52 protein-coding genes (2 of these 52 running past the window's edge) are annotated in these 57,671 nt (G+C 36.6%); 34 read left to right on the top strand and 18 right to left on the bottom strand.

Features of this window, described 5'->3' with window-relative positions:
- The 5 genes from pfkA to JKP34_RS09860 all read left to right on the top strand — a co-directional run.
- Nucleotides 1–675, top strand: the 3' portion of a protein-coding gene (gene pfkA, locus JKP34_RS09880; protein ID WP_201920433.1) for a 6-phosphofructokinase. 297 nt of this gene lie to the left of the window's left edge; the window shows 675 of its 972 coding nt (coding positions 298–972); its start codon lies off the left edge, out of view; it ends in the stop codon at nt 673–675.
- A 141-nt stretch (nt 676–816) separates the two neighbouring features.
- The gene (locus tag JKP34_RS09875) at nt 817–1,806 is read left to right on the top strand and encodes a GSCFA domain-containing protein (RefSeq protein WP_201920430.1); all 990 of its coding nucleotides are present in this window, start codon (nt 817–819) and stop codon (nt 1,804–1,806) included.
- Nucleotides 1,790–3,814 (top strand): thioredoxin domain-containing protein, encoded by a 2,025-nt coding sequence (locus JKP34_RS09870; protein ID WP_201920426.1) that lies wholly within the window; start codon nt 1,790–1,792, stop codon nt 3,812–3,814. The genes JKP34_RS09875 and JKP34_RS09870 overlap by 17 nt, the downstream gene beginning before the upstream one ends.
- On the top strand, nt 3,811–6,330 hold the full coding sequence (gene priA, locus JKP34_RS09865; protein ID WP_201920423.1) for a replication restart helicase PriA: 2,520 nt from the start codon (nt 3,811–3,813) through the stop codon (nt 6,328–6,330). Before JKP34_RS09870 ends, priA begins: the two co-directional genes overlap by 4 nt.
- Nucleotides 6,331–6,415: 85 nt before the next feature.
- Nucleotides 6,416–7,504 (top strand): alkane 1-monooxygenase, encoded by a 1,089-nt coding sequence (locus JKP34_RS09860; protein ID WP_201920420.1) that lies wholly within the window; start codon nt 6,416–6,418, stop codon nt 7,502–7,504.
- Here JKP34_RS09860 and JKP34_RS09855 read toward each other — a convergent pair.
- Together JKP34_RS09855 and JKP34_RS09850 are read right to left on the bottom strand one after the other, a co-directional pair.
- Nucleotides 7,501–8,652 carry an MFS transporter gene (locus tag JKP34_RS09855; RefSeq protein ID WP_201920417.1) on the bottom strand — a complete coding sequence of 384 codons (1,152 nt, stop codon included), beginning with the start codon at nt 8,650–8,652 and terminating at the stop codon, nt 7,501–7,503. The two genes, JKP34_RS09860 and JKP34_RS09855, sit on opposite strands and share 4 nt — an antisense overlap.
- A gap of 39 nt (nt 8,653–8,691) precedes the next feature.
- Nucleotides 8,692–8,907, bottom strand: a complete 216-nt coding sequence (locus JKP34_RS09850; protein WP_201920414.1) for a PspC domain-containing protein — start codon at nt 8,905–8,907, stop codon at nt 8,692–8,694.
- A gap of 155 nt (nt 8,908–9,062) precedes the next feature.
- Here JKP34_RS09850 and JKP34_RS09845 point away from each other — a divergent pair, with 155 nt between their 5' ends.
- The 12 genes from JKP34_RS09845 (at nt 9,063) to paaD (ending at nt 22,638) form a co-directional block, all read left to right on the top strand.
- Complete coding sequence (locus tag JKP34_RS09845) at nt 9,063–10,859, top strand: OmpA family protein (protein ID WP_201920411.1); 1,797 nt, start codon at nt 9,063–9,065, stop codon at nt 10,857–10,859.
- A gap of 131 nt (nt 10,860–10,990) precedes the next feature.
- Nucleotides 10,991–11,971, top strand: coding sequence for a pyruvate dehydrogenase complex E1 component subunit beta (locus tag JKP34_RS09840; protein WP_201920408.1), 981 nt, complete (start codon nt 10,991–10,993; stop codon nt 11,969–11,971).
- A gap of 122 nt (nt 11,972–12,093) precedes the next feature.
- Nucleotides 12,094–12,657 (top strand): RNA polymerase sigma factor, encoded by a 564-nt coding sequence (locus JKP34_RS09835; RefSeq protein WP_236664956.1) that lies wholly within the window; start codon nt 12,094–12,096, stop codon nt 12,655–12,657.
- Nucleotides 12,647–13,189 carry a hypothetical protein gene (locus tag JKP34_RS09830; protein ID WP_201920402.1) on the top strand — a complete coding sequence of 181 codons (543 nt, stop codon included), beginning with the start codon at nt 12,647–12,649 and terminating at the stop codon, nt 13,187–13,189. Before JKP34_RS09835 ends, JKP34_RS09830 begins: the two co-directional genes overlap by 11 nt.
- Nucleotides 13,173–14,225, top strand: a complete 1,053-nt coding sequence (locus JKP34_RS09825; protein ID WP_201920399.1) for a DUF4097 family beta strand repeat-containing protein — start codon at nt 13,173–13,175, stop codon at nt 14,223–14,225. The genes JKP34_RS09830 and JKP34_RS09825 overlap by 17 nt, the downstream gene beginning before the upstream one ends.
- A gap of 255 nt (nt 14,226–14,480) precedes the next feature.
- Nucleotides 14,481–15,365: an ABC transporter ATP-binding protein gene (locus JKP34_RS09820; RefSeq protein ID WP_201920396.1), complete on the top strand. Its 885-nt coding sequence runs from the start codon at nt 14,481–14,483 to the stop codon at nt 15,363–15,365.
- 11 nt (nt 15,366–15,376) lie between these two features.
- The gene (locus JKP34_RS09815) at nt 15,377–18,964 is read left to right on the top strand and encodes a M1 family aminopeptidase (protein ID WP_201920393.1); all 3,588 of its coding nucleotides are present in this window, start codon (nt 15,377–15,379) and stop codon (nt 18,962–18,964) included.
- Nucleotides 18,965–19,134: 170 nt separating this feature from the next.
- A complete protein-coding gene (locus JKP34_RS09810; RefSeq protein WP_201920389.1) occupies nt 19,135–19,725 on the top strand; it encodes a TetR/AcrR family transcriptional regulator in 591 nt (196 codons plus the stop codon).
- 23 nt (nt 19,726–19,748) lie between these two features.
- Nucleotides 19,749–20,747 carry a 1,2-phenylacetyl-CoA epoxidase subunit PaaA gene (gene paaA / locus JKP34_RS09805; protein ID WP_201920385.1) on the top strand — a complete coding sequence of 333 codons (999 nt, stop codon included), beginning with the start codon at nt 19,749–19,751 and terminating at the stop codon, nt 20,745–20,747.
- Nucleotides 20,748–20,750: 3 nt separating this feature from the next.
- On the top strand, nt 20,751–21,386 hold the full coding sequence (locus tag JKP34_RS09800) for a phenylacetic acid degradation b (protein WP_201920382.1): 636 nt from the start codon (nt 20,751–20,753) through the stop codon (nt 21,384–21,386).
- A 2-nt stretch (nt 21,387–21,388) separates the two neighbouring features.
- Complete coding sequence (paaC, locus tag JKP34_RS09795) at nt 21,389–22,144, top strand: 1,2-phenylacetyl-CoA epoxidase subunit PaaC (RefSeq protein ID WP_201920379.1); 756 nt, start codon at nt 21,389–21,391, stop codon at nt 22,142–22,144.
- 8 nt (nt 22,145–22,152) lie between these two features.
- Nucleotides 22,153–22,638, top strand: a complete 486-nt coding sequence (gene paaD, locus JKP34_RS09790) for a 1,2-phenylacetyl-CoA epoxidase subunit PaaD (RefSeq protein WP_201920376.1) — start codon at nt 22,153–22,155, stop codon at nt 22,636–22,638.
- A 50-nt stretch (nt 22,639–22,688) separates the two neighbouring features.
- On the opposite strand, the gene JKP34_RS09785 is transcribed toward paaD, so the two are convergent.
- Together JKP34_RS09785 and JKP34_RS09780 are read right to left on the bottom strand one after the other, a co-directional pair.
- Entirely contained in the window at nt 22,689–23,783 is a 1,095-nt protein-coding gene (locus JKP34_RS09785) for an MFS transporter (protein ID WP_201920373.1), read from the bottom strand.
- Between the two features lie 90 nt (nt 23,784–23,873).
- Complete coding sequence (locus JKP34_RS09780) at nt 23,874–25,733, bottom strand: M1 family metallopeptidase (protein WP_201920372.1); 1,860 nt, start codon at nt 25,731–25,733, stop codon at nt 23,874–23,876.
- A 259-nt stretch (nt 25,734–25,992) separates the two neighbouring features.
- Between JKP34_RS09780 and JKP34_RS09775 the strand changes: the two genes are divergently transcribed.
- The 4 genes from JKP34_RS09775 to JKP34_RS09760 are packed head-to-tail and all read left to right on the top strand — an operon-like array spanning nt 25,993 to nt 29,272.
- Nucleotides 25,993–26,640 (top strand): DUF4290 domain-containing protein, encoded by a 648-nt coding sequence (locus JKP34_RS09775; protein ID WP_201920369.1) that lies wholly within the window; start codon nt 25,993–25,995, stop codon nt 26,638–26,640.
- A gap of 3 nt (nt 26,641–26,643) precedes the next feature.
- Nucleotides 26,644–27,951 (top strand): UDP-N-acetylglucosamine 1-carboxyvinyltransferase, encoded by a 1,308-nt coding sequence (murA, locus tag JKP34_RS09770; RefSeq protein ID WP_201920365.1) that lies wholly within the window; start codon nt 26,644–26,646, stop codon nt 27,949–27,951.
- A gap of 14 nt (nt 27,952–27,965) precedes the next feature.
- A complete protein-coding gene (locus JKP34_RS09765; protein ID WP_201920362.1) occupies nt 27,966–28,598 on the top strand; it encodes a hypothetical protein in 633 nt (210 codons plus the stop codon).
- Complete coding sequence (locus JKP34_RS09760; protein WP_201920359.1) at nt 28,595–29,272, top strand: hypothetical protein; 678 nt, start codon at nt 28,595–28,597, stop codon at nt 29,270–29,272. The genes JKP34_RS09765 and JKP34_RS09760 overlap by 4 nt, the downstream gene beginning before the upstream one ends.
- A gap of 202 nt (nt 29,273–29,474) precedes the next feature.
- Here JKP34_RS09760 and JKP34_RS09755 read toward each other — a convergent pair whose 3' ends face one another.
- Nucleotides 29,475–30,449 (bottom strand): polyprenyl synthetase family protein, encoded by a 975-nt coding sequence (locus JKP34_RS09755; RefSeq protein ID WP_201920356.1) that lies wholly within the window; start codon nt 30,447–30,449, stop codon nt 29,475–29,477.
- Nucleotides 30,450–30,500: 51 nt separating this feature from the next.
- On the opposite strand from JKP34_RS09755, the gene JKP34_RS09750 reads away from it, so the two are divergent.
- Nucleotides 30,501–31,346 (top strand): alpha/beta hydrolase family protein, encoded by an 846-nt coding sequence (locus JKP34_RS09750; RefSeq protein ID WP_201920353.1) that lies wholly within the window; start codon nt 30,501–30,503, stop codon nt 31,344–31,346.
- Between the two features lie 672 nt (nt 31,347–32,018).
- Here the strand turns inward: JKP34_RS09750 and JKP34_RS09745 are convergent.
- The 6 genes from JKP34_RS09745 to JKP34_RS09720 all read right to left on the bottom strand — a co-directional run bounded on the left by JKP34_RS09745 (nt 32,019) and on the right by JKP34_RS09720 (nt 36,524).
- The gene (locus JKP34_RS09745) at nt 32,019–33,053 is read right to left on the bottom strand and encodes a serine hydrolase domain-containing protein (RefSeq protein WP_201920350.1); all 1,035 of its coding nucleotides are present in this window, start codon (nt 33,051–33,053) and stop codon (nt 32,019–32,021) included.
- Nucleotide 33,054: 1 nt separating this feature from the next.
- Nucleotides 33,055–33,480 (bottom strand): type II toxin-antitoxin system VapC family toxin, encoded by a 426-nt coding sequence (locus JKP34_RS09740; protein WP_201920347.1) that lies wholly within the window; start codon nt 33,478–33,480, stop codon nt 33,055–33,057.
- Nucleotides 33,477–33,725 carry a DUF6364 family protein gene (locus JKP34_RS09735; protein WP_201920344.1) on the bottom strand — a complete coding sequence of 83 codons (249 nt, stop codon included), beginning with the start codon at nt 33,723–33,725 and terminating at the stop codon, nt 33,477–33,479. Before JKP34_RS09735 ends, JKP34_RS09740 begins: the two co-directional genes overlap by 4 nt.
- 86 nt (nt 33,726–33,811) lie before the next feature.
- Nucleotides 33,812–34,768, bottom strand: a complete 957-nt coding sequence (locus JKP34_RS09730) for an NAD(P)-dependent alcohol dehydrogenase (protein WP_201920341.1) — start codon at nt 34,766–34,768, stop codon at nt 33,812–33,814.
- 40 nt (nt 34,769–34,808) lie between these two features.
- Complete coding sequence (locus JKP34_RS09725) at nt 34,809–35,924, bottom strand: acyltransferase family protein (RefSeq protein ID WP_201920338.1); 1,116 nt, start codon at nt 35,922–35,924, stop codon at nt 34,809–34,811.
- 6 nt (nt 35,925–35,930) lie between these two features.
- Nucleotides 35,931–36,524: an ankyrin repeat domain-containing protein gene (locus JKP34_RS09720; protein WP_201920334.1), complete on the bottom strand. Its 594-nt coding sequence runs from the start codon at nt 36,522–36,524 to the stop codon at nt 35,931–35,933.
- Between the two features lie 215 nt (nt 36,525–36,739).
- Between JKP34_RS09720 and JKP34_RS09715 the strand changes: the two genes are divergently transcribed.
- Nucleotides 36,740–38,818, top strand: coding sequence for a helix-turn-helix domain-containing protein (locus tag JKP34_RS09715; protein ID WP_201920332.1), 2,079 nt, complete (start codon nt 36,740–36,742; stop codon nt 38,816–38,818).
- 451 nt (nt 38,819–39,269) lie between these two features.
- Here the strand turns inward: JKP34_RS09715 and dapA are convergent, their stop codons facing one another.
- From dapA to JKP34_RS09695, 4 genes are all read right to left on the bottom strand, one after another.
- The gene (gene dapA, locus JKP34_RS09710; RefSeq protein ID WP_201920328.1) at nt 39,270–40,151 is read right to left on the bottom strand and encodes a 4-hydroxy-tetrahydrodipicolinate synthase; all 882 of its coding nucleotides are present in this window, start codon (nt 40,149–40,151) and stop codon (nt 39,270–39,272) included.
- A complete protein-coding gene (locus JKP34_RS09705; protein WP_201920325.1) occupies nt 40,141–40,680 on the bottom strand; it encodes a DUF6913 domain-containing protein in 540 nt (179 codons plus the stop codon). The genes dapA and JKP34_RS09705 overlap by 11 nt, the downstream gene beginning before the upstream one ends.
- A 3-nt stretch (nt 40,681–40,683) precedes the next feature.
- Nucleotides 40,684–42,693: an NAD-dependent DNA ligase LigA gene (ligA, locus tag JKP34_RS09700; RefSeq protein ID WP_201920322.1), complete on the bottom strand. Its 2,010-nt coding sequence runs from the start codon at nt 42,691–42,693 to the stop codon at nt 40,684–40,686.
- Nucleotides 42,694–42,825: 132 nt separating this feature from the next.
- A complete protein-coding gene (locus JKP34_RS09695; RefSeq protein WP_201920317.1) occupies nt 42,826–43,173 on the bottom strand; it encodes a 4Fe-4S binding protein in 348 nt (115 codons plus the stop codon).
- Between the two features lie 232 nt (nt 43,174–43,405).
- Here JKP34_RS09695 and JKP34_RS09690 point away from each other — a divergent pair, with 232 nt between their 5' ends.
- From JKP34_RS09690 to JKP34_RS09675, 4 genes are all read left to right on the top strand, one after another.
- Nucleotides 43,406–45,862 carry a DUF5686 and carboxypeptidase regulatory-like domain-containing protein gene (locus tag JKP34_RS09690; RefSeq protein WP_201920314.1) on the top strand — a complete coding sequence of 819 codons (2,457 nt, stop codon included), beginning with the start codon at nt 43,406–43,408 and terminating at the stop codon, nt 45,860–45,862.
- Nucleotides 45,863–45,946: 84 nt separating this feature from the next.
- Nucleotides 45,947–46,951: an acyl-CoA reductase gene (locus JKP34_RS09685; RefSeq protein ID WP_201920311.1), complete on the top strand. Its 1,005-nt coding sequence runs from the start codon at nt 45,947–45,949 to the stop codon at nt 46,949–46,951.
- A gap of 1 nt (nt 46,952) precedes the next feature.
- Entirely contained in the window at nt 46,953–48,293 is a 1,341-nt protein-coding gene (locus JKP34_RS09680; RefSeq protein ID WP_317193675.1) for a short-chain fatty acid transporter, read from the top strand.
- An 87-nt stretch (nt 48,294–48,380) separates the two neighbouring features.
- Complete coding sequence (locus tag JKP34_RS09675; RefSeq protein ID WP_201920308.1) at nt 48,381–48,788, top strand: hypothetical protein; 408 nt, start codon at nt 48,381–48,383, stop codon at nt 48,786–48,788.
- Here JKP34_RS09675 and JKP34_RS09670 read toward each other — a convergent pair.
- Nucleotides 48,775–49,401, bottom strand: a complete 627-nt coding sequence (locus JKP34_RS09670) for a histidine phosphatase family protein (protein ID WP_201920305.1) — start codon at nt 49,399–49,401, stop codon at nt 48,775–48,777. The genes JKP34_RS09675 and JKP34_RS09670 overlap by 14 nt on opposite strands.
- An 82-nt stretch (nt 49,402–49,483) precedes the next feature.
- Between JKP34_RS09670 and JKP34_RS09665 the strand changes: the two genes are divergently transcribed.
- From JKP34_RS09665 to JKP34_RS09635, 7 genes are all read left to right on the top strand, one after another.
- Entirely contained in the window at nt 49,484–49,909 is a 426-nt protein-coding gene (locus tag JKP34_RS09665; protein WP_201920302.1) for a hotdog fold thioesterase, read from the top strand.
- Between the two features lie 2 nt (nt 49,910–49,911).
- Nucleotides 49,912–51,129 carry a chorismate-binding protein gene (locus tag JKP34_RS09660; protein WP_201920299.1) on the top strand — a complete coding sequence of 406 codons (1,218 nt, stop codon included), beginning with the start codon at nt 49,912–49,914 and terminating at the stop codon, nt 51,127–51,129.
- A gap of 111 nt (nt 51,130–51,240) precedes the next feature.
- A complete protein-coding gene (locus JKP34_RS09655; RefSeq protein WP_201920295.1) occupies nt 51,241–52,683 on the top strand; it encodes a LamG domain-containing protein in 1,443 nt (480 codons plus the stop codon).
- Nucleotides 52,684–52,749: 66 nt separating this feature from the next.
- Nucleotides 52,750–53,754 carry a ligase-associated DNA damage response exonuclease gene (locus JKP34_RS09650; protein ID WP_201920292.1) on the top strand — a complete coding sequence of 335 codons (1,005 nt, stop codon included), beginning with the start codon at nt 52,750–52,752 and terminating at the stop codon, nt 53,752–53,754.
- Nucleotides 53,755–53,829: 75 nt separating this feature from the next.
- Complete coding sequence (locus JKP34_RS09645; protein WP_201920289.1) at nt 53,830–54,624, top strand: bifunctional ornithine acetyltransferase/N-acetylglutamate synthase; 795 nt, start codon at nt 53,830–53,832, stop codon at nt 54,622–54,624.
- Nucleotides 54,625–54,710: 86 nt separating this feature from the next.
- Nucleotides 54,711–55,085, top strand: a complete 375-nt coding sequence (locus JKP34_RS09640) for a methylglyoxal synthase (RefSeq protein ID WP_201920286.1) — start codon at nt 54,711–54,713, stop codon at nt 55,083–55,085.
- A gap of 52 nt (nt 55,086–55,137) precedes the next feature.
- Nucleotides 55,138–56,625, top strand: a complete 1,488-nt coding sequence (locus JKP34_RS09635) for an ArnT family glycosyltransferase (RefSeq protein ID WP_201920283.1) — start codon at nt 55,138–55,140, stop codon at nt 56,623–56,625.
- On the opposite strand, the gene JKP34_RS09630 is transcribed toward JKP34_RS09635, so the two are convergent.
- On the bottom strand, nt 56,626–57,654 hold the full coding sequence (locus JKP34_RS09630; RefSeq protein WP_201920280.1) for a UDP-glucose--hexose-1-phosphate uridylyltransferase: 1,029 nt from the start codon (nt 57,652–57,654) through the stop codon (nt 56,626–56,628).
- On the bottom strand, nt 57,655–57,671 hold the final stretch of the coding sequence (gene galK / locus JKP34_RS09625) for a galactokinase (protein WP_201920277.1). Its footprint extends 1,135 nt past the window's final position; only the last 17 of its 1,152 coding nucleotides appear in the window; its start codon lies beyond the right edge, outside the window; the stop codon is at nt 57,655–57,657.

Below are 57,671 nucleotides of genomic sequence, written 5' to 3'. Positions count from 1 at the left end.
ATAGGTGGTGATGGCACTTTTACTGGGGCAAAAATTTTCTTTGAGGAATATGGAATTCCTACAGTTGGTGCTCCCGGTACTATTGATAACGACCTCTATGGAACTGACTACACAATTGGCTTTGATACCGCAGTAAATACAGCTCTGGAAGCTATAGATAAAATCAGAGATACAGCCGATTCACATAACCGATTGTTCTTCATAGAGGTAATGGGGCGTGATAGCGGCTATATTGCTATCCGCTCTGGCATTGGCGGGGGTGCTGAATTGGTGATGGTACCAGAAACGGAAACATCTATTAATGAAGTCATTAGCACTTTGCAAGAAGGCTGGAATAGAAAAAAAACATCATCGATTGTAGTAGTTGCCGAAGGTGATGAAGAAGGTAATGCAATGGAAATTGCCGAAAAAGTGAAGAAGCAAGTACATATGAAGGATATTAAAGTGTCCATCTTAGGTCATATTCAGCGCGGTGGAACCCCTAGCGCACAAGACAGAATTCTTGCGAGCCAGCTCGGATTAGCGGCTTTAGAAGGATTATTAGAAGGCCAGAAAAACGTAATGGTAGGTATTGTGAACAATGAAATTGTTTATACATCTTTTGAAGACTGTATCAGTAAAACAAAAGAGCTCAACCAGAATTTAATTAGAATGGTAAAAATATTAAGTGTTTAATCTTTAGTCTCATAACTTTCGTTATTAAGCATAACATAAAATTGAATTAATTTAGGAGGTAGCTTGTTTACAATCCACCCAAAATTAAAACGATAATTAAATTCACATAACATAAGTGGCCCAAACGCCATTTAAAATAACATGGAATTAAAAACCACATTAAATATTAAGCCATCGGCTGATAAAATTCACCCTCACTTTAAAATTACATCTATAGGTTCATGTTTCGCTGATCACATCGGCAACCGCTTTAAAGAAATGAAGATGGATGTATTAGGTAATCCATTTGGGGTTATTTACAATCCACTTTCTCAGATGAAGCTCATCCAACACAGTTTGAGGAACGAGTCTTTTAATGCCGATCATATTGTTGAAAATCATGACATTTTCAACCATTTAGATGCACATTCACAATTTGGTAAAAAGGAGCTAACCAAACTGCGTGAAGGACTCAATGATGCAGCTGAAAGCTTTAAGCAATATCTTAAAGAAGCAAAAGTGCTGATCCTAACCTTTGGCACTGCATGGGTATACCGATATGAAAAAACTGGTGAGATTGTGGCCAACTGTCACAAACTACCAAGTCAAAATTTCACAAAAGAAATATTATCTATTGAGGACATCTGTAATAAGACAGAGGAAACTTTGGGCTTAGTGCGTGAATTTAATCCTGACCTCAAGATCATTATGACTGTAAGTCCGGTAAGGCATGTCAAAGATGGCATTCCGGAAAATATGTTAAGCAAATCTATCTTAAGAGTGTCGGTTGAAAAGATTATAGGGCGAATGGATAACGTTCATTACTTCCCAGCTTATGAACTTATGATGGATGATTTACGCGATTATAGATTCTATGCGGAAGATATGATCCACCCTAACAACATGGCGCAGAATTACATCTGGCAGAAATTTAGAGAAACTTATTTTTCTGAACCACTTTTCACCTATTGTGACAAATGGCAGTCTATCAAAAATGACCTCGACCATAGAGTGATGAACCCAGGCTCACAAGAACACATCCAATTTTTAGAATCATTGCTTAAAAAACTCAACAAATTCTCTGTTATAGGAAATGTTGAGGATGAAAAAGCTCATGTAGAAGAAGAATTAGAACATGCCAAGCAGCAATAAGCTTAACGCAGAAAGCAGTCCTTACCTATTACAACATGCCAACAACCCGGTGCACTGGCAAGCCTGGAATCAAGAGGCATTAAACGAAGCTAAAAGAGAAGACAAACCCATCATACTGAGCATTGGTTATGCAGCCTGCCACTGGTGTCATGTAATGGAACATGAATCTTTTGAGGATGAGCAAGTAGCTCAAATCATGAATGAGAATTATGTCTGCATCAAGGTTGACCGTGAAGAAAGACCAGATGTCGACCAGGTATACATGGATGCCATTCAAGCCATGGGGTTAAATGGTGGATGGCCTTTGAATGTTTTCCTAATGCCAGATCAAACTCCCTTTTATGGAGGTACATACTTCCCTAAAAATAATTGGATGGAGTTGCTGGACAAGGTAGCTGTTGCCTACCAAACCAGTAAAGATAAACTTGCCGAAAGTGCTAAAAACTTTGCCAATGCATTAAATACTAAGGAATCGGACCGGTTGAATTTTAACCTGTCCAATGATTTTTCATTTGACAAAAATGTAATTGAGCAGGCTTATCAGAAACTACTTAAATTTATTGATTGGGACAACGGAGGCACTTTAGGCGCACCCAAATTCCCTATGCCTGTCATTTGGGAATTTCTGCTCTCCTATTATAACATCACCAAAAGTGAAAAAGCCTTAGAAGTTTTAGAACTTACATTAACTGAAATGGCTAATGGAGGTATTTACGACCAAATTGGTGGTGGATTCGCCAGGTATTCAGTTGATGCAGAGTGGTTTGCTCCTCATTTTGAGAAAATGCTTTATGACAATGGTCAATTGATCAGTCTTTATGCAAAAGCTACATTAGCCACAGGGAATATACGCTTCAAAGAAGTAGTTGAAGAGTCAATTAATTTTGTGAATAGAGAGCTAAAAAGCCAGGATCATGGTTTCTATTCAGCTCTGGATGCCGATTCAGAAGGAGTTGAAGGGAAATATTATACATGGCCTCATAACGAGGTTAAAGACGCTTTAAAGAAAAACTCTGAAATAATCTCAAACTTTTATTCTGTAAAAGAGGATGGAAACTGGGAAGATGGTAGAAATATACTTGTTAGACAGGTAGCAACCGATGATTTCGCCAGGCTACAAAAAATAGATGTTTCTGACTTCCAAGAGCTTCTGAAAAACGCTAAGGAAACCTTACTAAAAACTCGCGAAAAGAGGATTAAACCAGCTCTTGATGATAAAATGCTCTGCGGATGGAATGCGCTGCAGTTAAATGCTTTGTGTGATGCCTACAAAATGAACCCTACAAAGGATTATTTAGATCAGGCAAAGGCCTCCTTTGAGTTTGTTACTAATAAATTCATGAAAAACAATCAGCTTTTCAGGAATCATAAAAACGGTAAATCAGGCATCACCGCTTACCTGGAAGATTATGCCTTGATAATCCAGGCTCTTATCAAACACTTTGAAATTTCGTCAGATGAAGAAGCATTAACCAAAGCAGAAGCCTTATGCAGTTACGTAATAGAAAACTTCTATGACGATAGTGAAAGCCTGTTTTACTATACTGATAAGCAAGGAGACTCACTGATAGCAAGAAAGAAAGAATTATTTGACAATGTAATTCCTTCTTCCAATGCAGTAATGGCCGAAAACTTGCATTGGCTGGGCATATTAATTCAAAAATCTGACTGGCTAGCCTTATCAGATAAAATGGTGCATCAGCTCAAAGATATACTTCCTAATGAACCAAAATATTTATCAAAATGGTTGCAAGTGTATTCTTTAAAGGCATATAATAGCTATGAAGTTGTATTGACAGGAAAAAAAGCTCATCAAATGCAAAAAGACTTATGGCAGAAAGCAGTCGCTAACACCTTATTTTTAGTTAATCCTGAGCACTCTAAACTTGAAATTTTCAATCATAAACCGGAAATTTCAGATAAAACCACTGTATATGTTTGTCAAAAGCACGCATGCCAACAACCTGTTTTTACTATTGATGATACACTAGCACAAATTAATCTTTGAGTCAGCTAAGCCTACAGTCTAACACCCCTGAACCTCTTAAAGAAACCTTGTTTGTTCAGGTTTTGCTGCCACTACCGCTGCCCAAAACTTTTACTTATCGGGTACCGGATAAACAAGCTGAAAAAGTTCAGCATGGAGTAAGGGTAATAGTTCCTTTCGGGAAGAAAAAGATTATCACGGGAGTTATAAAAGAAATCACCAATCAGGCACCTGCAGATTATGAAGCACGCTACCTTTTTGAGGTTCTGGATGATTACCCAATGATCATGCCGCAGCAATTCAAACTTTTCGAATGGATTGCTTCATACTACATGGCTACAGAGGGCGAAACCTTCAACGTGGGCATTCCTTCCGGTTTAAAGTTGAGCAGTGAATCCAAATTACAGCTTCATCCACAATTTAATAGAGATGATTCTCCATACATATTCAGTAACCTGGAAGATATTGTTATCAATCTTTTAAAGAAAGAAGGGCTTCTCTCCTACCAGCAAATCGCTGAATTAGCGAGTACAAAGGAAATCAGTTTACTTATAAAGGAGCTTTTAAGAAAACAGGTGATTCTTCTGATTGAACAGGTCAAGGAGAAGTATAAACCTAAAACTGAGAAGTATGTAAAACTCAATAAAAGCTACCTACAAAAAGATAAACTAGAGCAACTGATGGAGTTGCTCGAAAAAAAGCCTAGGCAACTGGACATCCTATTGAAATACCTTCAACAAGTCCCGGTCTTTCAGGATGCTGAACTAAACGAAAATGGTTTCGCTAAAGCTCAGTTCGCTAATAGTGGATTATCAGATTCTTCGGTAAATACGCTTATCAAAAATGATATTCTTGAGGTATTCGACAAGGAAATATCTCGCTTAGATATTGATAGTAATCATCAATATACGGCAGATATCAACCTCACAGATTTCCAGGAAGAAGCAAAAAGCTCTTTGGAAGAACAGTTTGCGAAACATGATGTAAACCTATTACAAGGCGTTACAGGAAGCGGTAAAACGGAAATTTACCTCTCATTTATTAAGGAAGTGATCGACAGCGGTTCTCAGGCCTTATTCCTACTTCCTGAAATAGCCATTACTACGCAGATGATACAGCGTGTGAGGAAAATATTTGGGAAGCAAGTAGGTGTTTATCATTCAAAATTCTCCGATGCTGAAAGAGTTGAAATTTATAGAGGCGTTGCCGAAGGTTCAATAAACTTTATTATAGGAGTCCGCTCTTCTATCTTTCTACCTTTTAACAACCTTTCTTTCATAGTGGTAGATGAAGAACATGAGCAAAGTTACAAGCAGTTTGATCCTGCCCCCCGTTACCATGCCAGAGATGCGGCCATTGTTTTAGGCAAAATACATCAGGCCAAGGTATTGTTGGGTTCAGCCACACCATCTTTAGAGAGTTACTTTAATGCTAAAAATAATAAGTATGGCTATTACGAGCTAACTCAGCGTTATAAAGAAGTAAAGCTACCTCATATTGAAATCATTAATATGAAAAAGGAGAAGGCTAAAAAGCAAACTAATGGTGATTATAGTCATTCGCTGATCGAGCAGCTAAAAGTTGAAGTTGAAAAGAAAAAGCAAGCCATTATTTTTCAAAACAGACGTGGCTACGCACCTTACATCCAATGTGAAACTTGCGGATGGATTGCTGAATGTGAAAACTGTTCCGTTAGTCTTACATACCACATGCATCAGCATCAGTTAAAATGTCATTATTGCGGATTCAGACAGAAGAGTCCTGCCGTTTGTCTGAATTGCGAATCTTCCAATCTGCAGATGAAGGGCTTTGGCACGGAAAAAATTGAGGATGACTTACACCTGATGTTCCCGGAAGTGAAAATCCAGAGAATGGACAAAGATACTACACGGAAAAAGTATAGCTATCAGCAAATCATTGAAGCATTCGAAAATAATGAAACGCAATTATTGGTTGGTACTCAGATGGTGAGCAAAGGTCTCGATTTCAAAAACGTAAGCTTAGTTGCCATAGTGGATGCTGATAGAATGATGTTTTACCCTGACTTTAGAGCACATGAAAGAGCCTTTCAAATGATGCTTCAGGTAAGCGGTCGCGCAGGAAGAGACAAGGAACAGGGGCAGGTATTTGTACAGACCTATCAGCACGATAATCCTCTATTCTATTATTTAAAAAACTACGATATAAAAGGCTTTTACGAAAAGCAATTAGAAGAGCGTTATCAATTCGCTTATCCTCCATTTTACAGGCTAATAAAAGTGATACTAAAGAGCAAGGAAGCTGTACAAACACAAAAAAGTGCTCAGCTGATGTACAATGGCCTCACTCAAATATTCGGAACAAAAAGAGTTTTGGCTCCTCATGAACCAGTTATCGCTAAAATAAAGAATATTTTCCATCAAGAAATCTGGATCAAACTTGAAAAAGGACATCCTTTAGATCAGGCAAAGCAAAAAATTAGTGAAGTAACAAATAAGCTTAAAGAAGACAAACAGTTTAATAAGGTGCGAATCTATTTCGATGTTGACCCTGCTTAAAGCTCAATGTTAGTGTGGAACTAAACTTCTGAGCTATTGATTATTGAAATAATACACCTTATATTTCATTGCTAAAATTCACATTATGAGCTGGCTACGCAAAATTGCTTTCTTTAGTGCTTTTATCATTCCTGCACTTACCATTATTGGTTTTAATTTGGGTGGAATTTTCAATTTACTACCTCTTATATTTGTTTACTTCCTCATTCCTTTGGTTGATCTTGCCATTGGTAGAGATACTAACAATGTTGAAAAGAATGCAGTCAGTAAGGTAGCTAATGATTTCTATTATCGTTTTGTCACCTATTGCTGGACATATTTTCAGCTTGCTTTTGTGATATGGGGTGCCTGGGTGGTTAGTACTAATGAGTTAACCATTTTTGAATGGATTACTTTTATAATAGCAGTTTCACTCTCAACTGGTGGCATAGGTATTACAGTTGCTCATGAGTTAGGCCATAAGAAAGAAGCAATAGAAAAGTTTTACAGTAAAGTTTTATTGATGACAGTGGGATATATGCATTTTTATATTGAGCATAATAAAGGTCACCACGTAAGGGTATCAACACCTGAAGATCCTGCTACTTCACGAGAAAATGAAAGCTTTTATGCATTTTGGTTTAGGTCGCTAACAAAAGGATATTTAAGTGCCTGGGAAATCGAAAATAAGCGATTAGAAAGAAAAGGATTTAGTAAATTCTCATTTCAAAACAATATGATCTGGTTTACCCTTCTGCCTTTTCTTTTTGCAGCTGTTCTAACTTTAGGCATTAGTTTGATATTAGGATACTTCGTTTGGCAACCACTGGTATTCTTTTTTGCACAAAGCTTTTTAGCTTTCTCTTTATTAGAAGCTGTAAATTACATTGAGCATTATGGATTGGTAAGAAGAAAAATAGACGAAAAGCGTTATGAGCGTGTGGCACCACATCACTCATGGAATGCTAGCCAAATGGCCAGTAATTTTTTCCTGTTTCAATTGCAACGTCATTCAGATCATCATTTTAATGCTATTAAAAGATATCAGGTGTTAGATCATTATGACGAAGCTCCGCAACTACCTGCCGGATACCCTGCAATGGTAGTATTGGCTCACTTCCCGCCATTATGGTTCAAAGTGATGAATCCTCGCTTACAAAAATGGAATAATATAAAATCCGAAATGGTGGCTTAAGGCCTTTTCAACCTACTGGCTAGTATTATGACCAACAGTGCCATAAATGCTATAAAACTGAAAGATATTTGAAGACCTAAAGCTTCGGCAAGAAAACCAATAATTGGTGGGCCAACTAAAAAGCCAAAAAAGCCCATAGTTGAAACCGAGGCCAAAGCAATACTAGGAAGCATTCTTTGGGTATTTCCTGCCATATCAAAAACCAATGGTATAACGGCTGAAACACCAATACCAATTATAAAAAAGCCTATTATCGTTATATAAAAGTGAGGCAATAATATTACCAAAAGGAGCCCTACTAATGAACAGATACCACTTAGCATAATAATTCTTTTTGAACCATACACAGCTGTTACCTTGTCCGCAACAAACCTGACACCTGCCATACTTATCATAAAAGCGACATAGCCCAAACCTACCCATTGAGTAGGAGCATGAACCACCTTCTTAAAGTATACACCACTCCAATCAAACATAGTCCCTTCAATTAGCATAGAGCAAAGGGCAATAATTCCAAGTAATAAAAGTGATTTATCCGGCCATACAAAAGTAGGTGCATTCTTTTCTTCTTCCGTAGGTTTAATATGAAGCAATGATGAAAATGCCCATAACGAAACAATTAGATTAATAGCGAGAACCAAACCGTAATGTAATTCAAGGTTTAAGTTATAAGCAATCATTACAGCACCTAAAGCAGCTCCACCAAATCCTGCTAAACTCCACATGCCATGAAAACTGGCCATAATAGGCTTTTTCATCAACTTCCCAAGATCAACTGCCTGAGTATTTATAGCTACATTAATGGAATTACCTGTGAAGCCAAATAAAAATAGCATAGCTCCTACTGCATAAACTGAAGGAATAAAAGCAATTAAAAATAAGCTAAGAGAATAAGCTAAAACGTTAATTTGGGTGATTTTCTTACTTCCGTATTTTGCCACCAGATAGCCAGCAATAGGCAAGGAAATGAAAGAACCTACAGGCAAAGCGATTAACAGAGAACCTAACCCTGCCTCACTTAAATCGAATTTTGATTGTATAGATGGTATTCTTGCAGCCCAACTTGCAAAAGTTAGTCCATAGCTAAAAAAAATCGCACTTATTGCTAATCTATTTTTAGTGTATGTTTTCCTAGAGGTAAAAGTCAATAGTTGATGGTAACTAATTCAATAGATGAACTAGGAAATTTAATAATACCATTTTGAACTTCCCCTTCTCAAAAGCTTCCTGAAATCTCTAATAAAAGCAAGACCTAAATATATAAGTATCGGAGAACCAAAGGTTAAGAAGGAAGTATAGACAAAAAACAACCTTATATGAGAAGTAGGTATCTCTAATATTTCACCTAGTCTGGTGCAAACTCCAAAGGCTTGATTTTCGATGAACTGCTGAACTTTCTTCATAATAGCATCTAATTTAAAACAATTAGTCGTATATACGGTTGAATATTTCGATGAAATTAAATTTATTTATGCAAATAACGTACATTGCGTTGCATTAGTAACAATATAAATATAATTTCGCATTAACTTCCAAAATTAATCAAAGAATGAATCACATGAGAAAATTATTTTATGCGGCCTTGATGTTATCTTCATTAACATTCACAGGTTGTGCACTTAACAAGATGATGCAAGCTGCTGAGGAGCAAGCGATTGATGTTACTCCTAATCCACTTGAGCTTCACGGTGGAGAGGTTGCATTCACAGTTGATTTTCAGCTTCCTGCTAAAATGTTAAAAGATGGAATTACTTATACAGTAAATCCTTATTACGTTTATGGAGATAAAGAAATTGCTCTTGATGCAGTTGATTTCAAAAAAGCTGATTATCCAAATAGTGATACAGAGCCAGTTAAATCTTCTCAAGAGTTTTCTTTTGAGTTCGAAGATGGAATGACAACCAATGGTGAGTTATTGATGCAGGGTACTGCTACTATCGAGAAGAATGGTAAAACAGCTTCTACTGATAGAAAGCAATACGCAACAGGTATTATAACTACTTCACAAATGGTTGAACCTGCTTATTATGCAGCTTATGCGAACCATGGCTACAATAATAAGGAAGAGTTGTTACCAACTAATGTTAACTTCTATTTTGATCAGGGAAGATCTGTTCTTAAAACGTCTGAAATCAGAAGTGATAGAGGACAGAAATTCAATGCTTTCATTGCTGATAAAAATGTAACAAGAACTGTGACTATTACAGGTACTCACTCTCCTGAAGGTCCAGAAAGAATTAACAAAAACCTATCTGAAGATAGAGCAAAAGCAATTGAAGACTACTACAGAAGACAAATGAGACGTTATGACTACAAAGGCATGGCGGATTCAATTAAATTCATCTTAAAGCCAGTAGTTGAAGATTGGAGTATGTTCAAAAAGGCAATTGCCGAGTACGATGGTATTGACGAAGCAGAGAAAACTCGTTATATGGAAATCGTTAATGGATCAGGTTCTTTTGTTGAAAAAGAAGATAAATTACACAAGCTTTCTTCTTACGATAAAGTTTTCAAAAACATCTATCCAGATTTAAGAGCTGCTAAAACTGAAGTGTTAACAGTTAAGCAGAAAAAATCTGATGCTGAGATATCTGTTTTAGCTAAGCAAATCACTAAGAGCGAAGCTTCTGCTGATACTTTATCAATGGAAGAATTATTATATGCAGCTAGCTTAACTCCTTCTTTAGAAGAAAAAGCAGCTATCTATAAAGCAGCTACTAAGAAAAATGACAATAGCCCAGTTGCACATAACAACTATGGCGCAGTTCATTTAGAATTAGCTATGCAGGCTGAAGGTGCTAAAATGAATGAGCTAGTAAATCAGGCGATTACTCAATTTGATATTGCAAATAAGAAAAAAGAAAATGCTGAATCATATGCTAACCTAGCTACTGCTTATGCAATGCAAGGTAACTATGAGAAAGCATATGATAATGCTAAGAAAGCACAAGGCATGTCATTAAGCTCTGATAATGAAAGAGGTTTAATGGGTGTTAAAGGTTCTTTAGAAATCATGATGGCTGAATACAGTAAAGCAGCTTCTTCATTAAACAATGCTAAAGATTCTGAAGTGAACATGTATAACAAAGGTTTAGCTCAGATACTTAAAGGTGATAACGAAGGTGCTGTAAACACATTAGAAGAACTTGCTGGTAAAACTTCAGGTAAAGGTGTTCACGCTAATGCACATTATCTTGCTGCTGTAGCTAGCGCTAATTTAGGTAAAGAAGGTGATGTTATTAGCCACTTAAAAGATGCTGTTGCGGCTGATGCTTCATTAAAATCAAAAGCATTAAATGATTTACAGTTTGCAAACTATCAGGCAAACGAATCATTCAGAAATGCGCTTAAATAAGCATTAACAAACATTCTTGAAAGCGTCCCGAAACATCGGGGCGCTTTTTTTTTGTTAAGCCGAAACAAGCTTGGTTATTGCCAGTTGAATAATTATTTTTACAAGCAATTTCAAAGAAAATTTGAACATAGATGAGAGAAATTCAATTTAGAGAAGCACTTCAGGAGGCCATGTCAGAAGAAATGCGTAGAGATAAAAACGTATTTTTAATGGGTGAAGAGGTAGCTGAATACAATGGTGCTTATAAAGTATCACAAGGCATGTTAGATGAATTTGGACCTGAAAGAGTACTTGACACTCCTATTGCTGAGCTTGGCTTTGCAGGAATTGGTGTTGGTGCAGCTATGAATGGAATCAGGCCTATCATTGAATTCATGACCTTTAACTTTTCTTTAGTAGCAATTGATCAGGTTATTAATTCAGCTGCTAAAATGATGAATATGTCAGGTGGCCAGTTTAATATTCCGATGGTTTTCAGAGGACCTACAGGTAATGCCGGCCAGCTTGCTTCTCAACATTCTCAGAATTTTGAAAACTGGTATGCCAACACACCAGGCCTGAAAGTAGTTATTCCTTCTAATCCATATGATGCGAAAGGTCTTTTGAAGTCAGCCATTAGAGATGATGATCCTGTTATTTTTATGGAATCGGAGTTAATGTATGGCGATAAAGGTGAAGTACCTGAATCAGAATATTTAGAGGAAATCGGCAAAGCTAAAATTGTACAGGAAGGTACTGATGCTACGCTAATCTCATTTGGTAAAATGATGAAAGTGGCTCAAGCTGCTGCTGACGAAATGGCTAAAGATGGTCATTCTATAGAAGTAATCGATTTAAGAACAGTAAGACCAATTGATTATGCTACACTGTTTGAGTCTGTTAAGAAAACTAACAGATGTGTAATAGTTGAGGAAGCCTGGCCATTATCTTCAATAGCTACTGATTTAGCCTTTAACATACAAAAAAGTGTGTTCGATTACCTAGATGCACCAATACTGAGAGTTAATAGTTTAGATGTACCTGTATCATATGCTCCTACCCTATTGGAAGCTGTTATACCTAATGCCGAACGTACTATTAAGGCTTTAAGAAGCGTAATGTATTTGGATTAACACCTACTTAAAAATCATTATTAAGAAACCCTGGCAAATTTTGTCAGGGTTTTTTTATGTATTTTTAATAAAGGATGCAACCTCTGCAATCGAGCTCAGTCATTAGATCAGAATTAAGAAAATTGGAAGCAACTATAGCGGTAGACATACACCAGAATTTGATAGAACGCTGTAAAGCTGGAGATCAGTCAGCATTTAATCAGCTTTATACTTTATATGCAAAAGCTATGTACAACGTGGCGTTGAGGATAATAAAGCAGCAGCAAGAAGCGGAGGATATATTGCAGGAGGCTTTTGTAAAGGCGTATCGCAAACTTCATCAGTTTGAGTATCAAGCAACCTTTGGAGCATGGCTCAAGCGAATAGTAATAAATCAGGCGCTGGATTTTATAAGAAAACAGAAATTGCAATATGCAGATGATGTAAACGATATGAACTATCAGGATGTAGCTGATACCAATGAAGAGGTAGATTGGGATGAGGTGGACTTCACTGTAGATAAAATAAAGCAGGCCATGCAGGAATTACCTACTGGCTTTAGAGTGGTTACTTCTTTATTCCTTTTTGAAGGATACGAGCATAAAGAAATTGCGGAAATAATGGGCATAAGTGAAAGCACCTCAAAATCTCAATATCACCGCGCTAAAATTAAGATTAAAGAAATACTGAAGAGCAATGAAAGATAGATTTGAAGAATTTGTGAACCAAAATAAGCCGCAGTTTGATGAATCTTTTAATGCAGACAAAGGCTGGCAAGGCATTAATGATAAAATTAATCAGCCAACTAAAACCAGAAGCTTTAACTGGTTTGCAGCAGCATCTATAGTACTATTATTAGCCGTAGGCTGGCTTGTGATAGATAGAATTAGTTTAAACCAGAAAGTAACAGCACTTGAACAAGTAGCAGTTGAAGGTAGAAGCTATTCAGAAATAGAAAATTACTACACCCAGCAGATATCTTTAAAATCCGCTGAGGTAAAAAAGAAAGGCGATAATATTGATTATCCACTTGCAAAGGATGTCAAAACACTACAAGCAAAGTACGAAACTTTGAAAGTGAAGTTAAAAGAGAAAGGTCCAAATGAACAAATCATTAATGCCATGATACTCAACCTAAGAACACAAATAGAATTACTAAACGAGCAATTGTCGATAATTGAACATATAAACAATTACATGAACACTGAAAACAATAAAAATAATGAAACACAGATATAAAATGATTTACGTGATTGGCCTGTTATTTATAACAAGCTGGTCAGTTGCCCAAGAACAAACTAAGGAGCTGTTTAACAAGACGTATAAGGTATCGTCCAATGCATCACTTGAATTAGATAACTCCTTCGGAAACATAACAGTCTCCTTATGGAACAAGCAGGAATTTGAAGTAATAGTAGAATTAAAACTTGATGGTTTTAATGCCAAAGAAACAGAAAAATTCCTATCAAAAGTATCAATAGATGGTGAAGGTAGTAGCAGTGCAGTAAAGGTGAGCACCGATTGGGATGATAATATCTCTACAAATGGCAAGAGGTCTTTCGAATTGAATTACATGGTTAAAATACCCAATGGTCATCCCCTGGACATCGAGAATAGTTTTGGCAACCTTTCATTACCAGACTATTCAGGAAACGTTAAACTTGATGTTGAATATGGCAACTTAAATGCCGGTAAGCTTAAAAGTGGTGATATTGAGTTATCATTCGGAAGTGGTACTATTGAAGAATTGGCAAGTGGTAAATTAGAAGTAAAATACGCTGATGAACTAGACATCAATTATTTAGGTACAGTTGAATTTGAAACCGGTTTCTCAAAAGTAACTATTCAAAAGGCAGATGATATAGAGCTAGAAGGTAAATATGGAGAGTTGGAAATCGATGAAATTAATTCACTTTCAGGTTCAAGTTCCTTCTCTTCGTTGGAAATAGGTACCTTAAAGAAAAAGTTAGATGTAGAGGTGAAATACGTGAGTGGTAAGCTAAGAGTTGACCATATCGCTTCGACATTCGATGAAGTAACTATTGAATCCAAATTCTCACAACTGGACCTGAACTTTGATGCTGGTAGTAGCTTTAACTTCCACACTGAGCATAAATTTGGTAAGCTGAGAATTGATAAAAGTAATTTCAAACTGACCATGAGCGATGAAGAAGATTTCTCTGCTGAATACAAAGGTTATGTAGGTAGCAGCAGTGGAACAGCTAAAGTGTATGTTTCAACAAGCTATGGAGATGCCGATTTAGATATCAATTAAGTAGAATAATAAGAATATACAATTCAAAGCTCTGATCTATAATCAGGGCTTTTTTTGTTGAAGTTATAGTAGGATAATAAAACTTATTCCAGCAAAGCAACTCGCCAAATGACTTTACCATTTATCCTGTATAATTTCCTCTGATCTTTTATATAAAGGGTAGGTGTAAGTTTGGTAATAAACACTATTTTTCTGGTTACAAACTTATACCATAGCGCATCTATTTATTGAGAATTAAAATTTAACACAAAGGACATGAGTAAACTTACTATCAGCCAACTTTCGAAAACTTATCCAAATGGCGTAAAAGCATTAGACAATATCAACATAGAAATTGATAATGGCATGTTTGGGCTTTTAGGTCCAAACGGAGCTGGTAAATCTTCATTAATGCGAACGCTGGCCACTTTGCAAGAAGCAGATACTGGCAGTGCTCATTTAGATGGGATTGACATTTTGAACCAACCAGATGAATTACGTAAAGTACTAGGCTATTTGCCACAAGAATTTGGTGTGTATCCCAGAGTAACAGCCGAGCAGTTACTTGACCATATGGCAATACTAAAAGGTATCACTAAGAAATCAGAACGTAAGGAAATGGTGAAATATCTACTAGATAAAGTGAACCTATATGATAAAAGAAAAAAAGCCATTAAAGGTTTTTCCGGAGGGATGAAACAAAGAGTTGGAATTGCTCAAGCCTTAATAGGAAGTCCGAAACTAATCATAGTTGATGAACCTACTGCAGGTTTGGATCCAAGCGAGCGAAACAGATTCTATAACCTACTGGCAGATGTTGGCGAAAAAGTAGTAGTTATTTTGTCAACCCATATAGTGGACGATGTAAGAGAGCTCTGTACCAATATGGCTATTATGAACCTGGGAGAAATTGTATTCAAAGGAGCACCTCAAACCGCTATTGAAGATCTTTCAGGTAAAGTTTACCAAAAAATAGTAAAACGTGAAGAGTTAGATAACTATGCCAAGGAGTATTCAATCATCTCCAATAAAATGGTGGGAGGAAAACCATTAATTCATGTTTTTAGTGAAAGCAACCCTGGGGATGGATTTGAACAGGTTCAACCCAATTTGGAAGATGTATTCTTCTCAAAAATCAACACTTCTAACATCTTAGTATAAAGCTATCGACCATGTTTAAACACTTCTTTACAACAGAACTAAAATATACATTTAAGCAGCCGATGATTTACATTTTCACACTACTGCTTGGCTTATTAGTCTTTTTCGCAGTAGTCAGTGACAACGTTACTATTGGTGGCTCAGTAGGAAATGTATTTAGAAACGCACCCCATATCATTGCTGTTTATACGGGGGTAATGACCATTTTCGGTTTAATTATCGCAACTGCATTTTTCAATAATGCAGCACTAAGGGATCATCAGAATCAATTCAATGAAATCCTATTTAGTACACCTATTAAAAAGTCAGGCTACTTTTTTGGCCGTTTTTTCGGTGCATTAATTTTGGCTACTATACCATTATTAGGAGTCTTCTTAGGAATATTGATCGGCTCTGCATTAGCTCCTGCTTTCGGATGGATTGAAGCAGATAGATTCGGAGAGTTCTATTTATCCTCTTTTGTTAATAATTATTTCTTAATGATTCTTCCGAATATGTTTTTTGCCGGAGCCATTATTTTTGCCTTTGCCAATATTTGGAAAAATACTGTTATTTCTTTTGTAGGTGCTTTGGCTGTAATTGTGGCTTATATCATATCGGGTACGTTAATGTCAGATATTGAAAACGAGTCCATGGCAGCATTATTAGATTCTTTTGGCATAAGAACCTATTCCTTCATGTCAAAATACTATACACCTGTTGAGAAGAATACCCTTGGATTACAAATCACTCCTATTTTAATCTACAATAGGTTAATTTGGTTTGGTTTAGGATTAATCATTCTGCTTAGTTCATATTTTAGTTTTAGTTTTAAACAAAAGAACAAAAAAGTAAAAGCAGAGAAGAACGAGAAGGCAGTTAGTAGAACCCCATTTATTTTACCCAAAGTCAGTATTAATTTTTCTTCAGCAACATCATGGAGACAATTCAGAAGCTTCTTCTATATCAATTTTCTGAGCATTATTAAAAGTACCACTTTTAAAATCCTCATAATATTTAGTCTGTTAATGTTTATCTCAAATCTCGCTGGCGGATTTGAATACTTTGGATTACAATCTTATCCTGTTACTTACAAAATGCTCGATATTATTTCGAACGTTTCTGGTTTATTCACCATCATTATTGTGGTTTTCTTTAGTGGAGAACTGATATGGAGAGACAAGGACAATAATATTAATGAAGTAATTGATGCTACACCTCACCAATCTTTCATTTCTTTAATTGCTAAGGTGACTAGTTTAGTAGCTGTTACAATTGTATTGTATGCATTCTTTGTATTAAGTGCAGTAATATATCAATTAGGAACTGGTTATACACGTATCGAATTAGGCCTATACTTTAGTGACTTCTTCGTAAGTTATTTGGGCTATTACATTATTTACAGCATGGTTTTAGTATTAATCCATGCGATGGTTAGTAATAAATATATAGGCTATTTCATATCAATAGCCCTGATTTTCGCCTTAGATATTCTGTTGTTAATTGCGGATATTCAAAGTAATATGATTTCACTGGGTGCCACACCTCGAATCATATATTCTGATATGAATTCCTTTGGACCGGCACTTGTAAGCAGTATATGGTTTAATTTTTACTGGATCAGCTTTTCCCTTATATGTTTATTTTTAGCCACAATGATGTGGAAAAGAGGTACTCAAGCCAATTTCAAAGAAAAGCTTCAGCTGATGAGGAAAGGAATGCCTAAATCATTTAAAATTAGCTTTTTCTTCGTGATAGTAATATGGTTAGGCTTATCAAGTTTTGTATTTTACAATACACAACTCTTAAATGAATATGATACCTCTGATGAACGCGAGTTGCTATCAGTAGAATATGAAAAAACCTTTAAGAAGTACGAGAATGTTGACTTACCAAAGGTAGCTGCAATAGATTATTTCATTGATATATTTCCTTATAAACGAGATGCAATCGTTAAAGCAGAGGTAACACTTATAAATTCAAATGAAACAGCAATTGATTCTCTACACTTTGACTGCAATTCAAGCTGGGATACTGAAATCACAATTACTGGTGCAGAATTGGTTTTTGAAGATGAGGATTTTGATTACAGAATTTACAAGCTAGCAAAACCTTTCATGCCAGGAGATACTATTCAGGCAACTATCAATACCAGCTATATCACAAAAGGTTTTGAAAATCAGGTTAGTAATACTTCAATAGTTGAGAACGGAACCTTCCTCAATAATTTCCAGGTATTACCATCACTTGGGTATAACGAGAATGTAGAAATTAGTGATAACAATACACGTAAAAAGTATGATTTACCTGAGAAGGAAAGAATGCCAGCTTTGGAAGAAAATTGTGGTCCAGCTTGCGACAAAAATTATTTAACGGGAGGCCTTTCCGATTTTATTGATGTGGAAACTGTGATCTCTACTGCAAGCGACCAAATAGCCATAGCTCCAGGTGCATTGATTAAAGAGTGGGAAGAAGACGGCAGGAAATATTTCCATTATAAAGTAGATCATCCTTCAATGAATTTCTATTCTTTTATTTCTGCTCGCTTTGAAGTTGCCAGAGAGAAATGGAATGGTGTTGATATTGAGATTTACTATGATGAAAAACATAATGTCAATATTCCTAAAATGACAGATGCTGTTAAGAAATCACTGAGCTACTATACTGAAAATTTTGGCCCATATTATCACAAGCAATGTCGAATTATTGAGTTTCCGAGATATTCAACTTTTGCCCAGGCGTTCCCGGGTACTATGCCTTACTCTGAATCTTTTGGTTTTATAATTAATCTGGAAGATGAAAGTGAGAATAATGTAATAGACGCTGTAATTGCCCATGAAATTGCACATCAATACTGGGCACACCAAGTGATAGGAGCTGAAATGCAAGGAAGCACCATGTTTAGTGAAGGCTTCTCGGAGTATTCCTCATTAATGACTATGAAAAATGCATCCAACGATCCTATGAAAATGAGAGAATTTACCAAGTATGATCATAGCCGATATCTGAGAGGAAGAAGTAATGAAATTGAAAAGGAAATGCCTCTTTATAAAGTAGAAAATCAAGGTTATATCCATTATGGAAAAGGTAGTGTCATTCTGTTTGCATTACAGGACTACATTGGTGAGGAAAACGTGAACAAAGCTATGAGAGGCTTTTTGGAGGAATATCGTTATAAAGGCCCTCCATATCCTACGTCTCTTGATTTCTTGACATTTTTAGAGCCTCAAGTGCCGGATTCAATGAAGTATTTAATTGATGATTGGTTTAAGGAAATCACTTTGTATGATAACCGAATGATGGACGCTACTTACAAGAAAGTAGAAGAAGGAATTTATGAGGTTAACTTAAAAATAGAAAGTAAAAAGATCAAAGCCGATAGCTTAGGTAATGAAACCTTTGTTCCCATTAATGATTGGATAGACATAGGTTTATTTGTTGACGCAGATGAATCTGAACTACTATTTCAAAGGCGAGTTAAAATTGATCAGGAAAATATGGAATTCACATTTGTGGTAGATACCATTCCGGCTAAAGCAGCTATTGACCCTAGGCACCTGTTAATTGATAGAGTATTTAAAGATAATATTAAGAGTGTTAAAGAAGAATTAGCACAGTAGGTATATTAACTCATGATCTTAAAAGCTAAAGCAATAATTGCTTTAGCTTTTTTTATTTGATTCACTCATTAGCTCTATCTCATAATTAAATCCTTCCCTATTATTAAGTATCTTTATGAAAGTATTAGAACTTTTATTTCCTAACAAGCGTTAGTTAGTTATATTTGCGTATGCCAACAACAGAGGTTATCAGTAATAGAAAGCAGGAAATCATTGAAAAGGCCACAGCGCTTTTCCAAAAGCAAGGTTATTCAGCTACTTCAATGAGAGATTTAGCAAGCTTTATAGGAATGGAAGCGGCAAGCCTTTATTCTCATATAAAATCTAAAGAAGAGCTATTACAGATCATCTGCTTTAACATGGCAGATAAGCTTTTTGAACCTGTAAAAAATATTGCCTCAGAAAATTTAAGTGCCGATGAAAAACTAAGAAAGTTTGTTTTGTCACACGTAAAAGTATTAACCAATGATACTGCCTCAAGCGCAGTTTTTTTCTCTGAATGGAGGCATTTGAGTGAACCCTATTTATCTGATTTCCTCAAAATGAGAGATCAATATGAAGGCATATTCATAAAAGTTTTGATAGAAGGTAATAGAACTGGTATTTTCAAGTTTCTTGATGCCAAGTTTACCGTTTTGGCTTTACTTTCATCAATTAATTGGTTACCTAGTTGGTACAAGAAAGATGGACAGCTAAGCCCTGAAGAAATTGCCGAAAATGTAACAGACGTATTCATTAACGGCTTAAAAGTTAGAAATTAAATTTAAACCTAAACATAATTATTATGTACGGAGGAGGACAAGTTTTCGAATCATCATCAGTAAACAATGAGCTTCTTAAAGATGAAGATCCAATTAAATTAGCTGAATTTGAAGCACGTATTGCACGTGGAGAAAAGATTGAGCCTAGCGATTGGATGCCTAAGCTTTACAGAAAACAACTCATTAGAATGATTGAGCAGCACGGTCATTCTGAAATTATCGGTGCTTTACCAGAAGGCACCTGGATTACCAGAGCTCCGGGGTTCAAGAGAAAACTTGCCTTAATGGCTAAAGTACAAGATGAGGTAGGTCATGCTCAGCTATTATATGGAGCTGCTGAAACTTTGGGTAAATCCAGAGAACAAATGATCGAAGACCTTATTTCAGGCAAATCAAAATATTCAAACATCTTCAACTACCCTACTTTCACCTGGGCTGATTCATGCTTCATTTCGTGGTTAGTAGATGCAGGTGCCATTGTAAATCAGTTAGCTAACGCAAGAGGTAGCTACGGCCCTTACTGTAGAGCTTTAGACAGAATTTGTGCAGAGGAATCATTCCACCTTAAATATGGTCACCATTGTGTTATTCATTTAGCTACAGGAACTCCTAAGCAAAGAAAAATGATGCAAGAGGCAGTAGATAGATGGTGGGCACCAATGATGCACTTCTTCGGTCCATCAGATAAAATATCTACTCATACTGAAATACTCACCAAGTGGAAAGTGAAGATGGCCACCAATGATGAGTGCCGTCAGCAATTCTTAGATATGTATGTCCCAAAAATTTGGGAATTAGGTTTAACTATTCCTGATGATAAGCTCAAAAAGAACGATGAAACGGGAGAGTGGGAATTTACTGAGCCCGATTGGGAAGAATTCAAAAGAGTAATTAACGGTGACGGCCCACTAAATAAAGAAAGACTAGCCGTAAGAAGAACGGCAGAAGAAAGAGGTGCCTGGGTAAGAAGAGCCCTTGCTAAGAACTCTGAAGATCAGGAATATACGGCCCCTTTAGCTTAACTTATGAGTACTTTAAAATCTTTAGATCCGAGAATAAACAGGCTGAATATTCCTGCTGAATTTGGAACATCATTTTCCAAAACAGAGAAAGATCAGTTCATAACATATGAGGTGTTTGTACAACCTAAGGTAGATAAACCCTATCAACACGAAGGTATAGTACATGCTCCGTCAGAAGAGATGGCATTTCTTTTTGCTAAAGAACAGTTTAGCAGAAGAGGCATCAGCTGTTCAGGTGTTTGGGTAATCAATACTAGCAATGTAAAGGTTTCTCCTTTTACTGAAAATCAGGAAGACATCTATGATTACATTCATCAGGAAATCATTGAAGAAGCTAATCTTAATGATAAAGTGAGCTATGAAGTTTTCCATTTGATGAAAAGAGGTAAGCAGCATAAGCACGAAGGCCAACTAGAAGCTCGATCATATGAAGAAGCCTTATGGAATGCCAAAAATGAATATGCAGGTGAAAAGCCTGTTATGAATCTTTGGATAGCTAAAGCCGAAGATTTCCTAAAAATTGAAGGCGAAGATTTCGCTGATATTTGGGATACTTTACCTCAAAAAAAATACAGAGACGCGATTGATTATAAGGCAACCGAAAAAATTAAGAAGTTCAAAGCTGAACAAAATTCATAGGCATGACTGAAGAAGCATTAAAAGAATTATTATATAAAATTGCTGATGACCAACTCATACTTGGTCACAGAAATTCAGAGTGGACTGGAGTTGGCCCTTTGTTAGAAGAGGATATTGCCTTTTCTTCTATGGCACAGGATAAAGTAGGACACAGTTTAGCTTTTTATAACCTATTACATGAATTAGGGGAGCAGGAACCAGATATAGTTGCTTTTACGCGAAATGCTGATCAGTTTCACAACAGTCAGTTTGTTGAGCTTCCAATTGGTGATTACAGTTTTAGCCTTGTCAGACATTTTCTATATGACCATGCCGAATTGATCCGTTTCAACATGTTAGCTGAATGCCCGATTGATGAGATTGCTGATGTTGCTAAAAAGTTAAAGGGTGAAATAAAATATCATGTAATGCATGCCAATACATGGATGAAACAGCTGGGAAAAGCTACAGAAGAGTCACATAATAAAATGCAAAGTGCCTTAAACGAAGCACTTCCTTATGCTTTAGGTATGTTTGAAACTTCTGAGTTTGAAAATGACTTAATAGAAGCAGGTATTTATGCTGGCGAAGCTGCCATCGAATTAAAGTGGAAAGATAATATCACCATGGTGCTTGAAGAATCCGGCTTAAGCCTTCCTTCATGGAATACTATTAAACCTGTATATGGTGGTAGAAAAGGTAAACACACCGATCACTTGCAACCACTATTAGATGAAATGACAGAAGTATTTAAAGAAGACCCCACAGCAGATTGGTAAAATAATTTATGAGTTATACGAAAGAAGACATATTACTTTTATTAGACGAGGTTAAAGATCCTGAAATACCGGTAATATCTCTTGTAGACTTGGGAGTTATAACCGATATCACAATTGTAGGAGAGCATGTTTCAGTTACAATGACACCTACCTTTTTAGGTTGCCCCGCAATTGATTATATGAAGAACGACATTGCTGATACCCTAAATAAACATGGCATCACCAATAATACCGTAACTGTTAGTCTTAAAGATTCATGGAATTCAGATAAAGTAACTGAAAAAGGGAGAAAAGCTTTAAAAGAATTTGGACTTGCTCCTCCCCCAGTTCATAACAACCTGATTGAGGACTTAGATATTATTGAACATGCTGAATGCCCGAATTGTGACAGCACAAACACAACTTTGAAATCACCTTTCGGACCGACACTTTGCCGATCATTACATCATTGTAATAATTGTGGGGAGGCCTTTGAAAGTTTCAAACCAATATAAATAAAAAGGGAGATCAATTGGTCTCCCTTTTTATTTTAAACTGAGCTGAATCAATTAATCATCATGATATCTATAAGGCCATTAGGTATTTCAAATCCGCAAAAGAATACACCTACACCTAACACCTTATTTTGAATGCTCGTATTCTTCAGTGCCAATGGTAATGAGCAAACATTGATGAAAGCATAAAACACGGCAAAGGCTACCAATAAACCTATCATAACTATTTTGTTATTAATAAGGAAAACACCTGATAAGGCAGCACCTGCTAATAAAAGAAAAATTAATAACTGATTTCCAAGGTTTTTACCTGTTACAAATCTACTTGCAGGCACAGAGAATATTGCCGTAATTACCAACAGGATAGAAACCAACCATTTTCCTTCAATACCTACAGTATCTTTCAATACATTAAGATATTCCGGGAAGATTTCAATAACAATTCCTGAAACAAGACCAATTGCTGCGCCTATTACTAAAACAACACCTAGTTTAGATTCAGGCTTTTTCTCATCAGGTCTGTTCTCAGCGGTACCTTTAAATGTATTCAATGAATACTTATTAAGAAAATAACCTGACAGGGATACAATTATACCACCAGTGGCAAAAGTTAATGCGCCACCTAAATAATCGATAATATCAACAATTACCGGCTCTAACGAATAAAGTAAATCTGATGTAATGGTTAATGCAGCAACAGTGATAGGAAGCTGTTTACTTGGCGAAAATAGCTCGACCATAGAAATAGCAGGACTTGTAAACAGACTCATGGCAAATAACCATAGGACTACCAATACAGGCAATGCATAAAACACAAATAATTTCGGTGGATTTATTAATAAGGTAAAGGCTACCGTCATGAAAATCATAGCTGCGAAGCTTACCCCTAAGGTGATTATGCGTAAGCGGTTGCCCAATTTGTCGCGGTATCTATCACCCAGCTTACCTGCTATTGGCGGTGTAATAACTAAAATAATGGCCTGCGCCCAAATTAGTAATGGGGCATATTCCTTAAGATCAAAAGTTTCCAGAAGTGCCGGTTGGTACCTGTGATAGGCAATCCAACCTATGATCACCGAAGCATATAAGGCAATTAAGCTTGCCATTTGCTTCCACTTAATACTATTATTTGTAGAGTTTTCCATAAAAAAAGTCTTTATCCCAAATCAAGCTACGTAAATAGGTTATAGCTTAGATTTCAAGATAAAGACTTTTTTAGGAAATTTATATTTTATCTATTCGAAAGAAACTTTCATTTTAGCAGCAACATCAAAAACGTTATTAGATCGCTCCATATCAGCAGTTTGCTCATTATTATCAATAACTACTTCTGATATTTTTTTACCATCTGTTGCTACTTCAAACGTATAATCTGAATTAACCCATGGCCAATCCGCTAAGGTAATTACGTCATTATCAGCAAAATTCTTTTCTCCTCGCATAATCCTAAGTGGTATATAATAAAGCTGAGAACTACCATCGGCATATTTTACAGTAACTTCAACAGGCATTGGCATATCCCCTATCTTCTTTAGCGTTACGTAATAATTTCCATCAGCACCTAAAACAGATCCTACTGCATAGTCGATAGTTTTAGTAGAGTTTACCCAATACTCTTTGTACCAGTCTAACTCAAGACCTGATTGCTTCTCCATAATTCTTATGAAGTCATTAGCGTTAGGATGCTTGAATTTCCAGGTATTGAAGTATCTGCGCATACCTTTGCAGAAAGTCTCTTCACCAAGAATATACCTCAATTGAGTTAAGAACACAGAACCTTTAGAATAGGCTGCTCTACCATAGGCAAAGTTGGTATTATAATGATCTGAATGCGTAGTCATTGGCTCTTCATACTGACTCTGCGCTAATGATAAGTATCCTCTAATATTTCCTGCTTGCGGATTATCATCTCCTTCTTCCATTATTACATTCATAGTTTCTGCAGAAGCAAATGTTGTGAAGCCTTCATCCATCCACGGATATAAAGATTCGTTTGTAGCTAAAACTCCCTGATACCAGCTATGGAACATTTCATGTACAGTTACACCTACCAGGCTAGGAAAACTTCTTTCTCCAGTAATTAAAGTTGACATTGGGTATTCCATACCACCATCACCACCTTGAATTACACTAAACTGCTTATAAGGATATTTACCAAATGTTTTGTTCGCATACTCCATTGCTTTAATGGTATATTCTGGAAGCTTCTCCCAATTTTCGCTAGTGTTTTCACCAGGTTGGAATAAGAAATGTAGCTCTGCACCATTAGGCACCTGAGCTTTTATATGCTTAAAGTCAGGATCTGCAGCCCACATAAAGTCGATTACTTGTGGCGCTTTAAAATGCCATGTGATTTTACCTTTCTTAGGTTTCATAGTCTTTTGGTTTTCTAGCTGATAGCCATGACCAACTTCGGCAGGATTTTGCACATAACCTGTTCCACCCAATACATAATTCTCATCAATTGTAATCTTCACATCAAAATCTCCCCAAATACCATGGAATTCTCTTCCGATGTAAGGGTTAGAATGCCATCCTTGATAATCATATTCTGCCATTTTAGGATACCATTGTGCCATTGAATATTCAATACCCTCTTCGTTATCCCTTCCAGTTCTTCTGATTTGTAGAGGAACTTGAGCTTCAAACTCCATATCAAAAGAAACAGTAGTATTAGGCATTATTGGTTGATCAAGCGTTACTTCTAAAATAGTACCTACTGTCTCAAACTCTACCTTTTTACCATTATGCTTAAGTGACTTCACTTTTTGGTATCCTATTTCATCCTCGCTCAAAGCATTTATTCTGCTACCCACTCTTCTATCAGGATCCATAATACTTCTACTTCTCACATCCATCATACTATTAGGCTGAAAGGCATTAAAGTATAAATGATAAAAAACCTTTGTAAGTGTATCAGGTGAATTGTTGGTATACTTAACTTTCTGTACACCTGTAAACTGATTGGTCTCAACATTCATATCAATTTCCATCTCGTACTTTATGGCCTGCTGCCACCTATCGGGTTGAGCCAAAGCAGAAAATGCCATTAGCATGCCTGCTGCGAATAATAAAGTTTGTTTAAGTCTTATCATATAGTCATTAGTTTAATTCTAATCCCTAAAATCGCTAAATATTGTTAATAAGCCAAAACTATTATATAAGCGCTCTATTTTCAGTTTGACTGATCTTTCAATAGTAATTATTACAGAAATAATAGTAGAAAAACGCACGCTTTGTAAGAAGCTATTTTTAAAGGCTAATTATTATCCCTATTTTTCTAACTTTGTTGAAGGGGAATAATCCTACAGATTATCTTTCCCATAAATTAATTGAAGCATAGGCCCTATTAATATGTTAGAATATAACACCCAAAGACCGGACATGAAATTGAAAGAATATGGACGTAATGTTCAGATGCTTGTAAAACACCTGCGTACCATTGAAGATAAAGAGAAGCGCAATGAAATGGCGAATACGCTTGTGGACCTTATTAAACAACTAAGCAATGGGCCAAAAGACTATAATCAGGAAACCATGCAAAAGTATTGGGATGATCTTTATATCATGTCAGACTTTGACCTGGATGTTGACAGCCCCTTCCCTATGCCTGAAAAGGAAGTATTAGGTAAAAAGCCAGAGCATATCGGTTATCTCTCTGATGAGGTTAAATTTAAGCACTATGGTAGAAATATTGAGATTCTAGTAGAAAAAGCTATCGAAATGGAAGATAAAGATGAGCAAGAAAAGGCTGTACTTTATATCGGTCGTTTGATGAAAACTTTTTACTCTACATGGAACAGAGATAACGTTACTGAAGAAGCGATTGCTGATAACTTAAGACAACTTTCAAAAGGTAAATTATCAGTAGATATTGAAAAAGTAAAAGCTACAAATGGCTTTGATGTAATCTATAAAGACAATAATAGTAATAATAGAGGAGGATCACGCTCAAATAACAACAAGGGCAAGCGCTCTAACTACAAAAAAAGAAGAAATTAATTAATGGCATCTTTCAGAATTACCGGAGGGACTAAACTCTCTGGTGAAATAACCCCTCAAGGCGCAAAAAACGAGGCTTTACAGATACTTTGTGCAGTACTATTAACACCTGAGAAAGTAACAATCAATAAAGTTCCTGATATAAGGGATGTAAACAAATTGATTGAGCTATTAGGTGATTTAGGTGTAATTGTAAAAAAACTTTCTGCCGAAAGCTATGAGTTTACAGCCAAGGACATCAAACTTGATTTCTTTGGTACGGAAGAGTATACTAAAAAAGCTGCTTCTTTACGAGGTTCTATCATGCTTTTAGGCCCATTATTGGCTCGTTTTGGAAAGGCCATGATACCGAAGCCAGGAGGTGATAAAATTGGAAGAAGACGTTTAGATACGCACTTTATTGGTTTCGAAAAATTAGGCGCTAAATTCCTTTTTGAGCAAAAAAGTAATTATTACCACATTGATGCATCCGAGTTAAAAGGTGCTTACATCCACTTAGATGAAGCTTCAGTTACAGGCACTGCCAATGTAATTATGGCTGCCTGCATGGCAGAAGGTAAAACTACCATCTACAATGCTGCTTGCGAGCCTTATATACAGCAGCTCTGCAAAATGCTGAATAGCATGGGCGCTAAAATCACCGGTGTAGGCTCAAACCTACTTTACATTGAAGGAGTAGAAGCTCTTTCCGGTTGTGAGCACACTATGCTTCCAGATATGATCGAGATAGGTAGCTTCATCGGTTTGGCTGCTATGACCAAATCAGAAATCACTATCAAAAACGTTGGTTTAGAGCATCTGGGAATTATTCCTGATACTTTTAAGCGCTTAGGGATCAAAATGGAATTTAGAGGGGATGACATTTATATTCCTAGCCAAGAAAATTACGAGATAGAGAGCTTTATTGATGGCTCTATCATGACCATTGCTGATGCCATATGGCCTGGTTTTACACCAGATTTACTGAGTATTGTTTTAGTAGTTGCTACACAGGCAAAAGGTACTGTTTTAGTTCACCAAAAAATGTTTGAGAGCCGCCTATTCTTTGTTGATAAACTAATTGATATGGGTGCTCAGATTATTTTATGTGATCCGCATAGAGCTACAGTGATCGGTTTGGACAGACAAATTAACCTAAGAGGTATTTCGATGACATCACCTGATATCAGGGCTGGGGTTTCTCTCTTAATAGCGGCTCTTTCTGCCGATGGTGAAAGTACCATTCATAATGTAGAGCAAATTGACAGAGGTTATCAGCATATCGATAAAAGATTAAATGCCCTCGGAGCAAAGATTGAAAGGATAGACTAATCATACTTGATTTTATGAGAGTTGTTTTACTCTTCTTATTAACTTTCTTATCTATAGATTGCCTTTCCCAAACAAGGGTACATTATTCTGAATCGCCACAAAGGTTAAATAAAAAATTAGATCAATGGCATGAGGGCGAAATTACCTTAGTTGGTGGAACAGCAATTGAGGCAGCTTTTGCCATAAATCCTATGGTTGAAGGTGGGCTTTTAAAAGTAAAAGACGGCAAAAAGCTCATCACACTTACGCCTTATGACATAGAGAATTTCTCTTTTATTGACAAAGAACAAGATAGAAGAAGATATTTTGAATCATTAGATGTTAGTGATGATCAACAGGCACTAGTTGAAATCATCTATCGAAATGAAGATTTTGAACTGCATGGAATTGAATCAGTTCAAACAGCTTATACATATTATATCGATAATGGCTCAAGATGGTCCTTCAGTAGTAATAAGTTCTACATGTTTTTTAAAATGGGCGGTGAGTATATGCGCTTCTCAAGAAAAGTCTTCTGGAATTTAGTATATCAAAAGGAAGACGAATTGAAGACTTTTAAAAAGGAGAATAATCTTTACTTAAGTTCACCGGCACACATTTCTTCACTATTGAATTATTATGATTTACTCATAAATGAGGAAAATTGAGCTATCAAGTTACTGAGCATCCCTTTTACCAAAAATCTTCAAAAGAGAAAAGAGCTTTTTATTTCAAGCTTGTATTCTTTGCCATATTAGCTAATGCACTTTTAAGTCTTTTATTTTATCTAGTAAGTCCTCTTATATTGCCCTTGGGCTTTCTGTTTATAGCCATCAGTTTATCATGCCTTGCTCCATTTATAGATACTCCAAGCTTGGTAAAGTCTGGTAAATTAGGCTATCTATCTCCTATGCTTTTAATGGAAAAAGAAAAGCATGGTGTGGTAAAACTGCATGGTGGTACTTTGTTGGATTATACTTTTCTATTTCAAAAGGACTGGCCCACCAATAAAAGAAGAAAATTTGTGATGCGAGAAATGATTTCTGGCTTGATTGAACTGCTCAAAAAACTTGAAAGTGATGAAAAGCAAATCGTTTTTAGAGGAAGCAGCTACATCCTAAATGCCAAAACCTTAAGAAGATTTGGCTTTGAAACTCAATCGGTAGATGGCTTTCAGTATATAATTCTTATACTCAATTTTGCCCCTCTTACAATCGCAAAATCAATGGTGGATAAAAGATTAAGCTTCCCCAATTTAAGTAATGTCAATACTTTTGAGATTAGTTACGCTGATTTAAAAGCTCACAAAGAGAAGTTATATAAACTAAGAGAAAAGCTGTAATTTCTGTTTAAGCAGAATAATGATCCCTCCGGGATGACTTAGAAACGGCTAATATTTGACTTATAAGCCTTTTATAAGTACTGCTGCTTTACTCAACCAATTATTATAAGAGAATCTAACGTTTTCAAAGTATGATCTTAGAATCACCTCGCAGAGGTTAGACAGCATAAACAATTGTTCATTGATAATTACTAATTGTATGCTACTTATTTCTCTCGATGGTGTATCGAACCAGCTCTTGAAGGGAGTTTTTATAATCAGAATCAGGGAATTCATTGAGGATTTCAATAGCTTCTGAATGATATCGGTTCATCACTTCAACCGCATAATCTATTCCTTTATGGGCCTTCACAAAGCTAACCACCTCTCTAACAGTGCTATCCTCCTCACTCTTATTTTTGATCAACTTAAGGATACGCTTCTTCTCCCCTTTTTCAGAATTGTTCAAGGCATAAATTAAAGGAAGCGTCATTTTCTTCTCTTTAATATCTATTCCTAAAGGTTTGCCAATTTGCTTGCTACCATAGTCAAACAAATCATCCTTAATCTGGAAAGCCATGCCCACCTTTTCACCAAAAAGCTTCATTTTTTGACTCAGCTTATCATCTTCCTGAACAGACATACTTCCCACTGCACAACAAGAGGCTATAAGTGAAGCTGTTTTTTGACGAATGATATCATAATATACCTCTTCAGTGATATCGAGCTTTCTGGCCTTCTCAATTTGTAACAATTCTCCTTCGCTCATCTCACGAACGGCTTCTGAGACAATTTTCAGTAAAGAGAAGTCACCATGATCGATTGAGAGCAAAAGACCGCGAGAAAGTAAATAATCACCTACTAATACTGCAATCTTATTTTTCCATAATGCATTGATGGAAAAGAAGCCCCTACGGTAGTTAGCATCATCTACTACGTCATCATGCACTAAAGTGGCTGTGTGTAATAATTCTATAAGCGCGGCTCCTCTGTAAGTAGCTTCATTGATTTGTCCGTTAAGGCCGGCAGAAAGAAATACAAACATGGGACGCATCTGCTTTCCCTTGCGCTTCACAATGTATCCCATGATTTTATCAAGCAGATACACCTTGCTTTTCATAAACTGACGGAACTTTACCTCAAATTCCGTCATTTCTTTTGAGATAGGAAGCTGTATTTCTTTAATTTTGCTACTCATTCGTGCGCAATATTACTACCAATCTAAAGTTTAAGCAATTCATCTAGAAAAATGATTTCAAAAAATATCGTTATACCAAGCAGTTACCACCAAAAGCCTATTTCAGCGGATTATAGATTTAACAATTCTGATAATCAAAAGAAACCGTTGATCATTTTTGTTCACGGTTTTAAAGGATTTAAGGACTGGGGTGTTTTTAACCTAATGGCCGATGCCTTCGCCAATAAAGGATTCGTTTTTCTGAAGCTCAATCTGAGCCATAATGGTACCACCCTAGACTCTCCTACCTACCATGATGACCTGGAAGCTTTCGGTAATAACAATTTCAGCATTGAGCTCAATGACTTAAAAGACGTTATCGACTATTGTAGCAATGGTTCAGACGAAACCCTGAGTAAAGCAATAGATACTAATCAAATCCATTTGATGGGCCATAGCCGTGGTGGTGGATTAGTGCTTTTAAAAGCCAGAGAGGATGAGCGCATCAGCAAAGTGGTAACATTAGCTGCTATTAGTGATTTAACACAGCGCTGGCCCCAAAGCTTTTTAGATGAATGGAGAGAAAAAGGTGTGCAGCATATACCTAATAGCAGAACAGGCCAACAGATGCCTTTATATGTTCAGCTTTATGATGATGTATTAAATAATATGGAAAGGCTGTCTATTCCTGATTCGGTAAAGCAAATGAAACAGCCGCTTTTAGCTTTTCACGGTACTGAAGATGAAACTTTGCCAGTTAATATGGCGCATGATATCAAAAGCTGGAAACCTGAAACAGAATTGATTATTTATGAAGGGGCTAATCATGTATTTGGCGCTGCTCATCCCTGGGAGAAAGATGAATTACCTGATTTGTTTAAGGATATAGTGGAGAAGAGTAGTGAGTTTTTGAGGTAATTAACGTGTCGGACTAACATTATAATTTACATGCAAGCGTCATTCCCGAGTAATTGGGAATCTTAAGTTAGAAAATTAGTTTTCTAAACTACTATTATTCAACCTTAGGTTGAATTGACAGATTCCCCTTTGCAGGGGAATGACGTCTTTTGCTAACTCCTCTCAATAGTTTTATCTTCAGCAAAGAGGCTCAGCGAAATGCTATTTCGTATTACATTTTACAATTTTTACAATTTTGTTGTTGGTGTCATCACCAATGTGAGCTACTAAACCTTATAAAATAGATTCTTATGGAATGGTAATATAAGCTCGTTAAAACAGTTTATTTTTTTCACAAAAAAAGAGGAATACAATTATTACTATCAATAATGTTCTATTCATCATAAAGAACTAGGAAAGTTAATAGTAAACAAGTAATTCAAAAGTAAACCATATCAGCAAATTGAAAACTTTTGCTTTTGCCGCCATATTTTTTTTGATCGTCATTCCCGAGTAATCGGGAATCTTTTATATGAAAGCTGGCTTTCTATAGATTAAAAAACGAAAGATTTATTCCTTCTCGGAGAGATTCAACCTTCAGTTGAATTGACAGATTCCCCTTTGCAGGGGAATGACGTGCTTTGCTAACTTTTCTTGTTGGTGTTATCACCAACAAGCAGGTAATGGCAGATTCTAGTTTGAATTTCGTTCTACAATTTTTACGATTCTTTTGTTGATGACTTCTGATAGGTTCCAATTGTATAATTTAGGATCAGTTGTGCTGTAAAATTCAATAAATACGGCATCCAGATCTTCATCATATTTTGCAAAGCTCTGATACCCAGGAACCCATCCTGCATGCTCATATTTGTAAATGGCATCATATATTTCTTTTTCTCCTGGTTCAAACACGGAGCCATCATTTAAGGCTCTTATGAAAGTGCCTACATCTTGTGCTATAGCCAACATACCGTGTTCATCTGCCTTTAAATCGTAAGGGTGCCCAACGTGATAGCCACTCATCACATCATCCATGTTTACTTCACTAAGTGAAGGATAGGTATGCTGTAGATTTAATGGCTCCAATATTTCTTCTTTTATGAAACGGAAGTTCGGATACCCTAGCTCGTCATCCATTATTTTATTGATTAAGAGGTAGTTGGTATTACAATATTCATATTTCTTGCCCGGCTTAAAGTTGGCAGGCTTATCAAGAATTAAGGCAATGCTTTCTTCATATGTCTGCGTGGGAGCAGCCCAAAAATTGAATGCATCAGTAAAATTAGGAATACCACTTCTGTGTTGGATCATCTGCCTTAAGGTAATCTGCTCTGCATATTCAATTCTGCCTTTAAGTTCAGGTAAATAATCGGTTAAGGTTTTATCCAATGAAAGATGGCCTGCATTGACCAACTTAGCCACAGCCACGGCATCATATAATTTGCTGATGCTGGCGATTTTAAATAAGGCATCTGGTTTGGCAGCAATCTTAGCTTCCTTGTTATGCCATCCGGCAGTATAATAAGCAGGTGCTTTACCAGTTTGATCTATATAAACAATAATACCATCAAAACCGTGACTGATAGCTTCTTCGGCCTGCTCCTGTACAGTATCCGGTAAGGGTTTCATCCATGCCCAAAGTATGGTCCATGGAACAAAATAGAGTGATATGGCGGTGCCGACTGCCAACAGTATTCTTATAATCAAGGTTCGTTTCTTTTTAGTCATTTTAAGGTTTTTTGCTTATGCTCTTCAAAAACTCTTCTGCTGACATAATTGGAAGCAGAGACTTTTTAAAATCCTTGGCATTTCTAGTAATGATTATCTCGCAAGCGGATTCTGTTGCACTAAAATATTGAAGTGCATCTTCAAAATCATTAAAAGCACTGTTAAGACTTTTTTCAACGGTAGACTCACTTAATAAGCAGACTTCACAAATAATCTTAAACTTGCGCAGTTTCTCTCGCGCTATTTTGTGGTTTTCATATTTTGAAAGGAAATAGTTCACTGTTGCAAAAGAGATAGGTGAAACCACCATGTTAAATTGACCTCTTTCTGCTAATGTGGCTATTTTAGCCATAGCGTCATAAAAGGGTTTTCTCTCCCCCAAGAGATCAAGCATTACATTAGTATCTAAGAATATTCTCTTGCTCATTTATACTTGTCAGTTAAATGAGCAGAATAAGCCTCCTTTATGTCAAGATCAAGAGGAATTTCTACACCCGTTGACATGCTCTTTACAAAAGGTGAAATTTCAAATTCTGAGGATTTATCTTCCGATGTCAAAGTCTGTAAATAGGCTTCTATTAATCGGGAAAGACTTAATTTCTTCTCTGATGCATAAGCCTTCGCCTTTTCAATAACCTCTTGATTTAGTTTTAAAGTTAATTTTGAATCCATTCTCAATATAGTTATACGTACAAATATAATATTTCAATACGTAATTACTTCGTTTTAGGTATATTTGATTTAGAATCTTTTAGAAGTCAATTATAAGTAATCAGCACATTCCCAGTCTTTTGTCCTGAAATCACATATTGATAGGCTGCTGAAATTTCTGTTATATCATATTCCTTCTCGATTACTGGTTTGAAGGTATTATTGGCTAAAGTCTTACTGATAAAAGGTATGGTTTGCTTAGTGCTAAAAGGAATAGGAAAAATCACTTTTCTCCTGAAGAGAAAACTGAACATAGCATAAAAAACATTTTGTGCATAAGGCCCTAATTCCGATGAGATATAGGTTCCATCTGATGTCAACACTTTCTTGCTTTTACCATAGGTACTCTTCCCAACTGCATCAAATACATAATCATAGGTCTCATCTAGCTCAGTAAAATCTTGCTGATTGAAATCGATCAGCTGATCTGCTCCCAGAGACTTCATGAGTTCTCTATTTTTATCATTGCAGGTGACAGTGATATGTACATCGTATTGTCTTACAAACTGCAATAGTGCTGAGCCAATTCCTCCCGTAGCACCATTAATCAAAACCTTCTGCCCTGTTTTGATCTGCACTTTATGAACAAACGAATAAGCATAATGCGCTCCTTCTAAGCTAGCTGCGGCCTCTTTGAAACCTACATTTTCAGGAATCAGAAACAATTGATCAGCTTTCACTTTAGTATAGTTGGCCTGAGATTCAGCACCTGTATCAATAAATCCAAAAACGCCATCGCCCTTGCTGAATGTTTTTACGTCATCAGCTACTACCGCCACTTCTCCTGCGAAATCTGTTCCCAAAATGGATTTAGAAGGTTTGAATAAGCCTAATACAAAGTGCATGATAAAAGGTTTCCCTGTAAGGTTAGCACAATCGGTTCTGTTAACAGTTGTAGCATGAACTTTCACCAAAACCTCTCCTGCTTTAAGCACAGGGGTTTTAACTTCTTCAACGGCTATTGTGGAAGGTGGTCCGTATATTTTTCTGATGGCAGCTTTCATTTCTTAATCAATTTCCTCAAAATAGTGATTTCTGTCCATATTAAACCGATTTTTCAACTCTTGAAGTCATTATTGGCACATCCGCAGTTGTTTTCACTTTCTTTTCAAGCACCTTTAAACCAAAAAGTGGCCTGATAAAATTTAGCCTTCTGATCACAAACTCATACAATATAAAACATCCAACAAAAGTGAATAAGGTTACCAAGGTGAGCTTGAAAAAGGGAGCTATGGACAATGGAAATATAATCCAGGATGCTAAATAAAGTAATGCCATATGGATAATATAAATTGGATAAGCTGCCTGGCTTAAGTAAGTCAGTAGTTTACTAGGTTTGTTTAAATAACTATAGCCTAAACCAAATACTGCAAAAATCCACAAATTTGATTCTATGGCCATCAACGTATAACTACTATTATATGATAAGTCTTGTATTCTAAAGACATACAAGGCAAAAGAAATGGTTAATAGGACCCATTTCCAGCGCATCACCAGTTGCCAGAAGGATTTACCAAAATAAACGCACATGAAACCAGTGATAAAGGCTATCATTCCTAGCCAGAAACCATGAGGTGTCATGGCATAGAGTTCAAATTGTTCTGGCTGCACTAAGTTAGCTTCTGCAATAAATGGAATCATCAAAAGTAGCAAGCTCAGAGGATTCCCCATTAAGCGTTGTATGATGTTATGTAATTTCCCTGATGACTTTGATTTCAGATAAAAGAAAAGAGGGGTAAAAATCAGTACGTAGATGAATATATTGCCTAAAAACCACAAATGAGCTGGGTTCGGTATAAAGGAGAAATCCTGATGGTAGTAGTTTTGCCAAAGCCACATATGCAAGGGGACAATAGCAAACATACCAAATAAAAAGGGCAGCAAAATTCGCTTGGTGCGCTCCAACAAAAGCGCTTTCCAATTACGCCTTTGGATCGCAAAATATACTCCCATGCCCGATACAAAGAATAGTAACGGAATGCGCCAAATGTTTAAAAGCGCCATTGGTGTCCAAATCCATTCTTGCGGTTCATTATTCTGAATAAATCCAATGAACACACCCCATGGCTGAAAGCCAATTGCTATATGGTAAATTAACAATAAACCAATAGCAATGACTCTCAACCAATCTATATCGTATCTTCTATTCACAGACAGCATGATCAATTATTGATGATTTTTGATTAAGTCCGCTATAATCACACGATTCTGTTTTAACTCTTTGTAATCCAGCTTTAAGCCCAAAGGTCCCAAATCTTTACTCAACTGATCATAAATTGGCTTTACAGCTTCAAAAGGGGCCGTCACAGATTCCAAAGCAGTGGAATTATATGAATTTCTCACCGTAGTATCTGCATTTTTTGCTAAGAGGGCCTTAACAAGCTCAACCCTTCCATAAAAGGCAGCAGTATGTAAAGGAGTTGAACCATCTGCACTAGTAGCATTGATATTCGCACCGCTTTCTATTAATAATTTAGCGGCATCAGTTCTACCAAAAGTAGCGGCAATATGTAATGGTGTAGAGCCATAGGCATCTTTCGCATTTAAATCAGATTTAGCTGCCACATGTGCTTTAATCACTTTAATGTTACCGAAAAAGGTAGCCTCCTGAATAGGTGTGCTTGGAACTTCAGCGCTTACAGAGTTATTTTCCGAAGTTGCTTTTTCTGCTTTTTGTTGGCAAGATGTGGTAGTAGATAAGACAACCACCAAACCAAGCATTATTAAATTACGAGTACTCTTCATTTTTAACGTTTTCATTTTTTTGTGTTTAATCGTTTAGAATTATTTGATTGATACAAAGGTCAGCAGGAATGTAAAGCTGCACTTAATAAGCATGAAGCAATGCTTATAAGCTATGCGTTTTGTGTAAAAACTATGATGATGTACTATAAACTATGATGCAAAAGGCTTAAATAAGCTGTTGTAAGTGGTATTTTTATTTCCGAATATTGTGACTCGCCTTGTGGTATTATATGACTGACTACTTACATCCTAAGAGCCCCTTTCTACAAAAAGTTGTAGCGGTAATTCAAGAAAACATCTCCGATGAAGCCTTTGGAGTGACTGAATTAGCCGAGGCTGTACATATGAGTCGTTCCAATCTGCTAAGAAAAATAAAGCAGGAAACAGGCGTGTCTGTAAGTGTTTTTATCAGAAATGTAAAACTGCAGCAAGCTAATGAGTTACTAAAAGAAAAGGAGCTTACTGTTTCAGAAATCTCCTATAAAGTTGGTTTTGGAAGCACTTCTTATTTTACCAAATGCTTTAGAGAACTCTACGGAAAAACACCAGGCGAACTTCTTAATGAAAGCGAGCAAACTGAAGAAAAGTCATCAGAAGCACATGTAAAGAATCCTGAAAAGAAAAACTCCTTTAAGTATTATGCCTTTTTCGGTTTCCTTCTTATAATACCAGCCGCTGCACTTGCCATTTATTTTTTTTATAAGCCAACTTCAAGAACAGAAATACAACTCAGTAAGTCATTAGCTGTATTACCTTTTAAAAACGACAGTCCCGACAGCAGCAACATCTACTTTATGAATGGACTCATGGAAGCTATACTCGATAACTTCCAGAAAATTGAGGACTTAAAAGTAACCAGCCGAACCACTGTTGAGCAGTATAGGAACATATCTAAATCTATCCCTGAGCTTTCTGAAGAACTAGGCGTGAGCTATTTTATAGAAGGCAGTGGGCAGAAAATGGGAAATGAAATTGTACTCACCATACAACTGATAGAAGCTCCTTCTGACAAGCACCTTTGGTCAAAGAGATACAAGAGAGAACTCAAAGATATATTTGAATTACAAGCCGATGTAGCCAAAAGCATTGCCGCAGAAATCAATGCCATCATTACCCCTGAAGAACAGGAAAGAATAGAAAAAATTCCTACCAATAACTTAGTCGCTTATGATTATTACTTAAAAGGGCTAAGTCTGCTGAATGATGAAACCGGTGAAGGGCTGGAAGAAGGAATTATACAGTTTAAGAAAGCTATTCAAGAAGATGCTCAATTTGCCAATGCCTATGCTTACATCGCTGTCTCTTATTATTACCTGGATGTTTTTCAGCAGCAAAAACAACATACAGAATTGCTTAAACAGTATGCCGACAAAGCAATGGAATTGGAACCAGAGATGGGTGAAAGTCTGATTGCGCACGCCTTGTATTTTATGCAAATAAAAGAATACCAAAAAGCCGTTGAAGCATTCGAAAAGGTATTAGCCTATTATCCCAACATTGCCTGGATACACAATTTTATGTCGGACATCTACGCTTACGTTATGCCTGATACTGAGAAATATCTAAAACATGCTTTACAGGGCATTCAAGTGGCTGCAGCAGGTAATGACTCTATTGCAACAAGCATTACTTACCTCCACCTGAGCAATGCTTTGGTACAAACGGGTTTCCTGGATGAAGCTGAAAAGTATGTGAAAAAATCATTGGCTTATAACCCAAAGAATCATTACTCACAATACCTGAAAGTATATATCAAGCTGGGGCAGGATTTTGACCTTGAGGAAACCAAAGCATCACTTATTAAAATTTATGAGCAGGATACTAATAAACTTGATGTCATTCAGGAAGTTGCCAAAGTCTGTTACACTCTGGAAGATTATGAGGAAGCATGGCAGTATTACCAGAAACTTGTTGACATACGAGAAAGCCTGCATCTAGACATTTACCATAGTGAGGATATAAAAATTGCTTATGTACTGGAACAAGTAGGTAAAACAGCTGAGGCACAAAGCTTTTATGACAGCTATTTAGCCTATGCTGAAAACGACCAATCTATTTATAAAACTTTGAGCTTATCGGCCTATTATGCTTCGAAAGGAGCTATTGAGAAAGGTATGGAGTATTTAAAAGCCTTCACCCAATACGACAGCTTTCAATACTGGTTTGTGTTATTTTTGGATAAAGATCCTGTAATCCTCCAAATGCAATCACACCCTGACTTTCAAGCAACCATTCAGAAAATCAAAGCCAATTTCTGGGCTAAGCATGAAGAACTAGAGAAGGAATTAGGTGAGAAGGGGTTGTTGTGAGAGATTCAACTAACAACAATGTTGGTGAAACACATTCTTTAAGTTACAACTATTAGTTTTCTCCTATAATGTTTCTTAAAGCGTCATTCCCGAGACATCGGGAATCTATTCTTAGAAAGTAAGCTTTCTCTAATAATTAGATTCAAGCTGTGGTTAAACTAAAGGATTCCCCTTTGCAGGGGAATGACGCTTAGAATTAGCCTAATTAATTGAGCTATTCATTGGTGATAACACCAACATTATAATTAAATCAATCCTCCCAACCTCCTTCTCCAAGGAGGAGTTCAATCAATGAGAAATCGTAATTTCTAGCTATGATGAGATTCCTTCTTAGTAAAAAAGGGGAATTTGGAATTCTTCACTATTCGGTCCTTTCTCCTCCTTCTCCAAGGAGGAGCTGAATCACCACTATATCCCGTTGTTGGAGTTATCTCCAAAACATTTATAAATCCTATTTTAAATCAAAAGCTTTAATGCCAACAGCTATTTTTCCACTCAATTGCTCCGTGGCTGGTAACAAAGGCATGCGAACATAATTATCGCAAACGCCTTGTTGCTTTAAGGCTTCTTTGGCACCCACAGGATTGCTTTCTTCATACATGGTAGGATTTATTTCAATCAGTTTGAATAGCTCTTTGCTTGATCCTGCAAAGTCACCATTTAAAGCTTTTTGCACCATGGCGGCAAAAGTCTCTGGAAAAGGATTGGCTAATACAGAGATTACGCCCACGGCTCCCATTGCTATCAAGCTATTTGTCAGTAAGTCATCACCAGAAATCAAGAGGAAATCATCAGGCTTTTTTGAAGCGATATGCATACATTGCTCCAAGTTACCAGATGCTTCTTTTATACCGATGATATTAGGATGAGCTGCCAATCTAAGCGTAGTAGCAGCCGTTAAATTGGAAGCTGTTCTGCCTGGTACATTATATAAAATAACAGGCACAGGTGACTTGTCGGCAATAGCAACATAATGCTGATAAATACCTTCCTGTGAAGGTTTATTGTAATGAGGGCTTGCCGATAATATGGCATCTACACCTGATAAATCAATTTTATCTAGAAAGTCCAAAACAGCAGCAGTGTTGTTACCTCCTACTCCAAAGACTATTGGTAATTGTTTGGGATTATTCGCTTTAACAAAGTTGAGTATCTCCTGCTTTTCTTCGAAAGTAGTCGTGGCTGACTCACCAGTAGTACCCTGCACAACGAAATAATCTGAGCCTTTTGCTGTATGTTCTAATAAACCTTTGAGCGCCTCAAAATCTATGCTTAAATCTTTCTTAAATGGGGTTATTAATGCGGGTCCAACACCTCTGAATTTACTGTTCATTCCCTGAAATTTTTCTGATATTTTGTATGATTTCTGTTGTTAACTGCTTCGTGTCTTGCGTGTTCTTTGGTTTTACCATTAACTCGAAAAAACGATTCTCCGCTTCGGTATCCTGTAAGGCACCAATTCTTATGGAAGATTTCGCATTGACGAGCAAATACTGCATGTAGAGGTTTAGGTCATCATCCAGGCAGAAGATATAATCGAACTTCTGATTTAGAAAACCCAACATGTAAGGCGATTTCATCTGAGCGAAAAAATTCACATCCTTATCCTCAAAGAAATCAAAATAGAATTCAAAATTTTGAGTCTCTTTAGGTTTATACCCGAGGGATTTTACTTCTATACCATCAGCCTCTAATGTTTTGATGAAACTCTTTACTGCCTCGTGTTTTTTTAAATCGTCAAAAGTAAAGATGACGCCTACTTTACGCAGTTCCTTATAAGAAAAGGCCTTTGGTAAATACCTGTTCTTTTTGAGCCCTCGCTCTACTTTATATGCTAAGAGTTTCTTTTTGATGCTTAACAACTTTTATGATATCATTTTTGTGAATTCTTCTTCGCTGATGATTTGTACTCCCAGCTTCTCAGCCTTTTCCTTTTTGGCAGGCCCCATATTTTCACCAGCCACTAAGATATCTACTTTTCCTGAGATTGCCGAGACTACTTTTCCACCATGCTGCTTGATCACTTCCTTAATTTCATCGCGACCATAATTTGTGAAAACTCCTGAAACCACTAAAGACTTACCCTCCAGCGCATTACTCAATTGCTGGTTTTCTTCCTCCACAACTTCAAATTGAAGTCCCTTAGCCTTCAATCGCTCGATCAACTCTCTTTTATCAGGATCATTGAAATAATTCACCACACTTTCCGCAATTCGCCCACCAATTTCAGGCACCTCTACCAATTCTTCATAAGTCGCTTCTGATAATCGATCTATAGTTTTAAAGTGCTGCGCCAACTTTTCAGCCACAGTACGACCCACAAAACGAATGCCCAGCCCAAAGAGTATATTTTCAAAAGGAATCTCTTTAGAAGCTTCAATACCTTTCAATAGGTTTTCAGTGCTAAGTTCCTTAAATCCTTCTAGTTGATACACATCTTCGAAAGAAAGGTCATAAAGATCGGCTACATTTTTAACCAATCCTTTATCATATAACAATTCGATGGTTCTATCACCTAGTGAGTCGATATCAGCTGCTTTTCGCTGAATAAAATGGGCAATACTTCCTTTTATCTGTGGTGGACAACCTTTGTCATTAGGGCAATAATGCACTGCTTCCCCTTCGGCACGCACCAATTCTGTTCCACATTCAGGGCATTGAGTCAGATACTCAACAGGTTTACTGCCTGCTTTCCGTGCATTCAAGTCAACACCTGTAATTTTAGGGATAATTTCACCTCCTTTTTCCACATGCACCATATCGCCAATTCGTAAATCCAATCGGGCAATTTCATTCGCATTATGAAGAGAAGCTCTTTTTACTGTGGTTCCCGCCAATTGTACAGGAACTAAATTAGCTACAGGGGTTACTGCACCTGTTCTTCCTACCTGATAGGTAATCTCTTTCAGTTCAGTAACCGCACTTTCTGTTTTGTATTTGTAAGCAATTGCCCAGCGCGGACTCTTAGCAGTGAAGCCCAATGTTTGCTGTTGGTCTTTGCTATTTACTTTTATAACTATACCGTCTGTATCAAGCGGTAATGTGTGTCTTTTTTCTTCCCATTCGTTGATATAGGCCAACACCTGATTGATATCACCACATTTTTTATAAGTGGGCGACACATTAAACCCCATCTTTTCCAATTGCTTGATACCCTCTTCATGAGATGTAATCGAAAGATTTTCACCATTGTATGAGTATAAATAGCAATCAAGCTTTCTTTTAGCCACCACCGATGAATCCTGCATTTTTAAAGTACCCGAAGCTGTATTTCTGGGATTTGCTAGCAACTCCTCACCATTGGCCTCACGCTCTTTGTTAATAGCATTAAAATTTTCTCTCGGCAAGAATACTTCTCCTCTTGCCTCAAAATAGGCAGGGAAATCTTCTGTCCTCACTTTAAGTGGAATGGTTCTTATGGTTTTTGCATTGGTGGTAATTACATCACCTCGAGTACCATCACCCCGGGTAACCCCTCTTACTAATTTACCATCTTCATAATGTAAACTGATAGCCACTCCATCGAACTTAAGTTCACAGAAATATTCATATGCTTCACCATCCAGACCTTTAGCCACTCTTTTGTCCCAATCCTCAAGTTCTTCTTTAGAGTAGGTATTCCCTAACGATAGCATTGGGATGATATGCTCAAAGGTTTCAAAGCTTTTGGTAATATCACCACCAACTCGCTGCGAGGGTGAGTCATCAGATTTGAACTGCGGAAATTCATCCTCCAGCTTAATTAGCTCTTCCAGCATTTTGTCGAACTCGTAATCACTTACTTCAGAAACACTTTCCTGATAGTATTGATGATTATAATAATGTAGCTTCTCGCTTAATTCCTGAATTCTTTTTTGCGCCTCCGCTGCGTTCATGTTTCGGTGAATGTTGTGGTTTACAAATCTAATCAAGTTGCTGTGGGAAACCAGAGTTGAACTATCGAATTTTTGACATAAAAAAACCCTACAAGTATGCAGGGTTCATCATTTATCAAGTTTATGCTTTCCTTATTCCAGGTGAAGCATTTCTTTCTTCTTCGCTAATTCCTCCTCAGTTTCTCTCACATCAGGATCATCCACACAGCAATCAACAGGACAAACAGCAGCACATTGTGGCTCCTCGTGAAAACCTGTACATTCTGTGCACTTTCCTGAAACGATATAATAAAACTCATCGGAAATTGGCTCTTGCATTTCGTTGGCATCAACCACAGAGCCATCTTCTAATTTAACCTCTTCCAGAGAAGTTCCACCTGCCCAGTTCCACTCTACACCACCTTCATAGATAGCCGTATTAGGACATTCAGGCTCGCATGCACCACAATTGATACATTCATCAGTAATCATTATTGCCATAGCAAATAGATTGGTTTAATTTTCAAAACAGTTGTTATAGCAACAAATTTAGAAACATTATGTTTCCGCAGAAAATAATTAGGCTTATTTAAAATATTTATTGAAAGAATTTGGCTCATTTTATTTATAATTCTTCATTAGCTCACTTCTTTTTTCGCAATTGCTACAATAACTTCGCAGAAATTGCTTTTAGCAAAAGAACCTTTTCAACTATCAAGCTGTCTATCACCACATGTCTAATTACCATTCATTTAAAAGTAAATCATCATTCCTTTTATTAGTGCTACTGGCTATTACTTTTCAAAGTATTGCCCAAACAAGTGGAATTAAAGGTACCGTTAGTGCCGAGGATGCAGCAACTTTACCTTATGCTAATGTAATCGTTCTAGGCAAATCAATAGGCACTTCAACAAACTTTGATGGTGAGTTTACGCTACCGCTACCTCCTGGAAAGTACCAGATTAGTTTCCAGTTTGTTGGTTATAGAAAAGAAGTGGTGGATGTTGAAATTGTGCCTGATACTTTTGAAAGATTAGATGTTAGCTTAAAGGTAGAAAAACTACTACTTGATGCTGTAGAGGTTAGACCTAATGGAGAAAACCCTGCCCACAGAATAATAAGAGGAGCGCAAGCCAATAAAGAAAAGTATTTGAAGGAAATTAAAGGTGTAGGCTTTAAAGCTTACACCAAACTCTTTGGTAAATGTGTAGAAAACAGAACCGGCTCTGTACGTTTTCTGGGTACGCTTTTAGAGCCTATGAAAGGCATCTTTTATCTATCCGAAAGTGTATCAGACATTTATCAGTATAGTAGATCAGAAAAAACTGAAGAACTAATGGCCTCTCTAACTTTAGATAGGGATGATAGCTATAGCCAGAATTACTCCAATTTTATTGAGCTCTACCAAGACCACCCAATGTCTATCAATGCTGGTGCAGTAACTAACCGAATCATATCTCCCATTTCAAAAGAAGCTTTTAGCTTTTATGAATACGAATTGAAAGGCAATTTTGAAGTAGATGATAAAATTGTTTATAAAATCGGTGTTTATCCTAAAGCTGAGAATGGAATAACCTTTGAAGGTGATATTTATATCATAGATAAAAGCTGGAGGTTGTATGAATCACAATTAACGCTGGATAACCCTTTATTAGGAAAGTTTGAGCTTAGCAGCAGTTATATAGAGGATAAAGCCCATTCCATTTGGTTACCTTTTGCCTGTAGTGTTAGCCTGAAAGAGGAAGATGATGAGCTCATCATCTACTATCACAATATTTACTACGAATTCGATTTTGATAAAACAGTACCTCCCTACAGCAAAGAAGCCAGGCGCATTGTAAGTGAAGAAGTACTCGAAAAAGATAGTGCCTGGTGGCATCAAATAAGGCCAATAGCCTTAACAGATGAAGAAAAGAGAGCCTATGCAGCTCATTCTGACAATAATAAAGGTCAATCTGTTGGTACAAAAACTGACAGTATTTCTACCAACTCATCAGATTCACTAGTATCAGAGAAATCAAATCAACTTGGACGCAAGCTCATGTATGCGATAAACACTGGTGAATTTCCTTTAAACGATCATCTTTTTCTACAATCAAACTTTTTCAGTTTCAATACTATTGAAGGTGGGGTCATCAAACCCGGGCTTATTTACAGAAATGAACTCAACAGAAAAAAATATGAATTAAGTTTCTCATCGCGCTATGGTTTTGCCAGTAACACCTTCTACGCGAAGGCAGGTATTGATTTTGAAATTAACCCAGCAAAACTGTCAAAAGCTAGTTTAAGTGCAGGTAGTTATGTGGAGCAGATTTCAGATAATCAATCTATTTCAGAATATTGGAATATGGCATATAGCCTGGAAAGCGAAAATCTCATCAAGCTCTATAAAAACAACTTTGTTGAAGGCGCTTTTCAAACTGAATTATTTAATGGATTAGATGTTGTCTTGAAAAGCTCCTATGAAGTTAGGTATCCGCTGCAGAATAACTCGACCTATAACTGGGCCAAAGAAGATGAATACACATACACTCCCAATCAGGCTTTAATTAATGGAGAATATGTAGATTTTGATAAAACGGATTTAGTAGAGACAAGTGTGCTAATTAGTTATAAACACAAAAGAGCTTTTAATTTAATCAAGGGAAGGAAAGTACCTCTATCTTCAGGGTTTCCATTACTAAGAATGAAAGTTGATTACGGTCAGCTGGATGTTTCCTATCTACGCTATGTAGTCAACATAAGTGATAATTGGTCACTAGGTAAGTTAGGACAAAGTAAAATGGGCGTTAGTTATGGAGACTACCTATCAAAAAATAATCTTACGGCAATAGACTATTTTCACTTCATGGGAAACCAAACTTTTGTCTACCAAAACCAGGAACAGTATGGTTTGTCTTATCAAACTTTAAGTTATTATAACAGAAGTACTTCCGACTACTTTTTGGGCGCTAATTTTGAGCACGATTTTAATGCACTTCTTTTTAGTTGGATACCCTTACTCAAGAAGATGGGGGTCAAATCATATGTAATGGCCAACTATCTGCAAACAAATCTACCCGATCCTTATACCGAAATAGGCTTTGGTCTGAGCTCATCCTTTATACCCTTAAGAGTTAATTACCATTGGGGATTCAATGGAAATGACTTTGTAAGAAGCCAAATCACTATTTCGGTAAGACCAAAATAGTACAAAGCTTGTCTTTTTTAGGTTGGGTAAAAGCTTATTCTTACTTTTGCCATCTGAAAATAATTACAAATTCAAACCTACTTTATGACTTTTGATGAGCGTTTAAATGCCTTTATTAAACTTGGTGAAGAACTTCGAAATATCTCTGAAAGCCAAATGGACGAATGGTACTTCAGAGCGACAAGTTTTAATAACTGGTTTACCCGTGAAAGTGTAAAACAATCTGTTGATGCTATAGGTCAAATGCTTGAAGCTGAAAAACTTATAAAGTGGACAGACCACTACCCCAAGCAAGACGATACCCACAAAGTTGTTGGCTTAGTGATGGCCGGAAACATTCCTTTGGTGGGATTTCATGATTTCTTAAGCGTTCTGATTTCTGGACATAAAGTGATGGCTAAAATTAGCTCTCAAGATCCATTTCTTATTCAGCAAGTGAGTAATATGCTTGTTGAAATAGCGCCAGCTTTTGATGAACGCATCACATTAACCAAAGAACAGATCAGAGGTTTTGACGCAGTTATAGCTACTGGCAGTGACAATTCAGCCAGATACTTTCATCAATACTTCGGCAAATACCCACACATCATCAGAAAAAACAGAACTTCAGTTGCTGTAGTAACAGGAAATGAAACCGAAGAAGAAATAAAAGCAATCGGTCAGGATATGTTCCAATACTATGGACTTGGCTGCAGAAATGTGAGCAAAGTATTCTTCCCGGAAGGTTATGATTTCAATCCTTTCATTCAAACGATGGAATCCTTCGATCAATTGAGAGATCACCATAAGTGGGTTAACAATTACGATTATAACAAATCCATTTTTTTAGTAAATGGTGATGAGCACTTTGATTCCGGTGCTTTTTTACTGAAAGAGAGTAAACAGTGGGTCTCTCCTATTTCGGTTATCTTCTATGAATTTTATAAAAATGAAGAAGACCTGAATACAAAACTGGAGTCAAATCAAGCATTAATCCAATGTGTTGTTGGTAAAGATGTTCGCTTCATTATGCCAGGAGAAGCCCAAAAACCAGAACTGTGGGACTATGCTGATGGAGTGGATACCATGAAATTCTTAACTGAATTATAAAGTGAAGCGCATTACAGAAGCATATATTGGCTTTGTTGAGAAGTACTTACCCAGTCCTTTTGTAATTGCACTATTACTAACATTAATCACTTTTATTTTTGCGCTATTCTTTACTGGAAAAGAAGCTTCTATTGTAAACAATGGAATTGATATTTTAGGCTTTTGGCAACAAGGCCTTTGGGAGCTATTGGCCTTTACTATGCAGATGGTTCTTATTCTGCTTTTGGGTCATACGCTTGCGCTAACTGCTGCATTCAGTAAATTTATAAACCTATTAGCTGATTCAGCTAAAAATACAGCCCAGGCTGCTGCAATGGTAAGTTTCTTTGCTATTCTGTTGAGCTTTTTCAATTGGGGCTTGTGTGTGATTTTTGGAGCGATTTTAAGTCGAAAGCTTGCAGAACGATTTAGTCAAAAAGGTAGAATTATTAATTATGGATTAATTGGAGCTGCCGGCTACAGTGGCATGATGACCTGGCATGGAGGTTTTTCAGGTTCTGCTCCTTTGAAGGTGGCTGAAGCTAATCACTTTTTGGTGGATAAAATAGGTAGCATCTCCATTGACGAGACCATCTTCTCCACCATGAATGTAGCGGTATCAGTCGTCATTATAATAGCCATACCTCTTGTACTTTTATTGATTGGCCAGAAACTACCAGGCAAAAACATCAAGCTGCAAGCATCATCTGAAACAAGTAGTGAAGAAAAGTCAACCGATAAAGAAGCTGAAGATAAGGTTTGGATTGCCAAACTCTTAGGTATCATTATGCTTGTTTCAGCAATTCTTTATGGTTTCAGGCAGTATCATCAGGGAGCCAATATTATAGATTTGAACTTCATCAACCTATTGCTCTTTGCATTGAGTATCAGTTTGCACAAAAACTTAAGAGCTTTTCTACATGCGGTTGATGATGCTATTAAAGGAGTAAGCGGCATTATTATACAGTTTCCACTTTATGCCGGCATTATGGGTATTATGAAATACTCAGGATTGGTTGTGGTTATTTCCGATACTTTTGTTTCAATTAGCACCGTTCAAACTTTTCCAATTTTCACCTTTATAAGTGCTGCGGTGGTCAATTTCTTTGTTCCTTCCGGTGGTGGGCAATGGGCTGTTCAAGGACCTATAATTGCCGAGGCAGCTACCAACCTCAATATTGCAATTCCAAAAGTGGTTATGGCCTTATCATATGGTGACCAATTAAGTAATATGTTACAGCCGTTTTGGGCGCTACCTTTATTAGGATTGACGGGGCTAAAAGCGAAAGATATTATACCTTATACTTCAGTACTTTTCATATTAGGCCTCGTAGTATATGGAAGTGTCTTGATCATATTTTAACGAACAACTCCTGTTAAAAACATAACTCATTACAACTAAAAATAGCTTTTTGGGGTCTATATGGTGAATTTTTAACGTAAAAAGCTGATGAGAAACATTATTCCCATACTAATTCTTTTTTCTTGTATACTACTTTCATGTAATGAAGAAGAACTCGTTAATGCTGAAGCTATTGGCACCTATATATTAACAGAAAGGTACAGTGATCCGGGTGATGGCAGTGGCACTTTTCAACCGGTAGAAAGTGATAGAAGAATTACCTTAAAGGAAGATAACACCTACTCCACTAACTATGATTTTTGCAATTTCTTCGGGACAGAAACTAAGGTATCAATGAATGGGAAGTTTAATCGTGAAGAACAGATTCTGGTTGTACCGGATGTTTGCTCCGAAGACTTTTATTTTGATACACTTCAAATAGAACTCAAGCCTCAAGAACTCATCATCTACTATTTATGTATAGAGGGTTGCGCAGAGAAGTTTAGGCTGGAGTAAAATCTACCAAATGTGAAGCTTCGTTATAGTCAAGTAGTTGATATTGATCACCAGTGGCTTTCAGTTTATATAAGCCAAGGTTCTGATGTTCAAAAACATCCATTACACTTAAGGGATAATTAAATAAATGGGCTAAGAGAATTCTCATTGCTCTGCCATGCATACAGATAAGCACTTTTTTTTCATGTATTTGGCTCATTATGTATTGCATGGCTTCCTTCTGCCTGCTTGCCACTTCCTCCGGAGACTCCCCTCCTTCCACAGGTAAAGTTGTATGTCCTTGCTGCCACTTTTCCAAAACACTGTAGTAATATTTATTGGTCTCCTCATTAAAAGGAACGCCTTCTCTGGCTCCCCAACTGATTTCGTTTAATCCCGATAGGCGCTCGTAATGAATGCCATCGTCAATAAATTGCTGAACCGATTCCAAAGTTCTTCTTAAATCGGATACATAAATTTTATCAAACCCTTCATTTTTGTAGGCTTCATAAAAAGCCGCTGCCTGCGCTCTACCATTTTCATTTAAGGAAGCATCTACCCCTGAACCTTGAACAATTTTCTTAAGATTGTAATCAGTTTGTCCGTGCCTGACAATATATAATTCCTTCACCATGAGTGCTTTTTATGAGTAGATAGCTGCTTTAATTTATTATAACTATTTTTGAATTTGAAAAAGCAAAATTAAGCAAAGAAGCATGGATAGAAAATTTTTCAATAAGCCATCTCTGGAAACACTCAATCAAATGGGAAAAAATACCATTAGTGAGGTAATTGGAATGGAGTTTACTGAAATTGGCGATAACTACCTTATCGCTAAAATGCCTGTTGACCATAGAACGCATCAGCCCTACGGTTTGCTTCATGGTGGTGCCTCAGTTGTATTAGCAGAAACATTGGGAAGTGTTGGCGCTATGTTGATGGTTGATGATTCAAAATATGCATGTGTAGGATTAGACATTAACGCGAACCATATTCGTGGAGTAAAATCAGGTTGGGTGTATGGAAAAACAACTCCTATCCATATCGGAAAAACCACACAGGTTTGGCAAATAAATATCACCAATGAGCGTGAACAATTGGTTTGCACAAGCCGTATTACAATGGCAGTAATAAACAAATAAGCTTGGAAAATAGAATTCAGGAAACCTCTACTATAAAAAAATTGACAGCTGCTGAATGGGTAAATAAACTTATTCAGTTCACTCAATCTGTTGGAGGAGCTTGTGCCGTTTGGAAGCTCCCTAATGACAATACCATTAACCTTTTAGCTGATTTAAAGGGAGGAGATCAGTTAAGTGAGCTTGAACTTGATGAATTATCCGAAGGCTTCTTAATGGCTCCATTTGATGTTTCAGAAGCACATTATTTACATTTCAAGCCCGATTTACAGGCTACTATTAATATGCCTGAGTTTGCCGATTCAAATGATACAATCGAGATTGAATGGAATGCGGAAAACGAAGTGAACGTTGAGAAATTCAGGTCGTTCATCAAACAACAGAAGACAAGTGTTAAACTTAAGCCACTAACTTCAAATGTTTCCTCAACTACTAAAGAGGCTTATGTAAACAATGTAGAAAAAGGAGTTGAGGCCATAAAAGCCGAGCAATTCTACAAGGTGGTTCCTTCTAAAATTAAAGTAATTGAAAGCCAAAAAACACCAAATATTGGGCAAGCTTACTTAAATACGGCTAATAAATATCCTAATGCATTTGTTAGCCTTACAGTAAGTCCTGATTCAGGCATTTGGTTAGGAGCAACGCCTGAGATTTTAATAGAAGATGTTCATAATGGCCATTTCAAAACGGTAGCACTCGCAGGCACACAGAGAAAAACTGAAAGACCTATTGCAGAAACTGCCTGGACGCAAAAGGAAATAGAAGAGCAGGCTTATGTATCTCGCTATATAATCAATTGCTTTAAAAAGATCAGGTTGCGCGAGTATGAGGAGATAGGTCCAAAGACCATAGAAGCCGGCCATTTACTACATTTGAAAACCACTTATAAGGTTGATAAACAAGCCGTCAACTTTCCTGAACTTGCCTCTGTTATGCTCAAATTATTGCATCCTACTTCTGCAGTTTGTGGCATGCCTAAAGATGCTGCACTTCAGTTTATTAATGAAACAGAAGCTCATGAGCGCAGCTATTTTAGTGGATTTCTTGGACCTATTCATAAAGCTGGTAAAACCAACCTGTTTGTTAACTTAAGATGCTGCCAATTCTTTGAAGGAGCCGTTGCTTTTTATGCTGGAGCCGGAATAACGGAAGATTCAAATCCTGAAAAAGAATGGGAAGAAACAGAGATGAAGTGTGATGTTTTGGCCAGCGTAATCTTATGATTACATTCATCGAGTAAATAGGCTTCTGATCGAAAAAAATATAATTTTATTAAACTCGTCTTTTCAAGTAGTTATAATTCTATACTTTTGCGGTTCATTAAAACTTTAAAGATGAGAAAATTATTAACCTTAGTAACATTAGCAGTTTTATTATGGAGCTGTGAAGAAAAAGAAACAAATTTTAAAAGTGAAGTTAGTTTTACCATCACCGAGAAAACAACTTCTAATGAAAGAGTAGCTTCAGCCAATGAAGATATTCCTTCACAAATATTGATTTCAGTAAAAGATGAATCCGGAACTTTTATCCTGGAAAACGAAATCATTGAAATAACAGAATTTAGTGGTGAATATATTTCAGACCCTGTACTAATGGAAGTAGGAGGCTATGAAGTGGATAAATTTTTAGTATTAAATGACTCAAGCGAAGTTATTTATGCAACTCCAAAAGCAGGTTCTCTATTTGAATCGTTTGTTAACAATCCTTTGCCGTTTAGCTTTTCCGTTTCAAGTGATCAAGCTGCCGAAGTTGGACTTGAAGTAATTGCTACAAATGAAATAGACCCAGAAGATTTAGGGTACTCAACTTTTGCATTTTCCATTATACCAACGCAAGATATTTTGCTAAGCATGCTAGGTTATGTAGCATCCGAAGGACAAGTGAACCTTTTAGAAGGTAATATTACTGTGTTTGGAGATTCTGATTCCCTATTTACTCAAAATATTGGTGATTCAATTAATGTAGTTAGGTTGAGAACTGATTATAATACAATTAAAATATTGGCTAGATCTACCGGTTATCAGACAAATGAGGTTGTTCTTTCTACTTCAAGTCTTGACCAGTACAGAACAAAACCATTAGACATAGAACTGCTGCCTATAGGGGGATTAATGGCATATTTTCCTTTTAGTGGAAATGCGAATGAAGTTCTTACCAATAATGACAACTTTACAAATACAGGCGCAGTCTTAAGCTCTGACAGCTCAACAACTGCTAATGAGGCATATCTTTTTGACGGAGTGGATGACGTAATTAATTATGGTGATGTGTACGACCTTGACACCAATAGTTTTACTGTTACAGCATGGGTTCAAGTGTATAATTTTGACGGATTGATTGGTGGAACAAGTACTCGCGGTGCTGAAATAATAAATAAAGGACTTACTAAATATGGCTCTCCTTCTAGAGCTGGATATGGTCTAAAAGCTCAAGAACTAAATGGAGAGAATGTTTTCGGATTCTTTTTAGGTACTGGTGACAATGTTTATTTTGCAAGATCTGGCAGTTTTAACAGTTATCAATGGTATTCCGTGGTAGGTAGAAAAACAGATGGATTGATAGAGTTATTTGTTAATGGTAATAAGGTATCAGAAACTGCTATACCTCAAAATGCAAATGTTAACACTGATATTCCATTTACTATTGGCTCTATTGATAAGTTGGGAAATGACTCAGCAGGAACCAATTACTTTGATGGTAAAATAGATGAGGTTAAGATATTTGACAGAAGTCTATCTGACCAAGAAATTTCTGATATTTACTATTCAACTTTCTAAAAACTTATAGAGGGCTAGCAAGCCCTCTTTTTTTTAACAATTCTTTTGATTGCAAGTTCACATTTCATGCAATCTCTCATCCAATTCACTGATTCAGGTATATTTTGCCCTAAAGGTGATTTCTACATAGATCCCTGGAAAGGTGTGAAAAAGGCACTGATCACGCATGCCCATGCTGACCATGCACGCTTTGGATCGGCTTACTATTTGGCACATAAGCAATCTGCTCCTATCATGAAGCAGCGGTTAGGCCAAGACATTAATCTCGAAACAACAACATACAACCAGCCAATTCATATGAATGGCATCACTGTTACTTTTCATCCTGCAGGACATATCCCTGGATCTTCCCAAATAAAGCTTTCTTACAAAGGACAAAGATGCGTGGTTAGTGGAGACTATAAATTAGAAGAGGATGGCATTAGCTCTCCTTTTGAGCCTGTAAAATGCAATGAATTTGTGACTGAATCAACCTTTGGATTACCAATTTACCAATGGCAACCTCAAACAACAGTTTTTAATGAAATAAACAGCTGGTGGAAGCAAAATAAGGAAGAAGGTAAAACCTCTGTGCTTTTTGCTTATGCTCTTGGTAAAGCCCAAAGACTTATGGCTCATCTTGATACTTCAATAGGTAAAATCTATACGCATGGAGCGGTTGAAAATGCCACTGAAGTACTTCGTGAAAATGGTCTTAAACTTCCTGAAACTACGCTTGTCACCAAGGATATTCCTAAAAAAGATTTCAAAGGAAATATTGTAATAGCCACACCAGCATCAATTGGTAGCGCGTGGATGAAGAAATTTGCTCCATACAGCACAGGCATTACCTCAGGTTGGATGATGCTTCGAGGTACAAGAAGAAGAAAAGCCGCTGACAGAGGCTTTGTATTATCCGACCATGCCGACTGGAATGGTTTATTGACTGCAGTAAAAAATACAGAGGCTGAAAAAGTATATGTAACCCATGGCTACTCAGATGTTTTTAGTAAATACCTAAATGAACTAGGCTGGGATGCCCAAAGTGTAGATTCCATGTATGAAGGAGAATCTTTAGACACTAACTTGTAACATCTAGTCAGTATTTCGGTTTTCATTTATGAACCTTTCCTAAATAGCTATTAACTGGTTTAGTTAAAAAAATTCATGATAACAGACTTACTGCATATTAAAGGATTCTCATATCATGGTTTCTCTTCAGGACTGAAAGAAGATCATCAATTGGATTTGGTAATCATTCATTCCGATCATCCTAGTGAGGCAGCATGTTTAGTTAAGAAGATTAAAAATTCAGAGCCATTAGAAATAGTTGAAAGGCAATTTGAAAATCATAAAATTCAAACAGTGGTCATCAATTCTAGTAATTCTAACACAAACACGGGAGAACTAGGCACTCAGAGTGTCCACAAAGAGATTCAACGAGCGGCATTGACTTTTCAGGCAAATGAAGCGCATGTAGCAGCATTGAATACTGGAGCCATAAAAGAAAATTTCCCTATAACAGAAGTGTTGAACGGAATTAGTTTTGCGATGGGACAATTAAAAAGCACCAGTGAAAGTAGCGATACTACAGCTAGAGCTTTAGCAGATGATGGTATAAGTATAAAAGGATATTCAGCACAAATGATGTTGGATAAGGAAGTTATCAGATTTGGAGCTATAGCACAACATATAACTAATCAAAAAATACCCATTGGCACAATTGTCAAAGTGATTTTAACTGATTTAAATATAGAGGGTCAAATACTACAGGATATCCTCAATGACATAGCTTTTAATGATGATTCCACACAAAAAAAATCTAATGTTAACGAGGTAATGATGATACTTGCAAGCTCAAAAGCTAAGCACAAAAAAATCACTCAGAAAACCGGAGACATCTTCGATCAAGCAAGCGCAAAAATTAGAGAATTATATCATATGCTTCTTTACCATACTTAAACCTGTTTAGCAAATTAATCTTTATCTTTAAAAATAATAGGTATAATTAACGCTAAGAAGGATTAATATAAATTGATAAAAATCAGATGAAAAAAATTGCCATAATTGCTCATGATGGAAAAAAACCAGAAATGGTAGCCTTTCTTATGAAGAATAAAGAAAAATTAAAGGATATTGATCTAGTGGCAACAGGTACAACGGGTGGATATGTACAGAATACCGGACTTAAGGTAGAAAAGTTACTGTCAGGCCCACTTGGTGGTGATGCTCAAATTGCTGCTATGGCGGCAGAAAAGAAACTCGTTATGGTTTTCTTTTTCAGAGACCCGGCAGGCAAACACCCACATGAACCAGATGTACAAATGCTTATGCGTATTTGTGATGTACATAATATTCCATTAGCAACAAATCCTGCCACAGCACAACTTCTTATCGATTCCAACTGGCAGGAACTTTCTTGATAGTTTATCTCTAATAAAATTGTAAAACTTCTATCTACCTTAATTTATCAGCTTGAAAAAGTATTGGCTACTCCTAACTGTTCTGGTAAGCGTAAAGCTTATTTTACATTTATTTGGCAATATTAATTATGGATTCCATAGAGATGAATTGCTCCATCTCTCAGTAAGTGAACATCTTGCCTGGGGTTATTTTGAATTCCCTCCAATGATTGCCTTTATTGGCAAAATTGCTAGTGCTGTATTCGGTTATTCATTGGGTGGAATAAGACTTTTCTCTACACTGGCAGGAATATCCATATTATTACTGAGCTGTACCATAGCCAAAGAAATGGGTGCAAAATGGAAAGGTATTTTATTAACAGGGATATGTATTTTAGCGTTTCTTCCCTTTTACAGAAATCACACATTGTTTCAACCTGTTGCATTTAACCAGCTTATCTGGACAATTGGCTTCTATTCTATAGTACGATATGCCAATACCTCAAAGAATAAATATTTAATCATTACTGGTATAATTTTAGGTCTTGGCCTACTTACTAAGTATACTATATTGGTGTGGGCTTTTGGAGTTTTTACAGGTTTATTAGTTGCTTATAGAGGGAAAATTTTAAGCAATAAATGGTTCTATCTTTCGGGTTTATTAGCATTGCTAATCTTTCTACCTAATTTGATATGGCAGCTGCAAAATGACTTCCCACTGCTACAACATTTGCAAGCACTAAAAGATAGTCAACTTGATAAGGCAGATAAACTGAACTTCATAACTGAACAGCTAGAATTATTCAACACTCTGATAATAAGCTTAATAGGACTTATAGCATTATTAGCCCTGAAAACGCTAAAAAAATACAGGAGTTTGGGTATAAGCATTTTAGTCATCTTTATTACTATGTGGATTGTTGATGCAAAAGCCTATTATGTATTTGGCATTTATCCGGCACTGTTTGCAGCAGGATCAACTCAAATTGAAAAGTGGTTTAATAAAAAACCAGTTTGGTTATATACAATTGCCGGCATAGTATTTTTATTACCGCTATATTTTATTCCTCAACTCACTCCAATCTTGCCAATTGAACAGTATTTAGCTTACAAGGAATTAAAACAAGAGAATGGAAGATATGAACTCACAGGTGACTATGCCGATATGTTCGGCTGGGAAGAACAAGTTGCTCTTGTTGATAGTGTATATAACAGTTTAAGTGAGCAAGAGAGAAATAATTGTGTAATCTGGGCTGAAAATTATGGAGAGGCCGGTGCTGTTCAGATAATTGGTGATAAATATGGTTTACCAGATCCGATTTGTAGGCACGGAAGTTTTTGGAGCTGGGGTTATGGAAATCCTGAAGCAGAAGTATGGATAAGCCTAGGGAATGAGGCAGGAGCTGTTAACTATGTCTTCGATAGTGTAACTTTAATAAAAACGATCAAACATCCTTATGCTATAGAAGAGGAAAACAATATTCCGCTCTACCTCTGCAGAAATCCTAAAATAGACATTCCGCAGTGGTGGACTGATTCACGGAAGTATATATTTGATTAACTAAATATTCTTGATCTTGTCTTTAAAAATTTCAGCGCTTTGTTCCGCTGTAATATCTCGTTGAGGATTGGCAAGCATTTCATAGCCTACCATAAATTTCTTTACTGTTGCAGAACGTAGCAGTGGTGGATAAAAATGCATGTGAAAATGAATTTCAGGATAATCATTTCCATCTGTTGGTTGTTGATGTATACCTGCAGAATATGGAAATGAAACATCAAATAGTTTATCATAACCAGCACATAATTGCCTGATGATATCAGCATACAAATTCACTCCCTTCGCATCTAGCTGATTAATGTGTTGGTATGACTGCTTAGGTAAAATCATTACCTCAAAAGGCCAAACTGCCCAAAAGGGAATAAGTGCCACAAACTCTTCATTTTCCAGTAAGATGCGCTTTTTATAAATTAATTCCTTTTTAAGGTAGTCTGATAACAGAGTTCTATCATGCTTGTCGTAGTATAATTTCTGCTGAATATGTTCCTTCTTTGGTTCATCAGGTATCACGTCAGAGGCCCAAATTTGTCCATGAGGATGCGGATTACTACAACCCATCACCTCTCCTTTATTTTCAAAAATTTGAACGTAATTGACATAATCTAGCTTCCCAAGATTCTCATATTCACTCTGCCATGTTTTAATCACTTTAACAATCTGTTCAGTAGTCATGGAAGCAAGCGTAAGGCTATGATCAGGAGAAAAGCATATCACACGACACTTTCCTTTTACTGATTCTTGCTGAAATAATTCATCATTAGACAAAATTTCAGCTTTCTTTATATCCGGCTTAAGAGCTGCAAAGTCATTTGTAAATACGAATGTATCCGAATAGTTATCATTCTTTTCACCACCTACTCTTTCATTGCCAGGACATAAATAACAAGTAGAGTCATAAGAAAGACGGCTTTCATTCTGCTTCTCCTCTTGTTTGCCCTGCCAGGGCCTTTTAGTTCGCTGTGGTGATACCAAAACCCATTCGCCAGTTAGAGGATTATATCGTCTATGTGGTGTTTCAATTAGTTCCATTTAATTTATTTCAGATG

The sequence above is a fragment of the Marivirga atlantica genome (assembly GCF_016734805.1).
GTDB lineage: Bacteria > Bacteroidota > Bacteroidia > Cytophagales > Cyclobacteriaceae > Marivirga > Marivirga atlantica.
This window is presented reverse-complemented; position numbering and strand designations above follow the sequence as displayed.

Excerpts from the sequence above, each read along its gene's own strand:
- JKP34_RS09675 (WP_201920308.1), top strand. The coding sequence starts at position 48,381 with ATGAGAAACATTATTCCCATACTAATTCTTTTTTCTTGTATACTACTT.
- paaD (WP_201920376.1), top strand. The coding sequence starts at position 22,153 with ATGAGTTATACGAAAGAAGACATATTACTTTTATTAGACGAGGTTAAA.
- JKP34_RS09715 (WP_201920332.1), top strand. The coding sequence starts at position 36,740 with ATGACTGACTACTTACATCCTAAGAGCCCCTTTCTACAAAAAGTTGTA.
- JKP34_RS09820 (WP_201920396.1), top strand. The coding sequence starts at position 14,481 with ATGAGTAAACTTACTATCAGCCAACTTTCGAAAACTTATCCAAATGGC.
- JKP34_RS09745 (WP_201920350.1), bottom strand. The coding sequence starts at position 33,053 with ATGACTAAAAAGAAACGAACCTTGATTATAAGAATACTGTTGGCAGTC.
- JKP34_RS09860 (WP_201920420.1), top strand. The coding sequence starts at position 6,416 with ATGAGCTGGCTACGCAAAATTGCTTTCTTTAGTGCTTTTATCATTCCT.
- murA (WP_201920365.1), top strand. The coding sequence starts at position 26,644 with ATGGCATCTTTCAGAATTACCGGAGGGACTAAACTCTCTGGTGAAATA.
- JKP34_RS09850 (WP_201920414.1), bottom strand. The coding sequence starts at position 8,907 with ATGAAGAAAGTTCAGCAGTTCATCGAAAATCAAGCCTTTGGAGTTTGC.
- JKP34_RS09750 (WP_201920353.1), top strand. The coding sequence starts at position 30,501 with ATGATTTCAAAAAATATCGTTATACCAAGCAGTTACCACCAAAAGCCT.
- JKP34_RS09630 (WP_201920280.1), bottom strand. The coding sequence starts at position 57,654 with ATGGAACTAATTGAAACACCACATAGACGATATAATCCTCTAACTGGC.
- JKP34_RS09875 (WP_201920430.1), top strand. The coding sequence starts at position 817 with ATGGAATTAAAAACCACATTAAATATTAAGCCATCGGCTGATAAAATT.
- JKP34_RS09640 (WP_201920286.1), top strand. The coding sequence starts at position 54,711 with ATGAAAAAAATTGCCATAATTGCTCATGATGGAAAAAAACCAGAAATG.
- JKP34_RS09725 (WP_201920338.1), bottom strand. The coding sequence starts at position 35,924 with ATGCTGTCTGTGAATAGAAGATACGATATAGATTGGTTGAGAGTCATT.
- JKP34_RS09695 (WP_201920317.1), bottom strand. The coding sequence starts at position 43,173 with ATGGCAATAATGATTACTGATGAATGTATCAATTGTGGTGCATGCGAG.
- JKP34_RS09800 (WP_201920382.1), top strand. The coding sequence starts at position 20,751 with ATGAGTACTTTAAAATCTTTAGATCCGAGAATAAACAGGCTGAATATT.
- JKP34_RS09830 (WP_201920402.1), top strand. The coding sequence starts at position 12,647 with ATGAAAGATAGATTTGAAGAATTTGTGAACCAAAATAAGCCGCAGTTT.
- JKP34_RS09735 (WP_201920344.1), bottom strand. The coding sequence starts at position 33,725 with ATGGATTCAAAATTAACTTTAAAACTAAATCAAGAGGTTATTGAAAAG.
- ligA (WP_201920322.1), bottom strand. The coding sequence starts at position 42,693 with ATGAACGCAGCGGAGGCGCAAAAAAGAATTCAGGAATTAAGCGAGAAG.
- JKP34_RS09825 (WP_201920399.1), top strand. The coding sequence starts at position 13,173 with ATGAAACACAGATATAAAATGATTTACGTGATTGGCCTGTTATTTATA.
- JKP34_RS09720 (WP_201920334.1), bottom strand. The coding sequence starts at position 36,524 with ATGAAAACGTTAAAAATGAAGAGTACTCGTAATTTAATAATGCTTGGT.
- JKP34_RS09730 (WP_201920341.1), bottom strand. The coding sequence starts at position 34,768 with ATGAAAGCTGCCATCAGAAAAATATACGGACCACCTTCCACAATAGCC.
- JKP34_RS09665 (WP_201920302.1), top strand. The coding sequence starts at position 49,484 with ATGGATAGAAAATTTTTCAATAAGCCATCTCTGGAAACACTCAATCAA.
- JKP34_RS09845 (WP_201920411.1), top strand. The coding sequence starts at position 9,063 with ATGAGAAAATTATTTTATGCGGCCTTGATGTTATCTTCATTAACATTC.
- JKP34_RS09775 (WP_201920369.1), top strand. The coding sequence starts at position 25,993 with ATGTTAGAATATAACACCCAAAGACCGGACATGAAATTGAAAGAATAT.
- JKP34_RS09685 (WP_201920311.1), top strand. The coding sequence starts at position 45,947 with ATGACTTTTGATGAGCGTTTAAATGCCTTTATTAAACTTGGTGAAGAA.
- JKP34_RS09645 (WP_201920289.1), top strand. The coding sequence starts at position 53,830 with ATGATAACAGACTTACTGCATATTAAAGGATTCTCATATCATGGTTTC.
- paaA (WP_201920385.1), top strand. The coding sequence starts at position 19,749 with ATGTACGGAGGAGGACAAGTTTTCGAATCATCATCAGTAAACAATGAG.
- JKP34_RS09815 (WP_201920393.1), top strand. The coding sequence starts at position 15,377 with ATGTTTAAACACTTCTTTACAACAGAACTAAAATATACATTTAAGCAG.
- JKP34_RS09655 (WP_201920295.1), top strand. The coding sequence starts at position 51,241 with ATGAGAAAATTATTAACCTTAGTAACATTAGCAGTTTTATTATGGAGC.
- JKP34_RS09785 (WP_201920373.1), bottom strand. The coding sequence starts at position 23,783 with ATGGAAAACTCTACAAATAATAGTATTAAGTGGAAGCAAATGGCAAGC.
- JKP34_RS09810 (WP_201920389.1), top strand. The coding sequence starts at position 19,135 with ATGCCAACAACAGAGGTTATCAGTAATAGAAAGCAGGAAATCATTGAA.
- JKP34_RS09780 (WP_201920372.1), bottom strand. The coding sequence starts at position 25,733 with ATGATAAGACTTAAACAAACTTTATTATTCGCAGCAGGCATGCTAATG.
- JKP34_RS09650 (WP_201920292.1), top strand. The coding sequence starts at position 52,750 with ATGCAATCTCTCATCCAATTCACTGATTCAGGTATATTTTGCCCTAAA.
- JKP34_RS09690 (WP_201920314.1), top strand. The coding sequence starts at position 43,406 with ATGTCTAATTACCATTCATTTAAAAGTAAATCATCATTCCTTTTATTA.
- JKP34_RS09840 (WP_201920408.1), top strand. The coding sequence starts at position 10,991 with ATGAGAGAAATTCAATTTAGAGAAGCACTTCAGGAGGCCATGTCAGAA.
- JKP34_RS09870 (WP_201920426.1), top strand. The coding sequence starts at position 1,790 with ATGCCAAGCAGCAATAAGCTTAACGCAGAAAGCAGTCCTTACCTATTA.
- JKP34_RS09670 (WP_201920305.1), bottom strand. The coding sequence starts at position 49,401 with ATGGTGAAGGAATTATATATTGTCAGGCACGGACAAACTGATTACAAT.
- paaC (WP_201920379.1), top strand. The coding sequence starts at position 21,389 with ATGACTGAAGAAGCATTAAAAGAATTATTATATAAAATTGCTGATGAC.
- JKP34_RS09740 (WP_201920347.1), bottom strand. The coding sequence starts at position 33,480 with ATGAGCAAGAGAATATTCTTAGATACTAATGTAATGCTTGATCTCTTG.
- dapA (WP_201920328.1), bottom strand. The coding sequence starts at position 40,151 with ATGAACAGTAAATTCAGAGGTGTTGGACCCGCATTAATAACCCCATTT.
- JKP34_RS09765 (WP_201920362.1), top strand. The coding sequence starts at position 27,966 with ATGAGAGTTGTTTTACTCTTCTTATTAACTTTCTTATCTATAGATTGC.
- JKP34_RS09755 (WP_201920356.1), bottom strand. The coding sequence starts at position 30,449 with ATGAGTAGCAAAATTAAAGAAATACAGCTTCCTATCTCAAAAGAAATG.